General features: G+C 71.2%; 48 protein-coding genes (2 of these 48 cut by a window edge). 20 read left to right on the top strand and 28 right to left on the bottom strand.

All coding sequences use genetic code 11. The features are described from left to right. A protein-coding gene (locus tag AC3EO4_RS34190) for an NAD-dependent epimerase/dehydratase family protein (protein ID WP_379569938.1) crosses the window boundary here: on the top strand, positions 1–121 show its final stretch. 695 nt of this gene lie to the left of the window's left edge; only the last 121 of its 816 coding nucleotides appear in the window; its start codon lies beyond the left edge, outside the window; its stop codon occupies positions 119–121. A 759-nt stretch (positions 122–880) separates the two neighbouring features. On the opposite strand, the gene AC3EO4_RS34185 is transcribed toward AC3EO4_RS34190, so the two are convergent. Both AC3EO4_RS34185 and AC3EO4_RS34180 read right to left on the bottom strand, forming a co-directional pair. Then, positions 881–1,534, bottom strand: coding sequence for a response regulator transcription factor (locus AC3EO4_RS34185; RefSeq protein WP_379569940.1), 654 nt, complete (start codon positions 1,532–1,534; stop codon positions 881–883). Then, a complete protein-coding gene (locus AC3EO4_RS34180) occupies positions 1,498–2,649 on the bottom strand; it encodes a sensor histidine kinase (RefSeq protein WP_431899524.1) in 1,152 nt (383 codons plus the stop codon). Before AC3EO4_RS34180 ends, AC3EO4_RS34185 begins: the two co-directional genes overlap by 37 nt. 156 nt (positions 2,650–2,805) lie before the next feature. Here AC3EO4_RS34180 and AC3EO4_RS34175 point away from each other — a divergent pair, with 156 nt between their 5' ends. Together AC3EO4_RS34175 and AC3EO4_RS34170 are read left to right on the top strand one after the other, a co-directional pair. Continuing rightward, positions 2,806–3,714 (top strand): ABC transporter ATP-binding protein, encoded by a 909-nt coding sequence (locus tag AC3EO4_RS34175; protein WP_431899522.1) that lies wholly within the window; start codon positions 2,806–2,808, stop codon positions 3,712–3,714. Further along, positions 3,711–5,945: an alpha/beta fold hydrolase gene (locus AC3EO4_RS34170; RefSeq protein WP_431899520.1), complete on the top strand. Its 2,235-nt coding sequence runs from the start codon at positions 3,711–3,713 to the stop codon at positions 5,943–5,945. The genes AC3EO4_RS34175 and AC3EO4_RS34170 overlap by 4 nt, the downstream gene beginning before the upstream one ends. Before the next feature lie 361 nt (positions 5,946–6,306). Here the strand turns inward: AC3EO4_RS34170 and AC3EO4_RS34165 are convergent, their stop codons facing one another. The 9 genes from AC3EO4_RS34165 to AC3EO4_RS34125 all read right to left on the bottom strand — a co-directional run bounded on the left by AC3EO4_RS34165 (position 6,307) and on the right by AC3EO4_RS34125 (position 15,578). Further along, positions 6,307–7,266, bottom strand: coding sequence for an ABC transporter ATP-binding protein (locus AC3EO4_RS34165; protein ID WP_379569948.1), 960 nt, complete (start codon positions 7,264–7,266; stop codon positions 6,307–6,309). Next, positions 7,263–8,234: an ABC transporter ATP-binding protein gene (locus AC3EO4_RS34160; RefSeq protein ID WP_379569950.1), complete on the bottom strand. Its 972-nt coding sequence runs from the start codon at positions 8,232–8,234 to the stop codon at positions 7,263–7,265. Before AC3EO4_RS34160 ends, AC3EO4_RS34165 begins: the two co-directional genes overlap by 4 nt. Further along, the gene (locus AC3EO4_RS34155) at positions 8,231–9,058 is read right to left on the bottom strand and encodes an ABC transporter permease (RefSeq protein ID WP_379569952.1); all 828 of its coding nucleotides are present in this window, start codon (positions 9,056–9,058) and stop codon (positions 8,231–8,233) included. Before AC3EO4_RS34155 ends, AC3EO4_RS34160 begins: the two co-directional genes overlap by 4 nt. Continuing rightward, positions 9,055–10,026 carry an ABC transporter permease gene (locus tag AC3EO4_RS34150; RefSeq protein ID WP_379569954.1) on the bottom strand — a complete coding sequence of 324 codons (972 nt, stop codon included), beginning with the start codon at positions 10,024–10,026 and terminating at the stop codon, positions 9,055–9,057. The genes AC3EO4_RS34155 and AC3EO4_RS34150 overlap by 4 nt, the downstream gene beginning before the upstream one ends. Then, on the bottom strand, positions 10,023–11,630 hold the full coding sequence (locus AC3EO4_RS34145) for an ABC transporter substrate-binding protein (RefSeq protein WP_431899516.1): 1,608 nt from the start codon (positions 11,628–11,630) through the stop codon (positions 10,023–10,025). The genes AC3EO4_RS34150 and AC3EO4_RS34145 overlap by 4 nt, the downstream gene beginning before the upstream one ends. Beyond that, positions 11,630–12,382, bottom strand: coding sequence for a PIG-L deacetylase family protein (locus tag AC3EO4_RS34140; RefSeq protein ID WP_431899514.1), 753 nt, complete (start codon positions 12,380–12,382; stop codon positions 11,630–11,632). Before AC3EO4_RS34140 ends, AC3EO4_RS34145 begins: the two co-directional genes overlap by 1 nt. Further along, the gene (locus AC3EO4_RS34135) at positions 12,375–13,319 is read right to left on the bottom strand and encodes a GNAT family N-acetyltransferase (RefSeq protein WP_431899512.1); all 945 of its coding nucleotides are present in this window, start codon (positions 13,317–13,319) and stop codon (positions 12,375–12,377) included. The genes AC3EO4_RS34140 and AC3EO4_RS34135 overlap by 8 nt, the downstream gene beginning before the upstream one ends. A gap of 277 nt (positions 13,320–13,596) precedes the next feature. Continuing rightward, complete coding sequence (locus AC3EO4_RS34130) at positions 13,597–14,190, bottom strand: hypothetical protein (protein WP_379569962.1); 594 nt, start codon at positions 14,188–14,190, stop codon at positions 13,597–13,599. Next, the gene (locus AC3EO4_RS34125) at positions 14,187–15,578 is read right to left on the bottom strand and encodes a selenium-binding protein SBP56-related protein (RefSeq protein WP_431899510.1); all 1,392 of its coding nucleotides are present in this window, start codon (positions 15,576–15,578) and stop codon (positions 14,187–14,189) included. Before AC3EO4_RS34125 ends, AC3EO4_RS34130 begins: the two co-directional genes overlap by 4 nt. A 1,541-nt stretch (positions 15,579–17,119) precedes the next feature. On the opposite strand from AC3EO4_RS34125, the gene AC3EO4_RS34120 reads away from it, so the two are divergent. Together AC3EO4_RS34120 and AC3EO4_RS34115 are read left to right on the top strand one after the other, a co-directional pair. After that, a complete protein-coding gene (locus AC3EO4_RS34120) occupies positions 17,120–17,911 on the top strand; it encodes an SDR family NAD(P)-dependent oxidoreductase (protein WP_431899509.1) in 792 nt (263 codons plus the stop codon). Further along, positions 17,908–18,486, top strand: coding sequence for a TetR/AcrR family transcriptional regulator (locus AC3EO4_RS34115; RefSeq protein WP_431899507.1), 579 nt, complete (start codon positions 17,908–17,910; stop codon positions 18,484–18,486). Before AC3EO4_RS34120 ends, AC3EO4_RS34115 begins: the two co-directional genes overlap by 4 nt. 51 nt (positions 18,487–18,537) lie before the next feature. Here AC3EO4_RS34115 and AC3EO4_RS34110 read toward each other — a convergent pair whose 3' ends face one another. Continuing rightward, positions 18,538–20,736 carry an ATP-binding protein gene (locus tag AC3EO4_RS34110; RefSeq protein ID WP_431899505.1) on the bottom strand — a complete coding sequence of 733 codons (2,199 nt, stop codon included), beginning with the start codon at positions 20,734–20,736 and terminating at the stop codon, positions 18,538–18,540. A gap of 247 nt (positions 20,737–20,983) precedes the next feature. Then, the gene (locus AC3EO4_RS34105; RefSeq protein ID WP_431899503.1) at positions 20,984–22,711 is read right to left on the bottom strand and encodes an FAD/NAD(P)-binding protein; all 1,728 of its coding nucleotides are present in this window, start codon (positions 22,709–22,711) and stop codon (positions 20,984–20,986) included. Positions 22,712–23,023: 312 nt separating this feature from the next. Here AC3EO4_RS34105 and AC3EO4_RS34100 point away from each other — a divergent pair, with 312 nt between their 5' ends. Further along, a complete protein-coding gene (locus tag AC3EO4_RS34100) occupies positions 23,024–23,611 on the top strand; it encodes a hypothetical protein (RefSeq protein ID WP_431899501.1) in 588 nt (195 codons plus the stop codon). Positions 23,612–23,917: 306 nt separating this feature from the next. Then, complete coding sequence (locus tag AC3EO4_RS34095; protein WP_431899499.1) at positions 23,918–24,064, top strand: hypothetical protein; 147 nt, start codon at positions 23,918–23,920, stop codon at positions 24,062–24,064. 45 nt (positions 24,065–24,109) lie between these two features. On the opposite strand, the gene AC3EO4_RS34090 is transcribed toward AC3EO4_RS34095, so the two are convergent. Both AC3EO4_RS34090 and pstS read right to left on the bottom strand, forming a co-directional pair. Next, on the bottom strand, positions 24,110–25,276 hold the full coding sequence (locus AC3EO4_RS34090; RefSeq protein WP_379569985.1) for an FAD-dependent monooxygenase: 1,167 nt from the start codon (positions 25,274–25,276) through the stop codon (positions 24,110–24,112). Between the two features lie 115 nt (positions 25,277–25,391). Next, entirely contained in the window at positions 25,392–26,429 is a 1,038-nt protein-coding gene (pstS, locus tag AC3EO4_RS34085; RefSeq protein WP_431899497.1) for a phosphate ABC transporter substrate-binding protein PstS, read from the bottom strand. Positions 26,430–26,748: 319 nt separating this feature from the next. Between pstS and AC3EO4_RS34080 the strand changes: the two genes are divergently transcribed. Continuing rightward, entirely contained in the window at positions 26,749–27,612 is an 864-nt protein-coding gene (locus AC3EO4_RS34080) for a S1 family peptidase (protein ID WP_379569989.1), read from the top strand. On the opposite strand, the gene AC3EO4_RS34075 is transcribed toward AC3EO4_RS34080, so the two are convergent. Further along, positions 27,613–28,278, bottom strand: a complete 666-nt coding sequence (locus AC3EO4_RS34075) for a LysR substrate-binding domain-containing protein (protein WP_379569991.1) — start codon at positions 28,276–28,278, stop codon at positions 27,613–27,615. It abuts the gene before it with no gap. On the opposite strand from AC3EO4_RS34075, the gene AC3EO4_RS34070 reads away from it, so the two are divergent. Together AC3EO4_RS34070 and AC3EO4_RS34065 are read left to right on the top strand one after the other, a co-directional pair. Beyond that, positions 28,261–29,154, top strand: coding sequence for an EamA family transporter (locus AC3EO4_RS34070; protein WP_431899494.1), 894 nt, complete (start codon positions 28,261–28,263; stop codon positions 29,152–29,154). The genes AC3EO4_RS34075 and AC3EO4_RS34070 overlap by 18 nt on opposite strands. 66 nt (positions 29,155–29,220) lie before the next feature. Then, positions 29,221–30,048: a poly(ethylene terephthalate) hydrolase family protein gene (locus AC3EO4_RS34065; protein WP_379569995.1), complete on the top strand. Its 828-nt coding sequence runs from the start codon at positions 29,221–29,223 to the stop codon at positions 30,046–30,048. A gap of 15 nt (positions 30,049–30,063) precedes the next feature. On the opposite strand, the gene AC3EO4_RS34060 is transcribed toward AC3EO4_RS34065, so the two are convergent. The 4 genes from AC3EO4_RS34060 to AC3EO4_RS34045 are packed head-to-tail and all read right to left on the bottom strand — an operon-like array spanning position 30,064 to position 34,512. Continuing rightward, the gene (locus tag AC3EO4_RS34060) at positions 30,064–30,753 is read right to left on the bottom strand and encodes an SDR family NAD(P)-dependent oxidoreductase (RefSeq protein ID WP_431899492.1); all 690 of its coding nucleotides are present in this window, start codon (positions 30,751–30,753) and stop codon (positions 30,064–30,066) included. Beyond that, positions 30,750–31,514, bottom strand: coding sequence for a sugar isomerase domain-containing protein (locus AC3EO4_RS34055; protein WP_379569999.1), 765 nt, complete (start codon positions 31,512–31,514; stop codon positions 30,750–30,752). The genes AC3EO4_RS34060 and AC3EO4_RS34055 overlap by 4 nt, the downstream gene beginning before the upstream one ends. After that, on the bottom strand, positions 31,511–33,733 hold the full coding sequence (locus tag AC3EO4_RS34050; RefSeq protein ID WP_431899490.1) for a GH36-type glycosyl hydrolase domain-containing protein: 2,223 nt from the start codon (positions 33,731–33,733) through the stop codon (positions 31,511–31,513). Before AC3EO4_RS34050 ends, AC3EO4_RS34055 begins: the two co-directional genes overlap by 4 nt. Next, complete coding sequence (locus AC3EO4_RS34045; RefSeq protein ID WP_379570003.1) at positions 33,730–34,512, bottom strand: GntR family transcriptional regulator; 783 nt, start codon at positions 34,510–34,512, stop codon at positions 33,730–33,732. Before AC3EO4_RS34045 ends, AC3EO4_RS34050 begins: the two co-directional genes overlap by 4 nt. 76 nt (positions 34,513–34,588) lie before the next feature. Between AC3EO4_RS34045 and AC3EO4_RS34040 the strand changes: the two genes are divergently transcribed. The 5 genes from AC3EO4_RS34040 (at position 34,589) to AC3EO4_RS34020 (ending at position 39,993) form a co-directional block, all read left to right on the top strand. After that, positions 34,589–35,935 carry an MFS transporter gene (locus AC3EO4_RS34040; RefSeq protein ID WP_431899488.1) on the top strand — a complete coding sequence of 449 codons (1,347 nt, stop codon included), beginning with the start codon at positions 34,589–34,591 and terminating at the stop codon, positions 35,933–35,935. Then, positions 35,932–37,257, top strand: coding sequence for a M28 family peptidase (locus AC3EO4_RS34035; RefSeq protein WP_431899486.1), 1,326 nt, complete (start codon positions 35,932–35,934; stop codon positions 37,255–37,257). The genes AC3EO4_RS34040 and AC3EO4_RS34035 overlap by 4 nt, the downstream gene beginning before the upstream one ends. Before the next feature lie 105 nt (positions 37,258–37,362). Further along, complete coding sequence (locus AC3EO4_RS34030; RefSeq protein WP_379570009.1) at positions 37,363–37,986, top strand: DUF1989 domain-containing protein; 624 nt, start codon at positions 37,363–37,365, stop codon at positions 37,984–37,986. Positions 37,987–37,993: 7 nt separating this feature from the next. Next, complete coding sequence (locus AC3EO4_RS34025) at positions 37,994–39,109, top strand: oxidoreductase (RefSeq protein ID WP_379570011.1); 1,116 nt, start codon at positions 37,994–37,996, stop codon at positions 39,107–39,109. An 8-nt stretch (positions 39,110–39,117) separates the two neighbouring features. Further along, positions 39,118–39,993 carry a polysaccharide deacetylase family protein gene (locus AC3EO4_RS34020; protein ID WP_379570013.1) on the top strand — a complete coding sequence of 292 codons (876 nt, stop codon included), beginning with the start codon at positions 39,118–39,120 and terminating at the stop codon, positions 39,991–39,993. 2 nt (positions 39,994–39,995) lie between these two features. Here AC3EO4_RS34020 and AC3EO4_RS34015 read toward each other — a convergent pair whose 3' ends face one another. Beyond that, positions 39,996–41,555, bottom strand: a complete 1,560-nt coding sequence (locus AC3EO4_RS34015; protein ID WP_431899484.1) for a PucR family transcriptional regulator — start codon at positions 41,553–41,555, stop codon at positions 39,996–39,998. Positions 41,556–41,657: 102 nt separating this feature from the next. Between AC3EO4_RS34015 and AC3EO4_RS34010 the strand changes: the two genes are divergently transcribed. Further along, the gene (locus AC3EO4_RS34010) at positions 41,658–43,103 is read left to right on the top strand and encodes a purine-cytosine permease family protein (RefSeq protein ID WP_431899483.1); all 1,446 of its coding nucleotides are present in this window, start codon (positions 41,658–41,660) and stop codon (positions 43,101–43,103) included. Positions 43,104–43,218: 115 nt separating this feature from the next. Here AC3EO4_RS34010 and AC3EO4_RS34005 read toward each other — a convergent pair whose 3' ends face one another. Then, a complete protein-coding gene (locus tag AC3EO4_RS34005; RefSeq protein WP_379570019.1) occupies positions 43,219–43,344 on the bottom strand; it encodes a hypothetical protein in 126 nt (41 codons plus the stop codon). A 101-nt stretch (positions 43,345–43,445) separates the two neighbouring features. Beyond that, positions 43,446–47,588: a cation-translocating P-type ATPase gene (locus AC3EO4_RS34000; RefSeq protein WP_431899481.1), complete on the bottom strand. Its 4,143-nt coding sequence runs from the start codon at positions 47,586–47,588 to the stop codon at positions 43,446–43,448. A 301-nt stretch (positions 47,589–47,889) separates the two neighbouring features. Here AC3EO4_RS34000 and AC3EO4_RS33995 point away from each other — a divergent pair, with 301 nt between their 5' ends. Continuing rightward, the gene (locus AC3EO4_RS33995; protein WP_431899479.1) at positions 47,890–48,423 is read left to right on the top strand and encodes a hypothetical protein; all 534 of its coding nucleotides are present in this window, start codon (positions 47,890–47,892) and stop codon (positions 48,421–48,423) included. Positions 48,424–49,097: 674 nt separating this feature from the next. Here AC3EO4_RS33995 and AC3EO4_RS33990 read toward each other — a convergent pair. Together AC3EO4_RS33990 and AC3EO4_RS33985 are read right to left on the bottom strand one after the other, a co-directional pair. Next, a complete protein-coding gene (locus AC3EO4_RS33990) occupies positions 49,098–49,379 on the bottom strand; it encodes a hypothetical protein (protein WP_379570024.1) in 282 nt (93 codons plus the stop codon). An 81-nt stretch (positions 49,380–49,460) separates the two neighbouring features. Beyond that, positions 49,461–50,270: an alpha/beta fold hydrolase gene (locus AC3EO4_RS33985; RefSeq protein WP_431899478.1), complete on the bottom strand. Its 810-nt coding sequence runs from the start codon at positions 50,268–50,270 to the stop codon at positions 49,461–49,463. 127 nt (positions 50,271–50,397) lie between these two features. On the opposite strand from AC3EO4_RS33985, the gene AC3EO4_RS33980 reads away from it, so the two are divergent. Continuing rightward, entirely contained in the window at positions 50,398–51,795 is a 1,398-nt protein-coding gene (locus AC3EO4_RS33980; RefSeq protein WP_431899477.1) for a GAF domain-containing protein, read from the top strand. A 42-nt stretch (positions 51,796–51,837) separates the two neighbouring features. On the opposite strand, the gene AC3EO4_RS33975 is transcribed toward AC3EO4_RS33980, so the two are convergent. Beyond that, positions 51,838–52,953 carry an NAD(P)/FAD-dependent oxidoreductase gene (locus tag AC3EO4_RS33975; RefSeq protein ID WP_431899475.1) on the bottom strand — a complete coding sequence of 372 codons (1,116 nt, stop codon included), beginning with the start codon at positions 52,951–52,953 and terminating at the stop codon, positions 51,838–51,840. Positions 52,954–53,003: 50 nt separating this feature from the next. Then, positions 53,004–53,861: an RNA polymerase sigma factor SigJ gene (gene sigJ, locus AC3EO4_RS33970; RefSeq protein WP_431899474.1), complete on the bottom strand. Its 858-nt coding sequence runs from the start codon at positions 53,859–53,861 to the stop codon at positions 53,004–53,006. Between the two features lie 88 nt (positions 53,862–53,949). Between sigJ and AC3EO4_RS33965 the strand changes: the two genes are divergently transcribed. Next, positions 53,950–55,131 (top strand): esterase-like activity of phytase family protein, encoded by a 1,182-nt coding sequence (locus AC3EO4_RS33965; RefSeq protein ID WP_379570034.1) that lies wholly within the window; start codon positions 53,950–53,952, stop codon positions 55,129–55,131. Positions 55,132–55,659: 528 nt separating this feature from the next. Then, positions 55,660–56,706 carry a hypothetical protein gene (locus tag AC3EO4_RS33960; RefSeq protein ID WP_431899472.1) on the top strand — a complete coding sequence of 349 codons (1,047 nt, stop codon included), beginning with the start codon at positions 55,660–55,662 and terminating at the stop codon, positions 56,704–56,706. Positions 56,707–57,002: 296 nt separating this feature from the next. On the opposite strand, the gene AC3EO4_RS33955 is transcribed toward AC3EO4_RS33960, so the two are convergent. Beyond that, positions 57,003–57,150, bottom strand: the 3' end of a protein-coding gene (locus tag AC3EO4_RS33955) for a xanthine dehydrogenase family protein molybdopterin-binding subunit (RefSeq protein WP_431899471.1). Its footprint extends 2,087 nt past the window's final position; the window shows 148 of its 2,235 coding nt (coding positions 2,088–2,235); its start codon lies beyond the right edge, outside the window — the gene reads right to left on this strand; its stop codon occupies positions 57,003–57,005.

The raw sequence follows: 57,150 nt of genomic DNA, 5'->3' as shown, positions 1-57,150 counted from the left end.
CGACGCCGAGAAGTTCGCCGACCGGCTCCCGCCGTACACCGAAGTTCACCAGGGGGGTCAGTACACGCACTACGAGTATGGAGGATGGGCCGCCAGACCCGACACCGGCCGTACTCCTTGACCCAAGGGGAGCACCTGCTCACGAAACGCCCGGCACCCCAGCACCCCAGCACACCAGCACACCAGCACACCAGCACACCAGCTCCCGAGCACCCCAGCACACCAGCACACCAGCACACCAGCACACCAGCTCCCGAGCACCCCAGCACACCAGCACACCAGCACACCAGCTCCCGAGCACCCCAGCACACCAGCACACCAGCACACCAGCACACCAGCTCCCGAGCACCCCAGCACACCGGCACCCCAGCTCCCCAGCACACCGGCACCCACAGAGCCCGCCCGATCGCCGCGATGACGGTCGGCACGACGCTCGCGTGGTACGACTTCTCCGGTCACGCGGCGCCGGTCTCACCACAACGCCCACGGACGCGGCCCACGCTCCACTGCTCTGGAGTGCTTCCGCCGCGTGCTCCTCGAAGCCGCTGTCGCAGGCGGCGTCACTGAGACGGTTGAGATTGTTGCGCTTTGACGGACACCGTTGGTGTGGCCAAGCTGCCAGGGCAACCGGGGTCGCGAGCCGGGAGACTGTCATCGCGCTGGAGCCTCTGCGCCACCGCATGGGTGACCCAGGACCCCTCACCCCACCCCCCTGCGCGCCGCATAGCCAGCCCGGGCCCCACACCACCCCTGCGCGCCGCAGCATGGTCGCTCGGGGAGCCTTCGCCGAGCACCTTCACCAACCACAGGGCGGCACGACCACGGCAACCGCAGACACGGCCCACGCACGCTGGCCTCATGCGGGCTCGGGCGGCACGCGTCAGCCCGGCTCGGCTTCCAGGTAGGCCAGCACCGCCATCACCCGCCGGTTGTGATCGTCGGAGGGTGGCAAGCCCAGCTTGGTGAAGATGTTGTTGGTGTGCTTGCCGATCGCCTTGTCGGTGACGAACAGCCGGGTGGCGATCGCGGCGTTGGACATGCCCTCCGCCATCATCGCGAGCACCTCTCGCTCCTTCGGGGTCAGCTCGCCCAGCGGCTCGTCGCGCTCGCGCCGGATGAGGAGCTGGGAGATCACCTCGGAGTCCATCGCCGTGCCGCCCGCCGCGACCCTGCGCACCGAGTCGACGAACTGCTCGACGTCGCCGATCCGATCCTTCAGCAGGTAGCCCACTCCGCCGGAACGGTCGGACAGCAGCTCACGGGCATACAGCTGCTCGACGTACTGCGAGAGGATCAGCACGGGCAGCTCCGGATGCCGCTTGCGTGCCTCGAGCGCGACTCGCAAACCCTCGTCCGTCAGGGTCGGCGGAAGCCGCACGTCGATCACGGCCACGTCGGGACGGTGTCGGATCAGCGCGTCGAGCAGCATAGGCGCGTTGTCGACGGCCTCGACCACCTCGAAGCCGTGCGCCGACAGGAGGCGGACCAAGCCGTCTCTCAGAAGTGCGAGATCTTCGGCGATGACAACGCGCACGGTAGCTCCATGGTGAGTTCGCTTGGTCCGCCGACAGGACTGTGGACGGCGAGCGTGCCGTCGAAGGCTGAGAGGCGACGGCGGATCCCGGCCAGACCGGTGCCCGCCGCGAGGTCGGCGCCGCCCCGGCCGTCATCGCCCACGGTCAGGCGCAGAACGCCGCCCGAGTGGCTCAGCCGTACCCACGCTCTGGTGGCCAAGCTGTGCTTGGCCACGTTGGTCAGGGCCTCGGCGGCCGCGAAGTAGAGCGCGGACTCGACGGGCGCATCGGGGCGGGCGGGCAGGTCGATGTCGACCTCCACCGGGATGGGGCACAGCAGCGAAGCGGCCTGGATCGCCCCTGCGAGCCCCCTGTCGGCGAGCACGGGCGGGTGGATGCCGCGCACCAGGTCGCGCAGGTCGACCAGGGCCTGACCTGCGGACTCCCACGCCTCCTGCACCAGGTCTCTGATCTGGTCGGGGTCGCTCGCGCCCCTGACCAGCCCGAGGTTCATCCGGACCGAGATCAGTCTGGCCTGCGCGCCGTCGTGCAGATCCCTCTCGATCCTGCGCAGCTCGGCCGCCTGCGCGTCGACGGCCGCCGCCCTCGACTCGGTCAGTTGCCTGACCCGCGAGGCGAGGGAGGGCTCGGGCCTCAGCATCCGCTCCGCGAGGCGTGCCTGCAGCGTGTGCAAAAGCGGAATCGCCGCCAGTGCGATCACCACGAAGGTCACGATCGCCAGTGACAGAGTGAGCGTCGCCGACATGCCGGCCTCCGCCGTACGCAGGCGCACGATCTTCCAGGCGGAGGCCAGCAGTGCCCCGACGGACATGAGGCAGGCGGGCCCGACGACGGCGTGGACGGCCAGCCAGGCCAGGTCGCGGACAGTGCGGCCTCGCGGCGACGGCTCGGTGATCCGATGACCGAGGACACCGGCCGCCCGCGCGCGCTGGAGGCGGGTCAACGCGCGGACCACGACGAGCAGACGTGCCAGCAACGGTCTGCCGAGACCGCCGAAGGGGACCAACGCCGCGCACATCCCTACCAGGACGAGCAGCGGCCAGGCCGCCGCCCCGGTGACGGCGTTCAGCAGCAGACCCGCAGGGGGCTGGAGGAGGTGGCGGATCGTGCGCACATGAAGAGTCTGCCGGATCGGCGGTGCGATGACGGTAGGCCCAGGCCTACCCCGGCGGGGGTGAAATCCCACCCGGAAGGTGGGTGGAGGCCGATGGATGATTCGGCGCCGCACATCAAAGCTGGAGGCCGCAACCAGCGCAACGATGGGGATCACATGATCGAAGTAACTGGCCTGACGATGCGGTACGGCGACGCGCTCGCGGTCGACGACCTGACCTTCGTGGTGAAACCCGGCCTGGTGACCGGCTTCCTCGGTCCCAACGGCGCGGGCAAGTCCACCACCATGCGCGTCATCCTCGGCCTGCAGGCGGCTGACGCCGGGACGGCGCTGGTGGGTGGCAGGCCGTACGGCTCGATGCGAGAGCCCATGCGGGAGGTGGGCGCGCTACTCGACGCGGGGGCGGTGCACGGCGGGCGCAGCGCCGCCGCGCACCTGTGGTGCCTGGCCCGCAGCAACGGCATCGGCCAGGCACGGGTGAGCCATGTGCTGGATCAGGTAGGGCTGGCCGAGGTGGCGAGCCGGCGGATCGCCGGCTTCTCGCTCGGCATGCGCCAAAGGCTCGGCATCGCGGCCGCGCTGCTCGGCGACCCCGGCGTGTTGATGTTCGACGAGCCGGTCAACGGACTGGACCCCGAGGGCATCCGCTGGATCAGGGAGCTGATGCGGCTGCTGGCCGACGAGGGTCGCACCGTCCTGGTGTCGAGTCACCTGATGGGAGAGATGGCGCTCACCGCCGACCATGTGGTGGTCATCGGGCGGGGCAGGTTGATCGCCGACACCACCATGTCGGAGCTGGTCGCGCGGTTCCAGCGAGGGGTGCTGGTCCGGGCAGCCGATCAGCCCGCGCTGGCCGGGCTGCTGGTGTCCGTCGGCGCGAATGTGCGGGAAGAGGACGGCGGGCTTTCGGTGAGCGGCCTCGACGCGACGCGGATCGGCGAGCTGGCTCTTGCGCGCGGGATCGCACTGCGGGAGCTGACGCCGCGCAACGCCTCGCTGGAGGAGGCCTTCATGGAACTGACCGAGGAGAGCGTCGAGTTCGGCGCGGGGAGAGCAGCCGGATGATCGACGCCATCGCCTCCGAGTGGCTCAAGTTGTACTCGCTGAGGTCCAATCTCTACCTTCTGGCTTTCTCCGCGCTTTCGGTGCTGCTCTGCGTCGGCGTGACCTTCATGGTCATCCGAGGCTTCGACAACCAGACGGGAGACGAACGGCTGGCCTTCGACGGTCTCGGCGCGGGGCTCGGTACCGGGCTGCCCGTCGCCTTCTTCGTCATGGCCGCGCTCGGCGCGCTGTCGATCACCTCCGAGCATGCCACCGGCCTGATCAGCACGAGCCTGGTGGCCGTGCCCAGACGGCAGCTCTTCCTGTTCGCCAAGATCCCGGCGCTGGCGGCCGTCACCCTGGTCGCGGGACAGGCGCTGGTGTTCGGCATGCACGCCGTCACGCAGGCCGTCCTCGCGGAGCGCGCCGGGCAGGTCCTGATCGACGGCCGGACTCTCGGCGCATCCCTGGCCGACCAGGGCGTGATGGCGGAGCTGCTGGTGACCGGAGCGGCCATGCCGCTCGCCATGATGGGACTCGGCCTTGGCGCCGTCATCCGCTCGACCGCGGGCACGCTGGTCGCCTTGATCGTGATCCTCTTCGTCCTGCCGGTGGTCGCGCAGACGCTGCCCCGACCGTTGAGCGCCCAGGCCGGCTCCTTCATGCTCGGAAGCTTGCCCGACCAGATCATCGCCGGAGAAGGCCCCGGCATCCTGCCTCCGCTCGCGGCCCTCGCTCTGCTGATCGCGTATCCCGTGCTGGCGCTCACCGCGGGGGCGGTCGCGATCGCCGTCCGCGGCCGCGGAAGCAGGCCCCTGGTCGTGGGAGGGCTGCTCACCACTCTGCTCGCCGCGACGATGACGATCCCCTCCAGCGCCTCGGCTTCGGCATCGACGCTGTCGTGGAAGCCGTGTGGCGGCGACCTCGAGTGCGCCTCCGTCCAGGTGCCCGTGAACTGGTCGAAACCGTCGGGCCGGAAGGTCTCCATCCAGATCGCCAAGCTGCCGGCCATGGGCACTCACCGCCGGATCGGCACGGTCTTCGCCATTCCCGGCGGGCCGGGCGGCTCGGGTATCGAGGACCTGAAGACGAAGGGCGGCAGCTTCACCGACCTGCGCCAGCGGTTCGACGTGGTCAGCCACGCCCCGCGCAACACCACCGACCTGGGCGTCATCCCCTACGACTGCCTCGCCACCGGCCCCTGGATCACCGTGCCGCGTGATCGCGCCGAATACGACAGGCTGGCCGAGCGCAACAGGGAGTCGGCCGAACGCTGCCGCAGCTCCGATCCCGAATACTTCGACAACCTCGACTCCGGATCCGTCGCCAGGGACATCGAGGCGATCCGCGTCGCCCTGGGTGAGCAGCGGCTGAGCTTCATCGCCACCTCCTACGGCGGAGTGGTCGCCACCACCTACGCCCGCCTGTTCCCCGGTTCCATCCGCGCCATGTACATCGACGGCAGCGTCAACCACCTCGCCGACCAGGCCGCCCACGCGAAGGAGAGATACAAGAGCATTGAAGGTCAGTTCACCCGGTTCAGCGCCTGGTGCGAATCCGCGCCCACCTGCGCCCTGCACGGACGAGACGCGGGCACCGTCTGGCGTGGCCTCCTCTCGAGGGCCGACCGTTCCCCTGTTCCCGTGAAGGGAGGACGGGCCGCCTACAGCGGCTTCGACTTCATCGTGGCCGCCGCGCCCGATCTGATCAGCCCAGGTCCCGCACCCGATTTCCCCAACTGGCAACGATTCGCCAGGGTCGTCGACAAGGCCCTGACCGGGGATGCCTCCGGCTTCTCCGACTATGTCGCGCAGGCCACGAACAGCTTGAAGGTTCCAAGCTTCGCCGGGATGAACGTGACCCACTGCCCGGATGGGCTGGGCTTCAGGAGCTACGAAGAGTTCCAGCGTATGAAGGCACTCAGCGAACGGATCTCCCCGAACTTCGCGGGAAACGCGCTGTGGCATCCACTCGCCTGCGTCGGCTGGCCGACCCCTGTCACCAACCCCGCCGGCCCGCTTCCCGCCGACAGGCTCCCGCCCTTCCTCGGCGCCGGCTCGTGGACCGACCATGACGATACCGCCGACATCGTGACGCGTGTGCCCGGCTCGTCCACGGTCCGCTACAACGGCTCCGGGCACGGGCTCTACCTATCCGGCAACAAGTGCACGATCTCGCACGCCAACCGCTACCTCACGTTCCTCCGCCTTCCTCCGCGCGGGACCACGTGCGAACCGCCGGCCGCCGCGTGACCGTCACAAGTGATCCCTGCCGCGCACCAGCGGGGCCGGGATCCCGCCCCATGCACCCCCGCCACACCCACCGTCCGGCCCACAAGCAGCGCACCCCTCCACCCCACCGTCCAACCCGGCCCGAGAACGAATCCCGCCCACGCACCCCCGCCACACCCACCGCCCAGCCCACAAGCAGCCCACCCCTCCACCCCACCGTCCAACCCGGCCCGAGAACGAATCCCGCCCACGCACCCCCGCCACACCCACCGCCCAGCCTGCCCAGACAAGCGGCTCAACCCTCCGCCGATCGCGACCGTCCGCCCTGCCTGGCGTAGGTGACCGGGAGGGAGGCGACGGGTGTGGAGCGGGGGCGTTCGGTTCACGGGGTGAGGGCGGCCTCGGCGTGCCAGCAGTGCGTCCACCGGTCGTTGCCGAAGTCGGTACGGCCCGGCACCTCGGAGGAGCAGATCGGCAGCGCGACGGGGCAGCGCGGATGGAAGCGGCATCCGCTCGGCGGCGCGATCAGGCTGGGCGGCTCGCCGTGCCTGGTGCCCTCGGGCGGCGTCACGCGGTCGGGGTCGGGGGCCGAGTCCAGCAGCAACTGGGTGTAGGGGTGGCGAGCGGCCTGGGTGAGCGCCTCGCTGGGGCCGCTCTCGATGAGCCGTCCCGCGTACATGACCGTGATGTCCTCGGCGAAGTAGCGGGCGCTGGCGATGTCGTGCGTGATGTACAGCAGCGCCAGCCCGTTGTCGGCGGCCAGCTTCTCCAGCAGCCGCAGCACCCCGAGCCTGATCGACACGTCGAGCATGGAGACGGGCTCGTCGGCGATCAGCGCGATCGGTTGGACGGCGAGCGCCCTGGCGATCGCCACGCGCTGCCGCTGCCCGCCGGACAGTTCGTGCGGGAGTTTGTCCATGAACTGTTCGACTGGTGTGAGGCTGACCCGTTCCAACAGGTCGGCCACCCGTTCACGTTCGTGCGCGGCGGAGCGCACGTGGCCGTGGACGCGCATCGGCCTGGCCAGGTGGTAGCGGACGCGGTGGAAGGGGTTCAGGGAGGCGAACGGGTCCTGGAAGATCAGCTGCACCTGCCGCCGGTACTCGCGGAAGCCTTTCACTTTCTCTCCGCGCAGGAGCACCTCGCCCGACGTCGGCGGGTACACCTGGGCGAGCAGCCTGGCCACGGTGCTCTTGCCGCAGCCGCTCTCCCCCACCAGCGCCGTCACGGTCCCGGACCGGAGGGCCAGGGACACGTCTTCGACGGCGCGCACGGTGCCACGGCCGCGGGCGGCCTTGAAGTGCTTGGTGAGGTTCCTTCCTTCGAGCACGATCTCACTCATTCGACCCCCCTCCCGTCATTGAGCAGGCAGGCCACCTCGGGATCGAGCCGTGGCAGGGTCGAGCCGCAGTCGTCGAAGGCGAAGCGGCAGCGCGGGTGGAAGGCGCAGCCGGGTGGCAGGGAGCGCAGGTCGGGCGGGGTGCCGGGGATGCCGAGCAGCTCCTCGCGGGGCCCGTGCAGGCGGGGGAACGAGCGGAGCAGGCCGAGCGTGTACGGGTGGCGCGGTGCCTTGTGCAGGACTCTGGCGGTGCCGGTTTCGACGACCCGTCCGGCGTACATGATGGCGATGCGGTCGGAGATCTCCATCAGGAGTGACAGGTCGTGGGTGATGAACAGGACCGCGAAGCCGTACTCCTCGCGCAGGGCCCTGATCTCGTGGAGGATGTCGCGCTGGACGACCACGTCGAGCGCCGTGGTGGGCTCGTCCATGATGATGATCTCGGGGTTGAGCGCCAGCGCGATGGCGATGGCCGCGCGTTGCCGCATGCCGCCGGACAGCTCGTGCGGGTAGCTGCGCCGGCGGTCGGCGCTGATGCCGACCCGCTGCAGCAGATCCACCGAGCGTTCGATGCGCGCTTTGCGCGGCATGTCGGGGACGTGGATGCGGAGCACGTCGTCGATCTGCGCGCCGACGGTGCTGACCGGGTTGAGGGAGTTCATGGCGCTCTGGAAGACGACCGCCAGTTCCTTCCATCGGAAGGCGCGCAGTTCCTCGCGTTTCAGCTCGAGCACGTCCACGGCTGAACCGTCGGGCCTGCGGTAGGTCACCGACCCGCCGGTGATCGTGGCCGGCGGCCGCAGCAGCCGTCCGATCGCGTGCGCGAGGGTCGACTTGCCGCTGCCGCTCTCCCCTGCCAGCCCGAGGATCTCGCCCTGTCGCAGGTCGAGCGAGACGTCGGCGACCGCGTGGACGGCGCCGCTCGAGGAGAGGTAGTCGACGCCGAGCCCGCGGACTTCCAGGACGTTCATGCGCGAGCCTTTCGAACCTTGATCGTGCGCAGCCGGGGGTTGGCGATCTCGTCCAGGCCGAAGTTGACCAGTGCCAGGCCGGTGCCGATGAGCGCGATGCAGAGCCCTGGCGGCACGAACCACCACCAGGCGCCGATCAGCAGCGCCTGGCCGTTCTGCGCGAAGTAGAGCATGCTGCCCCAGCTCACCGTGGACAGGTCGGCCAGGCCGAGGAAGGAGAGTCCTGCCTCGGCCAGGATGGCGCCGACCACGGTGGCCAGGAAGCTGGTGGCGATCACGGGCAGCAGCACGGGCATGATCTCGAAGAAGACGATGCGGAACGGGCCCTCGCCGCCGGCTCTGGCCGCCTCAACGAAGTCGCGCCGCCGTACGGACAGGGTCTGGGCGCGCAGCACGCGCGCGCCCCATGCCCAGCCGGTCACGGCGATCACCACCGCGACGGAGGCGACGCCGCGCTGGGGCAGGTAGCCGGCCAGCACGATGATCAGCGGCAGCGCGGGCAGCACCAGGAAGATGTTGGTGAGCACCGAGAGGACCTCGTCGACCGCGCCGCCGAAGTACCCGCCGACCAGGCCCACGGCGATGGCGACGATGGTGGCGATGACGGCCGAGAGCAGGCCGACGCCCATCGAGACCCGCGAGCCGTACACGATCTGGGTGAGCACGTCCTGGCCGGTCTGCGTGGTGCCGAGCCAGTGCTCCGCGGAGGGGCCCTGGAGTCCCGCGTCGCTGGTCGCGGACGGGTCGGCGGACAGCAGCAGCGGCCCGACGAGCGCCATCAGCGTGAAGAACGCCAGGATGCCGATGCCTATGCGGATCTTCATTGGCGCGTCCTTGGGTCGAGGATCACGTAGGCGAGGTCGGCCAGCAGGTTCGCGACGAGAACGGCGAGGGAGATCACCAGGAAGATGCCCTGCATGAGCGGGAAGTCCTCGTTCTCGACTCCCTTGAGCAGCATCGAGCCGATGCCCGGATAGGAGAAGACGATCTCGGTGAGGACCGAGCCGCCGACCACGAAGCCGAGGCTGAGCGCGAAGCTCGTGATGTTGGGCAGGATCGCGTTCCTGGCGGCGTAGGCCCACATGACGCGGCGGCTGGTCAGCCCCTTGGCCTCGGCCATGACCACGTAGTCCTCGCCGAGCGTGGTGACCATGACGTTGCGCATGCCGAGGATCCGGTCGGCCATCGAGGCCAGCACGATCGTGATCGCGGGCAGCGTCGCGTGGTAGGCCATGCTGGCCAGGAACTCGCCGTCGAGGCCGGGCGTCACCTCCAGCCCGTACGCTCGCGAGCCGGGGAACCACTGCAGCGTCGAGCCGAAGACGAAGACCAGCACGAGCGCCACCCAGAAGTACGGCACCGCGTGCAGGAAGGTCGCGGCGGGCAGCACCCCGTCGAGCCAGGTGCCGCGTTTCCAGGCCATCACGACCCCGAGCGAGGTGCCGACCAGGTAGCTGATCAGCGTGGCGACACCGACCAGGCCGATCGTCCACGGCAGGCTGTCGGCGATGACCGTGGACACCTCCGTCGGGAAGAAGGTGATCGAGCGGCCCAGCTCGCCGTGGAACAGGTTGCCCAGGTAGTCGAGGTACTGCGTCCACAGGTCGGCGTCGCTGATCCCGAACGCCTTCTTCATCGCGTCGATGGCGGCCGGGTCCACGTTGCCCTTGAGCCTGGCCACCAGCAGGTCCACCGGATCCCCCGGCATCATCCGGGGGATCAGGAAGTTGAGGGTGACGGCGGCCCAGGCCGTGAGGAGGTAGAACCCGAGCCGCCTGGTCAGGAACCTCACGTGCCCGCGGGCCTCAGGTTGAGCAGCACCACGGCGGCGTCGGGCGAGGTGTACGGCGAGGGCATCGCGTACGGGTCCTGCTCGGACGGCCAGCCCACGTACTTGTTCGTCCTGAACTGCGCCCACGAAGGGCTGTAGAACAGCGGCAGCACCGGCAGCTTCTCCACCATGATCTTGCCGAGCCCCTGGGTGGCCCGCTGCTGCTCGGCCAGATCCTCGGTGGCGGCGTAGGCGTTGATCAGCTTGTCCGTCTCCGGGTCCTTCCACCGCTGGTAGTTGCCGGTGGCGGAGGTGCCGACGGGCTTGGCCAGCTCGCTGAAGAGCAACGCCCTCATCTGGAAGTACGGCGAGGCGCCGGTGGGCGTGGCCCTGATCGACAGGTCGTAGTCGCCCTTGCCGACCTTGGAGACCCAGTCCTGGAACGCCACGCCCCTGGTCTCGAGCGTGATGCCGATCTTGGCCAGGTCCTCTCTGATGAGCTGGGCGGCGTTCACCCAGTCGGTGAAGGGCGAGGGCACCAGCAGGGTGAACGTGAGGAGGCCGGGGTCGACGCCCTTCAACAGTTCCTTGGCCTTCTCCACGTCGACCTTGTAGGCGGCGTCCTTGTACTCCGGCGGCAGGAAGGCCTCGCCGCCCGGCATCGGGATGCTGGTCGGGTGCGCGACCTTGGTGTAGCCGCGCTCGGCCACCTTGACGATCTTGTCGCGGTCGATGGCCAGGCTGATGGCCTGCCGTACCTCCGGCTTGGACAGGACGGGGTGGGTCAGGTTGGGCAGGAGCGAGACGACGCCCTCGGGCGGGAAGTAGTACTTGTTGGTCTCTGGCTTGCCCTGGACGTAGATCTTGTCGATGTCAGGAACGAACGCGCCCGCCCAGTCGATCTCGCCCTGCTGGAGTCCTGTCTGCACGGCGTTGGCGGTGTAGGCGGGGAACCTGATCGTGGGGACGACGGGCTTGCCCGGCTGCCAGTACGCCGGGTTCTTCGTCATCTCGTAGAGCTGGGCGGAGAACGTGGAGAGCTTGTAGGGCCCGGTGCCGACCGGCTTGGGGTTGGTGAAGGTGACCGGGTTCTCCTTCTCGAACAGGTGCTTCGGCACGATGCCCGTGCTTCCGGAGATGTTGAAGAGCTTGGCGTACGACGTGCCCTTGAAGTCGATCTGCACCTTGTCCGGCGCGAGGACCTTGGTTCCGGAGATCTCCAGCGCCCCCTTGTTGAGCTCGGGGTGCTTGATCATCGTGTCGAAGGTGAAGGCGACGTCGTCGGCGGTGAACGGCTTGCCGTCGGTCCACTTCACGTCCTTGCGCAGGGTGAAGGTGAGCGTCTTGCCGTCGTTGCCCCACTCGTGGCTCAGCGCCAGCCACGGCTTGATCTCGCCGGGTTTGAGTTTGTTGAAGTACTCGAGCGTCTCGTAGATCATCCCGGTCGTGCCGAAGTTCACGCCTTCGAGGTGGAACGGGTTGAAGTTCTCCTGGAAGGTGCCGGAGTCGATGGCATGGATCACCAGGGGCGGCGCCTCGCTCTTGGAGGTGGATCCGGGTCCCCCGCCGCTCGAGCAGCCGGCGGCCAGGGCGAGTGCTAAGACGACTGCCGTCAAACGTCTCATCAGAAGGTTCCTCTCACGCGGAGGTCACGGGAGCCGACCGGCGCCGCGAAGGCCTGGGCCCGGCGGAATCCGGCAGGAGCGCCGCGCACGGTGGTGAGGGCGCGGTAGTAGTCGACGTACGGGAAGCCGTAGGTCTCCCCGCGGGCGAACGCGTAGCCCGTGATCGCCTCCGACCAGACCTGGTAGGCCTCGTCGGTCAACTCGAAGAAGACGTCGGGCCGGTAGCCTTCGGCGTCCTCCCAGTTGTCCGCATAGAACAGCTGTCCCGCCCAGTGCGCGGGGCGCTCTCGCTCCAGCGTCTTCAGCCCGCCGTAGAAGCGGGCGTCCTCGACGATGCGGTGCGTGCGGGCGTGATCCTTGTGGATCGACCGGCTCCAGTGGGTCAGGACGACGTCGGGGCGCAGTTCCCTGATCAGGTCGCCGACGCGCATCTTGACGTCCTCGTCGTCGGGCAGCAGGCCGTCCTCGTAGTCGAGGAACCTGGCCTCGGCGCCGATCGCCCGCGCGAACGCCTCGGCCTCGTCGTGCTTCTGCTTGGCGTATTCGGGGACGGGCAGCCGCGGGTGGCCGCGCTCGCCGAGCGTGAGGTGCAGGAGCGTGGCGCGGTGTCCTTCGAGGACGTGCTGCGCGAGTACGGCTCCCGCTGTCAGGTCCATGTCCCCGGCGTGGGCCCCGATGGCCAGGACGTGGATGGCACGGCTCGCTTCGGCGGTCGCGGTGTCCGGCCCTGACACCTCGCCAGGCTCACTCACTGGCCCACCTCATGACGTGGAAGCGGCGGGTGACCTGGTATCCCGCCTTGGTGTACAGGTGTCCTGCCGGGCTGGCCTCTCCGGTCCAGAGGAACCACGAGGAGTGCAGGCCCTCGGCTCGCATCCTGGTCATCGTGAGGTGGAGAAGGATCTTGCCGAGCCCGGTGCCCCGCTCGTCGGCGTCCACGCCGAAGGGCCCGAACCGCTCGGGGATGCCGCGGTATGCGGCGTAGAGCGCGAACCCGGCGATGCGGTCCCGCTTCCTGGCGACGACCATGCGCGTGGTGTCCTTGTGGTGGCGGATCGCCTCGCCCCAGTCGGGGTTGAACTCGTCGGCCGCGAACCTGATCAGCTCGGGCAGTTCTCCGTCGGTCGGACCGCGGAAGGCGTACCCCTCGCGCTCGCGTTCGGCCCGCAGCTCGTGCACGTCCTCCGGCGTCTGATAGCCGACCAGCGTCCGGTCCATCGCGACCGGCGAGTAGAGCGTGCCGAATCCCAGGCTGGTCAGCAGGGCGAGCCCCTCGGGGTAGAGCTCGGGGTCGGCGCCGGGCAGCACGTAGTTGGGCGTGTAGGAGGCGAAGTCCACCCGCGTCCTTCCTCTGGCTCGCAGGAAGTCGAGCGCCTCGGTGAGCAGGCGCCGCCCGAGCCCGGCGCCCCGGTGTCCGGGCGCGACGAAGAAGAACGGGATCCAGCCTGTCTCAGGCTCGAGGTCCGTGCCCGGCGCGAGGGGTGTCAACCGGCGGACGCCGTAGGCGCTGCCCACGACGCGCCCGTCGCTCACGGCCACCCGCAGGCCTTCAGGGTCGAAGTTCGGGTCGAGAAGGACGCAGTCGCGAAACCATGTCGCGGTCGTCGGGTCTCCCGGCAGGCTCCGGTTCCAGGATTCGATCAGCGAGTGCTCGTCCCCAGGGGCGAAGGCACGGACCATGACCGTCATACCCAAGAGCTTTCCGACTGGTAAGGCTCCAGGTCAAGAAGATCGGGGAAGAAAATTTCCCTTGCCGCTACCCTCTTGAAACTTTCCTTCGCCTTCGGTCACTATGGAACGTTGGCTTACCAGATATTTCCGGCCCTAGCCGAAACCGGCGGCCGCCGCATGCCACCCGGGCTGCCGGGCGGTTACCAGTCCGCCGCCGCGTGCCACCCGGGCTGCCAGGCGGTTACCAGCCGGCTGCCGGCGGCTGGACCAGGCCGCCACGTGCGTCCAGCGGCCGTCAGACCGCGGCCTGGGCGAGCGTGATGATCCCCGCCGCCATGAGGGCCGCGGCCCACATCCGGTCCACGTTGAACCAGGCCCTGCGCAGGAAGGTGAGTCCGGCCACCTCGTAGGCGAACACCGCGACGGTGCCCGCGACCGTGAACATGGCCAGCGTGTGAAGGGCGGCCACGCCCAAACCGCCCGTGATCGCGTGGCCCCTGTGCAGGCTCGTGAAGACCGGCATCAGCATCAGCCCGGCGCCGTGGGCGGACGACATCAGGAACGACCAGGCGGCGAGCTGCGGCAGCGACAGGCGCATGCCCACCCAGCGGAAGTGCCTCTTGGACAGCAGCCGCCACAGCCCGAAGCCGACCAGCAGCACTCCCCCCGCGACCGACAGCACAGTGCCGGTGACCAGCGAGCCGGTGGCGCCGACGACGAGCGCGACCAGCGCCACCGACGCGAGGTGTCCTGCGGCGATCACCGGAAGCGACTGGAGCAGTTTGTCCCTGCTGTGCTCCTGAAGCCCGCGCGCCACGGCGAAGAGCCAGCCCATGGCCGGGTTGAGGCCGTGAAAGGCGCCCAGCAGGATCACCGCCGCGATCGTCATGGATAGCAGTAGGAGTCGGAGGAGGCGTCGCCGCCCTGCAGCCGTACCTGGTGGGGTCGCAGGCCGCGGAAGTCGTCGCCGTGCGGGAAGAAGCGCTCGTCGAAGGTGAACGAGCCGGTGTCGATCTTGGCCAGCCAGGCCCCCACCCCCTCGGGGTAGAACTGGTCGTCCCACGCGCCGTAAAGGGAGTTGCTGACGTAGACGCGCTGCCCGTCGCGGCTGATCTCGACCATCTGCGGGCCGCCGCGCAGGGGCAGCCCCGGCTCGGCCGGATGGGCCGCCTGCCGGACGATCCCGCCGATCGTGAGCGAGCCGGTCTCGACGGGCTTGAAGGGGTCGGAGACGTCGAACTGCTTGAGCTCGCCCGTGCCCCAGCAGGAGACGTAGAGCCGTTGGTCGTCGACCGACAGGTCGATGTCGGTGACCAGCGGAGGCACCGCGCCGAACGGCTTCAGCAGCGGCGGCAGGTCCTCCGGCGAGGCGGGCTGGGCGGGGATGTCGATCACCTTGCGCACCTGCCGGCGGCCGCCCTCGTCGAACCAGAGCCAGACGGAGGCCGACAGGTCCTCGACGCTGATGACGACGCCGGCGAAGCCGTACGTCCTGGTCGGATCGTGGGCGGGGCGCAGTTCCAGCACCATCTGGTACTGGTCGCCGAGATCGATCTCCTGCACGTGGCGGCGCTTGCGGAGATCCCAGAAGTGCAACTTGTGACCGTATTTCCGGCCGAGCAGCAGCTCCCCCACCAGCCCGTCCTCGATCATCGAGGGTGTCCCCCACTCCGAGGTCACCACCACGTCGTGGGTGATGTGCCACCAGAAGTCGTAGGCGAGGTACTGCGGCCCGCGATCGACCTCCCATCGGCCGAGCACCTCGAAGGAGTTGTGGTCGAGGATCGCGATGCCGCCCGGGCCGTCCTCCCCGTTGGCCCCGCCCAGCGCGGAGACGTAGATTCCTTCGGGGCCGCAGTGCACGGTGTGCGGGCGCGAGTAGCCGGCGCGCCTGGCCAGCTCGGCCGGTTCGATCACCTTCACGATCTCCGGGCTCACCCGGTCCTTGGTGTCGAGGATGTAGATCCGCGACGAGCGCAGCCCGGGGACGACCAGGAAGCGGCGTTCGATGTGCGGGTGCGGCGCGTAGGGGCACAGCGCGCTGCTGCACGCGTTCCACCCGAAGTGGTGCAGTTCGTCACCGGTGTAGGCCATGTCCGTCCAGCCGGCGACCGTGCCGTAGTCGGCGGAGCCCGGATCGGTGTCCAGGACGGCCATCGCGTCCGGCCTGGCGGCCGAGCGGTCCAAGGTCGCGACGTAGGCGAACCGCTCGGGCGGGGCGTCCGCCGCGTCGCGAGGCGACGGATAGAAGGTCGGGTCAGGTGTCCAGAGAGCCATGCATCCAGCGTCTCTCCGTTCCCAGGCCGACCAGGTAAATTTCTCGTCTGGACGACCTGATGCCGGGCTGCGGGCTCGTCGCGGTCGTTGTCCGCGAGGCCGGAGCCTTCACGCAGCTCGACGTTGATCACCGGGCGGTACTCCAGTCCCGGCAGTTCCTCCAGCGACAGGCAGAACCTGGCGATGCGGGCGGCGTACGGGTTGCCCTGGTAGAGGCCGTACTCGATGTCCTGCGGGTAGAGGTTGGCGCCCATGTAGGAGATCGTCGAGTCCTTGCGGCCGAACAGGAACAGCAGCGGCAGGTTCATCCGCTCGTCCGTCCAGGTGGCGGCGTAGTCGGTGCCCAGCGCGCGCCTGACCTCGGCCAGCGTGTGCAGCCTGGCCTCGTCGCCGACGTTGTAGCGCAGCTTCGGCTGCAGGCAGCTCTTGGTGTTGATCGTGCACAGCAGTTCGCCGGAGGCGTTGACCTCCAGGAACGTCTCCAGCGGGTTGTAGTGGAAGATCATCGGCAGGCGCTGCTCGTCCGGGCCGAGCAGGGCGTCGCGCAGCCGCTGGTCGGTGGCCAGCCGCTTGCGCAGCCGTACGGTGAACCCGCTCTCCGCGCCCATACCGATGGTCAGGTCGCTGGCGCCGTATCCCGAGCGGACCTCCTCGAAGCGCTCCTCCAGGTAGTCGCGGAGCGCCTCGGTCATGCCCTCGCCGCCGACCATGCCGCGGATGCGGTAGTCCTGCCAGGGGAAGCCTGCCGCGTCGAGGCGGTCGCGCAGGTGCTTGAGGAACGGCGGGTAGGCGGCCACCACGTAGTCGTAGCCGGGGCCGAAGTGCTCCAGCGTGTCGGCGATCTTCTCGAGGTCGGGGCCGGTGTTCTTGACCATCGCGATGCGGGCCATGGCGGCGCCGGTGGTGGTGCCTGTCGCCCAGGCGCCCATCGAGTACGCGTTGATCACGAACAGCCTCTCGCCGGGGAAGACCAGCTCGATGTATCCGGCGGCGTTACGGTAGATGCCCTGCAGCTCCCGGGGCCCACGCACCCAGTTGTACGGCTTGCCGCTCGAACCCGACGACTCGTCCACGATCACGCCCGGCCGGTGCAGCCTGCCTTCCTGGCAGCGGCTCTGCTCGTCGTAGACGGAGGCGTAGTTCTGCTTGGTCGTCTCGGGGAAGTCCGCCAGCCGCTTCGCGTGCTCGGCGCCGTGGTCGCGCAGGAAGTCCCGGTAGGCGGGCACGTCCACGGCGGCGAACTGGCAGGCCACGCGGGCATGTGTGCGGGCGAGCCGGTCGAGGACGGGGTGATAGGTGCGGGCCACGAACCGCCACAGGGCGGGATGCATGGTGCCCAGGTGGTAGACGCCGGTGAGCAGCCATGAGAAGGACTGCAGCCTGGCCCTGCGCCATCGCTGGCGCGGGGTGAGCCGCCCCAGGCTCGGACTCTTGCGGGTCATACCGGCGTAACCTAGCGAACACCAATCAACATTCGCTTAACGCCCCACCTGTCCCGTGCCCATTGAAATTAGAGCAATTCTCCAGAAAAATGCTCTGGCATGGGGTCCACAGTGGTGGTGACCGGCGGCAACCGCGGCATCGGATACGCGGTGTGCGAGCGGCTGGCCGGCGAAGGTTTCAGGGTGCTTCTCGTCGCGAGGGATCAGGAGCGCGGCGCCAGGGCCGCGGCGAGCATCAGCGGCGACGTCGAGTTCGTGGCGGGCGACCTCACGACGATCGCGTCGGTCCGGCGGCTGGCCGACGAGCTCCGCGGCGGATGCCCGCGCATCGACGTGCTCGTCCACAACGCCGGGGTCTGGCCCAGCCGCCGCACGTTGACCGAGGACGGCCTCGAGGAGTCCTTCGCGGTCAACCACCTGGCGCCGTTCCTGCTCAACCACCTGCTGGAGGACAGGCTCGGCCGGGTGGTGCAGGTCAGCGCCGGCCTCTACGTCAAGGGCAGGGCCGAGGTGGGCAGGACCTCCGTGGGCGCGGACTTCCACCAGATGCGGACGTATGCCGACACCAAACTGTGCAACCTGCTGACCGTGCCGCTGTTCGCCGAGCGCTGGCGGGCGTCCGGCGTCACGATCGACGCCGTGCACCCTGGAGTGATCCGCACGGGGCTGGGTGATCGTCGCGGGCCCGTCGGATGGCTGCTCACGATGGTCAAACGCAAGTGGGCCACGCCCAAGGAGGGCGCCGGTCCCGTCGTGGGACTGGCGCACGGCACCGGCACGGGCCGCTACTTCCATCTGACCGAGGAGGTCCCCCTTGAGGGACCGGCGCTGGACGGCGAGCTGGCCGGGCGCATCTGGAAGGAGGCCGAGACGCTAACGTCGGCGGGGTGACCAGGCACAAGCGCAGCGAGGAGACGACCAGGCGGCTGCTCGACACCGCGCTGGACGTCCATCCCGGCGATTTCACCCTGCGAGCCGTGACCACGCTCAGCGGCGTCAGCATGGGCAGCCTGTACCACCACTTCGGCAGCTTGGAAGGGCTGGCCGCGGCACTCTACAGCCGGTGCATGGGCGACCTGCTCGACACGCTGGTCGCCGCCGTCGAGGACTCCGCGAGCGCTCGCGACGGCGTACGGCGGGCCGTGGTGGCCTATCTCGGCTTCACCGCCGACCACCCGGACAAGGCGCGCTTCATCCACGCCGCGCCGTACGCGATCGACCTCGGCCCGCACGCCGAACGGATCGCGGCCGACAAGGCGCCCCGCCTGAACAGGCTCATCGCCTGGATCCGCCCGCACATGGACGCGGGCACGGTCGCCCGCCTGCCGATGGCACAGGTGGAGATGCTCCTGATCGGGCCGGTCGCCGAGGTGACCAGGCGCTGGCTGGCCGGCGCTCCGGAGATCGACCTGGACGAGTCCGCGAGGGTGCTACCCGAGCGGATCTGGCAGGCCCTGCGGAAGTGACGCGCCGCGCACCGCCGTGCCGTCCGGGTCACAGGCGGCGGATCCGGCCCCTCATCGCCGGCCGGTGACCCATGTCGCGATCTGCACCCTGGAGGAGAGCCCGAGCTTGGCCAGGATGTGTTCGACGTGCCCTTCAGCGGTGCGTTGCGCGATGACCAGCTTGGCGGCGATCTCCTTGTTGCTCATGCCCTGGGCGACGAGTTCGGCGACCTCCAGCTCCCTGGGAGTGAGCGCGGAGACCCGCCCGGACCGCCCGCCGGGTGTGCCGTCACGCCTGTCGACGTCCAGCGCGTAGTCGACGGCCTGCTCGAGAGACAGGCCCGCGCCTTGCTGGAAGGCGGTCGTGTACGCGCGAGCTCCCAGGGCCCTGCGCACGCGTGCCTCGCAGATGTTGTGGAAGTCGGCGAAAGGCAGCAGGCCGGGCAGGGCCGTACCGATCGACTGCCAGACCGTGCCGGCGGCGCCGAACAGCCGGGCGGCGCGCTCCCCCTTGCCTCCCGCCGCCGCCACCCAGGCCAGCACCTCCAGACACTCGGCGACGCCCCACCGGTCGTCGTGGGACCGCATGACGCCCAGCCCCTTCTCCACCAGCTCTGCCGCCTGCGCCTGCTCGCCCTGGAACCAGCGCGCCAGACCCACCACCCACAACGCGTTGGACCTCGACAGGTACGCGCTGCGGTCCTCGCACATCGCCAGGCACTGGGCGGCGAGCGATTCGGCGAGAACGTCGTCGCCCAGTGCCGAGTGGACGATGACCAGATGGAACAGGGCCATCCACACCCCGGCCTCGTCACCGTTGGCGTGGTAGCGCTCGCGCGCCTCCTCCAGGAGGGTGAGCGCGCTCTGGAAGTCGCTCCGGAAGTAGGCGGTCAGCCCTGAGAAGTGCGCGGCGGCCGCCATGGCGGTCGGATACCCCAGCCGCTGGGCCAGGTCACGGCACTCGCGCAGGAGGGGCGGGGCCGCGTCCACGTCGCCCTGCCGCAGCGCGAACCAGGCGGCCACCCACAGGGCGTCGGCCCTGGCCGGGGTGGCCTCGGGAGCCAGCTCCAACGCCCGTTCGAGCCAGTGGCGGCCCTCGTTGAAGGAGCCGGCGAGGGAGATCCAGTAGTGCCACAGCGAAGCCACGATCTCGAGCGCCGCGCCCGCCTCGCCAGGCTCGCCGAGACTGAACTCCAGCGCGGCCCTGAGGTTGGCCCTGTCGTCCCGCAGCCGGTGCACCCACTCCAGCTGGTGGGGGCCGAACCACTCCTGGAGAGCCCGGCCGGCCAGGCGCCGGTAGTGGTCGCGGTGGCGGCGCCGCAGGGCCGGCTCCTCACCGGAGCTCGCGAGGATGGACTGGGCGTACTCCCTGATGGTCTCGAGAAAGCGGTATCGCGCGGTGCCGGTGGTCTCCGTGCGCACCAGAATCGACTTGTCCAGCAGCCCGACGATGAGGTCGAACACGTCCTGCGCCGGGATGCCGTCGCCGGAGCACACCTGCTCGGCGGCCTCGAGGTCGAAGTCGCCCGAGAACACCGACAGCCGTGCCGCCAGTGTCCGCTCGTCGGCGGAGCACAGCTCGAAGCTCCAGTCGATCGCCGCGCGCAACGTCTGGTGGCGGGGGACGAGGGTCCGCCTCTGGGAGGTCAGGAGCTCGAAGCGGTCGTCCAGCCGGTCCAGGATCTGCGTCACCGAGAGCGCTCTCAGCCGCGCCACGGCCAGCTCGATGGCCAGCGGAATGCCGTCCAGCCGCGCGCACAGCGCGGACACCGCCTCGATGTTGCCGGCCACGGAGAAGGCCGGCTGGACGGCCGCGGCCCGTTCCGCGAACAGGTCCACCGCGTCGTACTGGGCCGGAGCCGTCGCCGGCCGGCCAGGCTCGGGGAACGACAGCGGCGGCACCGTGAGAACGTATTCGCCCTCCGCGCCGAGGATCTCCCGGCTCGTCGCCAGGATCCGCACCTCGGGAGCCGCGCCCAGCAGCTTGCCGGCCAGCATCGCCACCGCTTGGGGCAGGTGCTCGCATCCGTCCAGCACCAGGAGCAGTTGCCTGCCCTCCAGGAGCTCCATCAGGCTGGACATCGGCCGCTGGGGTGACTCGTCACGCAGCCCCAGCGCCTCCGACACGGCATGCGGGAGCGCCTCCCCGTTCCGCAGCGTCGTCAGGTCGACCAGCCGCACACCGTCGCGGAAGGCCCGCCCGGCCTCGGCCGCCAGCCGCAACGCGAGCCGGGTCTTGCCCACTCCTCCGACACCGGTCAGCGTCAGCATGCGGGTCTCCGCCAGAAACCGCCGGGCTTGCGCGAGCTCCCGGCGGCGACCGACGAAACTCGTCAACTCGAGCGGAAGGTTGCCGTCCACCTGCTTCCGCCGCTCCACGACCATGTTTCACTATAGGCGCCCTCGGGGCAGCGCCCCCGTTGACGTACCAGGTCAAGCCGGGTACGCCCCGCCCCGGACGCCGTGGCCTTCCGGGTCCCGCCCTGTCGCTCGTGGCGAGACGGCCGGGCCGCCGAGCTCACGCGGCGGCGCGCCGACCGGCCGCGGCCGTCTGGGCCAGCACGGTCCTCGCCAGCATGTCGGCGTGCCGGAGCAGCGGCGCGTCGGCGTGAGGACGGGCGAAGCCGGACACCGCCCACCTGCCCATGGCGAAGCGCCGGGGATGGGGGACACCGTCCTGCCCGAGCAGGCGCCCATCGGCCGGCCACACGTCCGGCAGGCCCGACGCGTCGCGGATCTCGCCCCTGGCGTAGAGCCCTGCGATGAGCGGATCGGTGCTGCGGTCGACGCTCGGCGCGGGCAGTCGCGCCTCGACCAGCGCCCGAGCCTCCACCGAGCCGGGGACGGTCGGGCTCGTGGCCCGCCAGGCCCCCGCCCGCTCCTCCTGCTCGATCCGCAGATCGGCTCCCAGGAAGGTGACCACGCCCGCCCTGGCCAGCGCCCGCAGCTCGGCCAGCCGCGGCCCGGGCGGGCCACCGGCCAGGAAACCGGACAGCCTCTGGAACCAGGGATCCCGCGCCGCCTCCGGCAGGGCGTCGTGCACGGCGAACAGCCCGTGGATCATCGCCAGGTCGGCGCTGTACGCGGCGTCGGCGCGCCGCTCCAGGTCGGCCGCCAGGTAGCCGTGCATCCACCGCTGCAACCCCGCCGAGTCGCCGAAGCGCATGCCGCGCAGCGGCCGCTCCAGCCTGTCCAGGTGTAACCGGTCGGCGAAGCGGGGCACGGCCTTGGTGACCAGCGCGCGCATCTGTCTGCCGCCCCACGCGGCCGCCGCGAAGGCGTCCAGGAACGCGGCAGGCTCCAGCCTGGTCCTCGACGGGTGGGCGGTGAACAGCTCGCGGTAGTACGCGTAGGCGAGCTCCTTGGCGATCAGCTCTCTGAGCTCGGCCGTCTCCGCCGGCAGCGCGCCGGGAGTGAGGAACCGCGGGGGGCCGGGCGTGGGGCCCGCCAGGCGGTAGCCGGTCCTGGCGTGGAACGGCACCCCTCGGCGCGATCCCACGTGCAGCAAGGGCTCGGCACCGCTGGGCCGGTAGACGGGTTCTCCGTCCTGCGACCGGGTGAAGCGGCCACCGCGGCCGGTGGTGAGCAGGACCATCAGGTCGAAGAACGCCAGGCCCGCGCCGCGCATGAGCACCGGCCGGCCCGCCGGGAGCTCATCCAGCGAGAGGTCGGCGGGGTGTCCTGTGGGCAGGTAGAGCAGGTTGTGGCGGACGGCGAACGCGAGCTGGGCGTCCTCCTCAGGAGTGGGCAGCACGCCCTGCCGCCCCTGAGCCAGGATCACCGCGTCCGCTTCGAGCCACCTCCCGCCCGCCAGCTCCACCCGCTGGCGACCGGGGAGTTCGGCCAGCCCTGTCGCCTCCTCCCTGTGCACGTGCACCCGCACGTTGCCGGGAGCCGCGCGTACGGCACGCTCGAACACGTCGGACAGGTACCGGCTCAGCGCGGGGCGCGGAGCGAAGTGGCCGGGATCGCAGCCCAGCCATTCCGCGAGCGAGGGGCCGGGCCGGATCGGTCCCTCGCAGCGAACCGACCCGTCGGTGTAGAGGGTGATGTCGGCGGCCGCCGATTCGGCCCACAGGAGGTCGAGCCGTTCCGCCTGCCGGACGGCACCGGGGCCGTGGGGATGCGGATCCACCACGTGGAGATCGAGCACGGTGTGCCCCAGGAGTTCGGGGGCGTTGGCCAGGATGCGCTCGACCAGGCACGTCCCGGTCGGTCCCGCCCCGATCACGGCGATCGCGCCCATCGGCCCCCTCCCGGCGAGCAAAACCTATTTACAAGGTAGGTAATAGCGGGTTAGCTGTCAACGTGGATGGCACGATCTGACCGTGGCCGCCGCCCTGTGCCAGGAGACCGCCGTGATCGAGCGCGGCCGGATCGTGGAGCAGGGGGCCAGGAGCGCTCGGCGGAGACGGCGGAGAGCCGGGCGTGAGGGGAGAGAGTGGCGTACCGTCACGGTTGTGACGCCCCCGCTTGATCCACCACCGCCGGCTCCCCGCACACCCGTCGTCACCGGCCACGACCGCGCGTGGCCGATCCCGCTCGCCGGGGGCGGCGTATGACCGGCTTCGGCCCCCGCGTGGTCCTGGTGCCCGATCTGGGCGAGAACCTGGCACGCGCGATGGAGGAGCTGGAGGACTTACTGCTGATCCTGCAGGGCGCCGAGGACGAGGGGGCGGCGCTGCCGAGCCCGCTGGCGGGCGGGGCCGCGCTGGCCGCGCTGCGGCGGCTGTGGCGGGCGGTCGCGCCCACCCAGGGGCGGCGCGCCGCCGAGTCCTGGCTCGCGGGGCGGCTGTACGGCCCTGGTCTGGTCGAGCACGTCCCCTTGCGCCTGGTCGACGTCGACCCGATCGACGTGGCGACCCTGTCGGCGACCGCCCGGGTGATCGGCATCGGCGCGGGCGGCGTCGGCGCGGTGCGCGAGGCCCTGGAGTCCGACCGCGGGTACCTGTCCGGGGCCGAGCTCGTCGTCGCCGCCGCCCGCATCAGCGGTCTGCTGGACCTGGCCGACACGGCCGAGTCCATCCTGCTGCGCGAGCGCCTCGCCGCCGCGGGACCCGGCGCCGACGTCGTCCTCACGCCGGCCCAGGAGGCGGCCTACCAGGCCACAGCCATGCGGCTCGACGCGATGTGGCCTCGCCGCTGATCCGAGGCCGGCCGCCAGGCCGCCGATCCGTCAGAAAGATCCTGGTCGCGAATGACCTGCGGCGATTAGAGCGGTAGGCGGGCAGATGGCAAGCTTGGGCCGTGCGTGTGATGTTGCTTGGCCCGTTCGAGGTACGCGACGACGACGGCCGCCCGGTCGAGATCCCCGGCATCAGGGTGCGGACACTGCTGGCCAGGCTCGCGCTCGAGCCGGGACGCGTCGTGCCGGTCGAGGTGCTGACGACGGCCATCTGGGGCGACGAGCCCCCGGCGGGCAGCGCCAACGCCCTGGGCCGCGCTGTGCGGGATGCCGGATCTGAGCGGGTTCGACAACCTGGTGCGGCCGGCGGAGCGGGCCCGTGCCCTGCTCGGAGACGAGCCGTACACGGCGGCCTACGACAGCGGTGCCGCGCTCACGCGCGACGCCGCGATCCAGGCCGTCCGTCCGGGCTGAACGACGCGGGGCCGTTCGGCCGTCCCGACCTGCCTCGGCTGCCCGCTAGCGGTACTCCTTCAGGGTGATGGCCTCGGCCGTACGGCGGGCGGAGTCGGCGATCATCTGCTTGCCCGGCAGGTACGGCATGAGCCGCATGTACTGGTTCAGGAAGGCGGTCATCAGGCGACCCTGCGGGACCACCATCCTGCTCACTCCCTCACCGGACTTCTGGGCGCCCCCGGCGTACTCGCGCATCGCCTCCTCGTAGCGGGGGAACGCCACACGATGGTCGCCTCCGGCCGCCGCCAGCTCGCCCGCCAGCACGTACGCGCCGACCACGGCTAGGCCTGATCCCATGCCCGACAGCAGGCAGGGCGAGTACGCGGCGTCGCCGAGCAGGGCGACCCTGCCCCTGGACCAGCGATCCATGCGAACCTGCGCGACCGAGTCGAAGTAGAAATCGGGCGCGTCCCACATGGCCGCGAGCGCGCGCGAGGTCTCCCAGCCGACGCCTTCGAACGCTTCGGCGAGGATCTTCTTCTGCTGCATGACGTCGCGCCTGTCGTAGGCCAGCGGGGGTGACCCGAACAGGAACATGGCCCTGGCCTCGGTGTTGTGCCGCGCGCTGTAGATGGCGACCAGCTTGCCCGGCGGGCGGTACGCCAGGCCGGTGTGGTCGAGGCCGAGGTAGTTGTCGAGAGGGAAGGCGGCGCAGTGCACGCCGAGATGGCGCACGTAGTCGGTTTCCGGGCCGAAGGCCAGCGCCCTGACGGTGGAGTGCAGCCCGTCGGCCCCGATCACCAGGTCGAACCGCCGGACCGGGGCGCGCTCGAAGGTGACCGTGACACCGTGGGCGTCCTCGGCCAGGCCGGTGATGGTGTCGCCGAACAGGTACTCGGCGTCGGTGGCGTCGAACAGCACGCGTGACAGGTCGCCTCGCAGGATCTCCACGTCACCGGCGAACAGGTCGGCGGGCATGCTGCTGATCTTCTTGCCGGTGGCGCTGACGTACGACATGGCGCCCATGCCCGTCTGGTTGCGCCGGATCTCGTCGAGCACTCCCATCTGGCGCAGGACGGACAGGTGGGCCTTGCCGCGAAAGTCCACGGCGTGGCCGCCGTCACGCAGCGCGGGGGCTGTTTCGACGATCGTCGGGTTGAAGCCGTGGCGACGCAGCCAGTGGGCCAGGGCGGGGCCTGCGACACCGGCGCCGGAGATGAGGATGTTCACGGGGAGCTCCTTCGGGGGTTGTGAGCGCGTCACTCGAGGTTGCGCGGCACGGCTCACCACCCGCTCACCGTCCGCTCACCGGGCGGAAGGCGCGTGTCCTGCCCGTCGCTGCGGGCTACGTCATGGCCTCGACCTGGGCGCGCACCTTCGCGATCACTTCCGGCGGCAGCGGGGCGTAGCCGAACAGAGACAGGTACGACTGGCCCGCGTTGCCGGCGGTGTAGCGGAGGAAGCTGCGCACCAGCGGGTCGGAGCCCTTGCGGCAGGCGACCTCGTAGGTCACCAGGACGATCGGATAGGCGCCCTTCTCCTTGGTCGTGTAGTCCAGCTTGATGGTCAGATCGCCGTTCTTGTCGACCATCTCCGCACCGGTGAGGCTCCTGGTCGCGCTCTCCGGCGACAGCGCGACGAACTCGCCCGCGGCGTTCTTCACCTTCGCGATCTGCAGCTCGGCGCTGCTGGCGAAGCCGTACTCCATGTAGCCGATCGAGCCTGGGGTGTCCTGGACGGCGTCGGTGATGCCTCGGGAGCCTGCCACACCGCGGCCTCGCGCGGGCCACGCCCTGGACGGCTGGTACGGCCAGCCGCCCGCCGCCTTCAGGTAGGTGGTGAAGTTGTGGCTGGTGCCCGAGTCGTCGGAGCGGTGCAGGGCCTGGATACGTGCGCGAGGCAGGCGGGCTCCGCGGTTGTCGGCGGCGATCTCGGCGGCGTCCCACTGGGTGATCCTCCCGCTGAAGATGCCGGACATGGTGGTCGGCGAGAGCTTGAGGCCGCGCACCGACGGCAGGTTGTAGGCCACTGCGATGGGGCCCACCACCATCGGCAGGTGAAGCGCGCGGCCGCGGCAGCGTTTGTCCGCCAGCGCCTGCTCGTTCGGCTTCAGCGGGACGTCGGTGCCGGCGAAGGAGGTCACCCCCGCGATGAAGTCCCGCACCCCGGCTCCCGAGCCGTTGGCCCGGTAGTCGATCCGCAGACCGGGATAGATCTTGTGGAAGTCCGCGCGCCATGCGTCCATCGCGCCGAGCTGCGCCGACGAGCCGGAGCCTTGGATCGTGGCGGTCTCACCGGCCACGACGACGGTGTCGGGCGAGTCGTTGACGCACGAGGTCAACACGAGGGACGCCAGCGCGAGGGGCACGGCGATTGCTGTCATCTTCGGCACACACTCGACGTTATGAAGGACATTCCCCGATTTGGTGAATCAGCTCGCAAACCGGTCGCAACGCACAGTCATCGACTGGTCAAGCCGGTTCGGGCTCACGGCGGGTCAATTCCACCCAAAGTCGCAGGTAGCCTTGCATGCCGAGCCGGTGGGCGTCCGCCGGACGTTAGCGGTGCAAACCGGTGGGTAGCGGACAAGTGTGCGGCCGCCATCAGTTGAGCAGTCGAGCCTGCCGCCGGAGAACCGTAAGTGAATCGCGGAACGTTCCAGGTGTCTCCCCCGCCACGCCACTCAAATGATGGAGATGTGTGTGTTCAAGGCAACCCGCAGACGAGCGGCGGTGCTCGCAGCCCTCATGGCCGCCGGGCTGGCGCTGATCCCCGCCGCCGCGGCCGTCGCGTCCGCCGGCTCCGGCCGTCCCGCCATCATCGGCGGGCAGGCGTCGGCGCAGCCGTACTCGTTCATGGTCTCCTTCCAACTGCGTGACCTGCCCGAGCACCACTGCGGCGGCGCCCTGGTCGCCGCGGACTGGGTCGTCACCGCCGCGCACTGCAAGGGCCTCATCAAGCCCGGCAAGACGCAGGTACGGGTCGGCTCCCTCGACCGCGACAAGGGCGGAGTGGTAGCAGGCGTCAAGCGCTTCGTCACCTATCCCGGACAGGGCCACAGCGGCAGGAGAGGGCCGAAGGCCGACATCCTGCTGGTCCAGCTCGACCGGAAGGTACCCCTTGAGCCCATCCGCGTCGCCGACGAGCCCGGCGCGGTGGGCGAGCCGACCCGCGTCATCGGCTGGGGCCTGGTGTGCGAGGACAAGAACGATCCCGCCTGCAAGACGCAGCGGCTCCACGAGCTCGACACCGTGCGCGTGCCCGACGACAGGTGCGTCTTCCTCCACCGCGGCGCCGAGCTGTGCACCGGCGAGCGCCAGGGCCGTGCGGCCAGCGCCTGCAACGGCGATTCCGGCGGCCCGCAGATCCGGCAGGTGGCCGGCAGGTGGGAGCTCATCGGAGCCACCTCGCGTGACGGCGACGACGTCGAAGACCCCATGGACGGCGGCGCCGGCTGCTCCACCAACCCCGACGGCGGTCCCGGGGTCGGGATCTGGACCGACGTGACCCACTACCGCGCCTGGATCACCGAGACCATCGGCGCGGGGCTGCACAGCGCCTCCTGATCACAGGCCGGCGTCGGCCCCCTCACGGTAGAGCTCGGTGAGCAGTTCGACGGCCGCCGGCGTGGCCGGGTGCGGGTCGTCGCGCCACCAGGCCAGCCGTACGGGGATGGGCGCGGCATCGCGCAGCGGCCGGTAGACGATGCCCGGCCTGGGGTACTGGGCGACGGACCCCTCGGCGGTGACCCCGACGCAGCGTCCCGTCGCGATGACGGCGAGCCAGTCGTCGATGTCGTTGGTGTACTCGACCTGCGGGCGAGCCTGCGCGGGCCACAGGTCGAGCGTGGTCGTCCCTGTGCGCCGGTCGATGAGGAGCGTGCGATCGCTGATCTCGGCCAGGTGGATGGAACGGCGCCTGGACCAGGGATCGTCGGCCGCCACGGCGCAGAAGCGCCGCTCGAGCCCGACGATCACGTCGTCGAAGCGCCGCGGGTCGGGCGGGATGCGGACGACGGCGAGGTCGCACGCGCCTTCGGCCAGCCCCGCGGTGGCGGAGTTGGTGCGGACGAGCCTCAGCTCGGTGTCCGGGCGCAGGGCGGCCCATCGGCGTTGAAAGGCCAGCGTGTGGCGGCCCATGGCCGACCACGCGTAGCCGATGCGCAGGCGGGTGTGACCGGTGGCGGATGGGACGAACTGCCGCAGGCTGGGCGCATGCAGACGACGGAACACGCGTCCCCAGCCGTCGGCGCCTACCCTGAGCAGGCGCGCTGGGCGGGCGCCGCGATGCTGTTCGGCAGCGGCCTGTCCAACCAGGTCGGCGCGGCGATCGGGGCGCTGGCCTTTCCCGTCATCGGGCCCGCCGGTGTCGTGGCCATGCGGCAGTGGGTCGCCGGGATCGTCCTGCTGGCCGTCGGCAGGCCGAGAATCTGGACGTTCACCTGGCGGCAGTGGTGGCCCGTCCTGCTGCTGGCGCTCGTCTTCGGGACCATGAACCTGTCGTTGTACAGCGCGATCAACCGGGTCGGCCTCGGCCTGGCGGTGACGCTGGAGTTCCTCGGGCCGCTGGCCGTGGCCCTGTCCACCTCGCGGCGCCGGGTGGACGTCGCCTGCGCGGTGGTCGCGGGTCTCGGCGTGGTCGCGCTGACCCGCCCGCAGCCGACGACGGACTATCTCGGCATCGGGCTCAGCCTGCTGGCGGCGGTGTGCTGGGCCTCCTACATCCTGCTCAACCGCACCATCGGCCGGCGGCTGCCCGGCGCCGAAGGATCGGCAGCGGCCGCCGGCCTGTCCGCGCTGATGTTCGTGCCCGTCGGCGTCGTCGTCCTCGTCCAGCACCCGCCGACCTTCGAAGCCCTGGCCCGCGCGGGCGCGGCCGGGGTGCTGTGCTCGGCTTTGCCCTTCCTCGTCGACCTGTTCGCGCTGCGCCGGTTCCCCGCCCACTTCTTCGGGGTCTTCATGAGCGTCAATCCCGTCCTGGCCGCGCTCGTGGGCCTGGTGATCCTGGGCCAGTCGCTGGAATGGAGCGCGTGGCTCAGCATCGGCGCGATCGTCGCGGCCAACGCCGTCAGCGTCCTGGCGCCCGGCCGGCGGGACGCCACCGGTTGATCGAGCATTGACAGCGGTCCCGCCTCCGCGAAAGATACGGTCATCCGTACAACATGTGGAGGCTGTATGAGGCTTCTGGCCGCCGTGGTGCTGTTACTGGGCATCATGGTCTCCCCCGCGCACGCCACCGCCACGATCGAGTCCCTCTACAAGGTCGCGGGACCGTGGACGGTCGCCACCGCCGACGTCGGCACCGCGTACAAGCTCTACTACCCCGCCGACCTCGGCGCCGGAGGCTTCAAACACCCGATCGTCACCTGGGGCAACGGCACGAACGCGGTGCCTTCGCAGTACGCGGGCGTGCTCGGCCGGCTCGCCTCCTGGGGTTTCGCGGTGGTCGCCTCGACGGACAAGACGACCGGCACCGGTGCGGAGATGATCGACGCCGCGCGGTACCTGGTCGACAGGAACGCCGATCCGGCCAGCGTCTTCCACGGAAAGCTCGATGTGACCAGGGTCGGCGCCGTCGGCCACTCGCAGGGCGCGGGCGGCTCGGTCAACACCGCAACCAAGTCAGGCGGCCTGATCACGTCAGTGGTGCCGATCGCGCTGCCCGCCCCCGGACTGGTGAGCGCCGGCGACAGGTTCTCCGTGGACCTGCTGACCTGTCCCGTGCTGTTCCTCAGCGGCTCGAACGACTGGCTGATCTCCCCGCACTCCGCCGTCCAGGGCTACTACAACGCCGTCCCCGGCGCCGCCGCCAAGGCCATGCTCAAGGGGGCGGGCCACAACACGATCCAGGGCACGGGCGGCGGCTTCCTCGGATACCTGACCGCGTGGCTGATGTACACCCTGCAGGGCGACCCCACCGCGCGCGGCGCCTTCGCCGGCCCCGCTCCCGAGATCGGCGCCAACCCGTCGTGGGAGAACGCCGCCCAGAAGAATCTGCCCTGACCGCGCCGTCCACCGTCACCGCAGGTGCCAGCCGCCGTCGACGGGGATGACGGCGCCCGTGGTGCGGTGCGCGGCAGAGGAGAGCAGCCACAGGACGGCGGCGGCGATGTCGGCGGGGTCGCACAGCGCGGCCCCCAGGGGCATGAGCCTGGGAAGCCTGGCCTGGATGGCGCGATCCGCCTGGGCGCGACGGCTCATCGGGGTGGCGACGAGACCGGCGGAGATCAGGTTGATCCGCACGCCGCGCGGGGCCGCCTCCCTGGCCGCCGATCTGATCAGCGGGATGAGCGCGCCCTTCGCCGAGGCGTACGCCACCGTGCGGAAGTCGTCGTCGATCGAGGTGCCCAGCGCCGAGCCGATCACCACGATCGAGCCGCCCTGCTCCATGACCGGGACGGTGGCGCGCAGCAGCCGGAACACCGACTCGTGGTTGACCCTGTGCACCTCGCTCCAGGCCGCGTCGCCGCACTCGGTGATGCCGCCGTCGCCGAGCGACCTGCCGGACATGCCGACCGCGTGCACGACTCCGGTGATCCTCCCATGGGCGGACACCGCCCTGGCGACGGCCTGCTCGGCGCCGCCGGGCCTGGTGATGTCGATACCGTCGGCCAGGTCGACGCCGAAGGCCGTGCCGCCGGCGGCCCGCACGACCTCGACGCAGGCCCTGCCGATGCCGCCATGAGATCCGGCCACCAGGACGGTCATGGCTTCCTCAGCACCTCGGCCGCCCTGCGGGCGTGCTCCAGGTAGGCGGCCTCGAACAGCTCCTCGGCTCGCCGCGGCCCGACGAGCTTGGCGCTGGAGATGACCGGCGGCAGCAGGCCGTCCCCTGCAAGCCGCTCGGCCGTACGGACCTTGATCTCGTTGACCACCGCGACGGCGGCCAGGGTGCTGCCGGGGCCGACCGGCTCGGCCACCCCGTCGATCCCGCACAGCGCGTCGCCGACGGGCGTGCAGAGGTCGACCACCACGTCGGCGTGGTCGGCCAGCCGGGTCCCGCTCGGGTGGGCAGGCTCGGCCGCGGTCGTCTCGCGCATCGACGTCACCGCGATCACGGGCACACCGGCCTTGCGCAGCCCCATGGCCAGCTCGATCGGGACCGCGTTCAGCCCGCTGACGCTGAAGACGATCGCGGCGTCGGTCGGCCGCAGCTCGTAGTTGGCCAGGATCTGTCCTGCCAGCCCCTCGACCCGCTCGATGAACATCGCCTGCCGCATCCCGTTCGGCCCGCCGACCTGCGTGTAGAACGTCATCGACAGCTCCACGATGGGATGGAAGCCCGGGTACGAGCCGTAGCGGGGGAACATCTCCTCCACGCCCATCCGGGAGTGCCCGGTGCCGAACGTGTGCACCACGCCCCCGCCGCCGATCACCCGCGCGGCGATCGAGGCCGCGGCCTCGATCGCCTCCTCCTGGCTGCGTTCGATCTCGCCGAGCAGCTCGACCGCACGCCTGATCCACTTCATGCCGACGTCCCTCCTCGAAGCGCCGACGCTTCTCCCTGGTGTGGCGACGGTCCTCCCCGGGGTGGCGACGTCTCTCCCGGCAGTGGCGACGGTTCTCCGCGGAGCGGGGCGCCGACGGTCAGCACCGCGCTCTGGAACCGGGCCCCGCCGCCGACGCGGAGCTCGCCTGACGGGCCGGGTTCGACGCCGAGCAGGCGCAGGTAGGCCAGCAGGGGCTGGGCATGCGCGTGCAGGTTGGCCACCGGGTAGGCCTGCATGGCGACGCCGACGTCGGCCAGGTCCCACGTACGCCCCGGGCGCGCCGACTCGGGCGGCAGGTAGGCGTCCGGCCCCGACAGGGTGCCCTCCCAGACGTCCGGGTAGGCCGCGGCGTGCGCGGCCAGCGACATCCGCCGCCACCATGCCCACCCGAGCTCGGGGGCGTGTGCGGCCGCGGCCCAGACGAGCGTCATGTTGATCGCGTACCAGATCGCGCCGTCGGCTCCCGGCGCGGCGGGCCACCTGACCCTGGCGCCCAGCGGGGACCCGGCGGCGGCCGTGTCCTCGATCCGCTCCAGCAGCTCGCGCGCCTGCTCGGGCGGCGCGGCGCCGCAGAGGATCGCCCACGGCTGGACCTCCAGCCACAGGTCGTCCTCGCCGACCACGGCTCCAGGACCGTAGGCGCGGCGGAACCAGCGCCCGTTCCACTCGCCGACCACCAGGGCGCGCAGTTCCTCGCCGAGCTCGCGCGCCTCGGCCCCCGTGGCGTGGTCGCCGAGCCGCTCGGCCAGCGCCGCGTAGCGGGGCAGCACCCATGCGGCCATCGCCGAGTTCAGCACGGACTCGCCGTGCTCGATCATCTCCTGCCTCGGCACGCCGCTCATGGAGATCGCCAGGTCGTTCCAGTCGGCGTTGAGGATGCGCACGTGCCCGTGCCCGCCCCTGCCGACGACGTCGGCGAAGAACCGGAACTGCCGCCGCAGGTTCTCCCCGAGCGGCACCGCCTGCGCGGCGTGCGCGGGGTGGTACGGCACGGCCTCGCCGAAGGCCCACGCGTCCCCTGTCGCGGCCAGGTACTCCGCTCCGAGCCACAGCGCCCACAGGTTCTGGTCGGAGGGCCGGAACAGCTCGGTCCACGGCGACTTGTCCGGCCGCAGCGCGTACGGCAGGTCCCCGTCGGGACTCCCCCACGCGCACGTGTTGCGCAGCACGGACAGGGCAAGGTCGGGCTCGGTGTACACGAGCGGCAGCGCGTGCTGCAGCGGGTCGCGCGCGGCCCCGTTGAAGCCGTGCCTGAACGAGTAGCACGATCCCTGGTCCAGGGTGTGCCCGCCGAGCACGCCGTCGGCGCACGCGCCGCCCGTCAGCAGCGCCGCGTGCCACGGGATCTCCCGCTCGGCCTCGGGGGCCTGCGCGGCACGCGCCCGCGGCAGCCGCGCGGCCAGCTTCGCCAGGCTGTCCTCGAAGCCGGCACCCCCGAAGCCGGCGCCTCCGAAACCGGCGCCTCCGAAACCGGCGCCTCCGAAACCGGCGCCTCCGAAACCGGTGCCCGCGCCGGCGGCGGCTCCGGGGGCGGCTCCGGAGGCGGCGTCCCCGGAAGCCGTGCCCGTGGCGTTCCCGGAGGTGTCCTCGGCGAGGAGGCCGTAGCGGAACTCCAGGACCGTCTCGTTTTCCAGGTCGAGCGCGACGGTGAGCCGTCCCGACCCGCTCCGCTCCCCGCCCGGCGACTCCAGTTCGAGCCCGGGATCAGCAGCGGGAGCGGAGCCGCTGATCAGCCTGATGTCGGCGGGGCGGCTGTCCCACTCCTCGGTCAGCGCCAGCCGTAAGGGCTCGCCGGTCAGGTTGCGCACCCGCAGCCTGATGAGGACCCACGGCTGCTCACCCTCGGGGCAGAGCACCGTGCGCTCGATCGACACGCGCTCGTCGGCCGCCCGCACCACCACGAACGTCGGCCCGAACAGGCGCTCGGCCGTGGATCCCTCGGTCGAAAGGTCACCGATCCTGCTCACGCCGGTGCCGCGGGTCAGCCAGCGCAGCCCGGTGTGCTCGTCGAACAGGTCGCAGCGGCCGAAGTTGTCGGCGACCAGCGTGATCCGCCGGTTGCCGAGGTGGACGACGTGCCTGCGCGTCGGCGGGTCGAGGATCGGGTCCCACAGCGCGCGCGGGTCGCGCTCCTGGTCCATGGTGTAGGAGAAGGCGGGCAGGCCGTGGAGGGTCGTCCACTCGCCGAAGGCGCTCACGGCCCGGCCTGGCCGAGCAGGACGTTCTTCGCGTCGTTGAGCTCGACGGAGAAGACGGCCAGGTCACCCCTGGCGTGCCGGATCGTGTACTCCAGGGGCAGGCCGGCCTCGGTGGCCGTCGTCCTGCTGGTCGCCAGGAGGGCCGCGGCCATGGGGACGTGCAGCAGCCCGGCCAGCCGGTAGTCGGCGTTGACCGCGCCGATCGTCTCCCTGCCCGAGGCGGGGCTCAGCCCGTACTTGAGCCGCAGCAGGCCGTACAGGGAGCCGGTCAGGTCCTCTTCGAGGATGCCGGGCACCAGCTCCGAGGGGAGATGGGCGCTCTCGATCATGCAGGGCTCGCCGTCGAGGAGCCTGAGCCGCTCCAGGAAGACGATCTCCGCCCCCGCCTCGAGCCCGAGCGCGGGTGCCACGGCGGCGGGGCACGGCCGCGGTTTCGCCTCCAGCACCCGCGTGGTGGGCCTGCGCCCCAGCCTGGCCATCGCCTCGGTGAAGCCGGCGGGCCTGGCCCCCAGCTCGGAGGCGACCCCGAGCGGCGCCGTGTAGGTGCCGCTGCCCTGCCTGGCCACCAGCAGCCCCTCCTGGACGAGGTCGCCGATCGCCCGCCGCGCGGTCGCCCTGCTCACCCCGGCGAAGGTCATCAGGTCCTTCTCGGCGGGGATGGGGGTGTCGGGCGCGTAGTCGGCGATCACCGCGCGCAGGCGCTCGCGCAGCTGGTAGTAGAGAGGGACGGCTGCGCCGGGCTCGAGTGCCAGCCGCCGCGCCCAGTCGATGTCGGTCATCCGCCCTCTTCCCAATTTGTACGGACGACCGTATCTTTTCCGCCAACAGGGTCCCTGTCAACGGAGGTGCTCCGTCATGGCGGTCTTAACTGGGCAGACGATGAGAGGCGAACGGCTCGCCTATTTCGGCGGCGGTTTCGGGATCAACCTCCTGAGCGGGACCATCGGCTCCTACATCCTCATCTACCTCACCGACGTGGTCGGGCTGGGCGCGGCGGCCGTCGGCACGCTGCTTCTGGTGGCCAGGCTCCTCGACGCGGTCGGCGACCCGTTCATGGGATACGTGATCGACCATCTCCCCGAAAGGCGCGGCGGCCGCTACCGCCCGTACCTCTTCGCCGGCGCCCTGCTGGCGTCGGCCGGCTTTCTCGCGGTGTTCCTCGCGCCCCTCTGGACACCGTGGCCGCTCCTGGCCGCCTGGGTCACCTACCTGCTGTGGGGCTTCGTCGCGGACCTGGTCGACCTGCCGTTCATCTCCCTGCTGCCCACCATGGCCGCCGACACGGCCGAACGATCGCGCCTGGCGGGGCTGTCGACGTTCGGCCGGATCCTCGGCGTGCTGGTGATCAACGTGGCGACCATCCCGGTGGTCTCCTCCTTCGCCGACGAGCGGACCGGCTGGCAGGTCTGGGCCCTCTGCCTGGTCGTCGCGTCGCTGACCGTCATGGCGATCGTGCCGGGAAGGGTGCGCGAGCGCGTCCGCCCGGTGGACCCGCGACGGTACGGCCTGCGCCGGCTGGTCACCCTGATCCTGACGAACCGCGCGGCGATGGTCCTGGTCACCGCCAAGCTCAGCGCGTCGACGGCCATCGCGGCCGGTGGGGCCAGCGTCTACTACTTCACCTACAACGTGGGCGACAGGTCGCTGATCAGCGTCGCGGCGCTGGCCATGGTCCCGCCGACGATGCTGGGCGCGCTCCTGGTGCCCGCGCTGATCCGGCGCGTCGGGCTCAAGGCCGCCCTGCTGGGCGCGCTGGCGCTGTCCGCCGCGCCGTCCGTGGCGATCTGGGCGGCGCACTCGAACGTCACGCTGGTCCTGGTTCTGATGGGAGTGACGGCAGTGGGCGGCGGGGCGACGCTCACCGCGGCCAACGCCACCATCGCCGAACTCGTGGACTACGCCGAGTGGCGCTTCGGCCAGCGCGCGGAGGGCGCGTTCACCTCCTTGGCCGCCTTCGCCGCCAAGGCGGGCGCGGGGTTGGGCGGCGCGATGGTGGCCTACACGCTTGCGCTCACCGGCTACGTGGGCGGCGCGCGGCAGAGCGAGCAGGCGCTGGACGGGATCGTCTTCGCGATGACCCTGCTGCCCGCCGCCGTGCTGGTGGCCGGCGCCATCGTCTTCCTCGCCTACCCCGTGACCAAGGAACTGTCCGCCCAGGTCGCGGCCGAGCTCGCCGAACGACGTCAGGAGGCGATCGCGTGATCGTGCCCAGCGCCGCCCAGATGATGGAGTGGATCGAGACGGTGGTCGCGGAAGGCGTCCGGCGCCCCGGCTACCGGGCGGACGACCGGGTGGCGGAGTGGGCCGCGGGGCTGTTCACGGACTTCGGCCTGGAAGACGTACGGCTGCCGCCGGTCGAGCTGGAAGCCTGGCACCCGGTCGGCGCCACCCTGCGGGCCCACCTCGACGCCGACCCCGCCATGGTCGTCGAGGTGGCGGCGTTCGCGCTGCCGTACACGATGGAGAAGGCGAGGGTGACGGCGCCGCTGGCGCGCACGCCCGAGCCGGGGGCCATCGTGGTGCGGGAGTGCGCGCTCGGGCGGCTCCCCCAGTCCTTGCTGCGGGAGGCCGCGACGTCGTTCTACGACCCCGAGGGCGTCTTCGACGACCTCGAACAGATCCTGCCCATGGACCTGGACGCGATGGCCGGCCTGCGGGCGACGATCGAGGCCGGCGCGGCCGGATTCGTCGGCGCCTTCACCGGCATGCCGTGGGAGAGCCGCGACCACTACGTGCCCTACGACGCGGTCCGCCGGCCCATCCCCGCGGTCTGGCTGTCGCGCGACGACTCCCGCGCGCTGCTCGCCCTCATGTCCCGCGGGCCGTGCACGGCGACACTCGGCGTCGAGGCGGAGGTACGGCCCGCCGTGTCGCGCAACGTAACCGGCGTGCTGCCTGGCCGCTCCGACCAGTGGGTGATCATCGGGTCGCACCACGACGCGCCATGGGCCTCGGCCGTGGAGGACGCCTCGGGCGTGGCGCTGGTGCTGGCCGCGGCCCGGTACTGGTCGCAGGTGCCGAGCGAGCAGCGGCCGCACAACCTGTTGTTCCTGCTCACCGCTGGACACATGGCCCACGCGGTCGGCACCAGGGCCTTCATCGCCGCCAACAGGGACCTGCTCGGCAAGGTCGTGCTCCAGTTGCACCTGGAGCACGCGGCCCTGCGCTGCGAGGTCGTCGACGGCGCCCTGGTGCCGACCGCCGACCCCGAGCCCCGTTGGTGGTTCACCACCCAGGATCCGCCGCTGGAGAAGCTGGTCCACGACACGCTCGTCGCCGAGGACCTGCGCCGCTCGTTCGTCGTGCGGCCCGATCTGTTCGACCCGATGCCGCTGACGGACGGCGCGTTCTTCTTCCCCGAGAAGGTGCCGCTGGTGCACTTCCTCGCGGCGCCCATGTACCTGTTCGACTCCGCCGACACCGTCGACAAGGTCGACCAGGCCGCCCTGGAGCCGCTCACCAGGGCGGCCGTCCGCATCGTGCTCGGCACCGACGGGTGGACCCGGTCCCCGGCAGCCCGATGACCGGTGCGCGCATCGCCCTTGTGGTGGAGGATCCTCCATCCCATGCCTTGAACACTGGAGCGACGTCCATGTCCTGACATGTCCGGCCCGTGTTTCGCTGTGCGTATGCACTCGCGATTCATCGTGCCCGCCAGCGAAGGCCGGGCCGTCAAGGTCGGAGCCGGGCAGCGGGTACGGATCGTCGATCTCGAGGGCGGCCAGGTCGGCGACGTCTTCGCCTTCGCCGCCGACGACGTGACCGAGCATCTCAGCGCGTCCCACACCCGCGCCTCCACCAGCCGCCTGTTCCCCGCTCGGGGGGAGCACTTCGTCACCGACCGCCGCAGGCCCATCCTCACCCTGGCGGACGACACCTCCCCGGGCTGGCATGACATGCTCATCGCCGCCTGCGACGCCAACCGGTACGCCGCGCTCGGCGTGCGGGGCTACCACGCCTCGTGCGCCGACAACCTGCGCCGGAGCCTGGACCACCTGGGCCTGACCTTTCCCGGCACGCCGCAGCCCGTCAACGTGTTCATGCGGATCCCCGTGGCGGACGGCGGCCGGCTGAGCTGGCTGAGCGCGATCAGCCGCGCGGGCGACGCGATCACGTTCGAGGCCGTCATGGACTGCGTGGTCGCGGTGTCGGCCTGCCCGCAGGACCTCGTGGAGATCAACGGGCACAAGCCGACCCCGCTGGCGATCGAGCTGCTGGACGGCCACGACGACCCCAACGACACCAAGGAGTGAACGAGCGATGACGCATCCCGCGCTGCGACCGGACCGGATCGGCGGACTCGAGCTGGCCAACCGGCTCGCGGTCTCGCCCATGACCAGGGTGTCGGCCACCGCCGACGGCACGCCGACGGCCGAGATGGCCGACTACTACCGCGCGTACGCGGAGGGCGGGTTCTCCCTCGTCATCACCGAGGGGACCTACACCGACACGCTCTTCAGCCAGGGGTACGCCAACCAGCCGGGAATCGTCACGGACGGGCACGTGGCGGCGTGGCGGGAGATCACCGGCCAGGTGCGCGCCGCGGGAGCGCCCATGGTGCTCCAGCTCATGCACGCGGGCGCCCTGTCGCAGGGCAACCGCTACCGGGAGGACACGGCGGGGCCCTCGGCCGTCACGCCCCGCGGGCTGAAGATGCCCGAGTACGGCGGGTACGGCCCGTGGCCGACGCCGAGGGAGATGAACCAGGACGACATCGACGCGGCGGTGCGCGGGTTCGCGCTCTCGGCGGCGCGGGCCAGGCAGGCCGGCTTCGACGGCATCGAGCTGCACGCCGCCAACGGCTACCTGCTCGACCAGTTCCTGACCGACTACACCAACCTGCGCGACGACCGCTACGGAGGCTCCGTCGCCGCCCGGGCGCGGCTGACGGCCGAGGTGGTCTCCGCCGTCCGCGAGGAGGTCGGCCCCGACTTCTGCGTCGGCGTACGGCTGTCGCAGACCAAGGTCAACGACTTCACGCACCGGTGGGCGGGCGGCGCCCGCGACGCGGAGATCATCTTCGCCACCCTGGCCGAGGCGGGCCCGACCTACCTGCACATCGCCAGCGAAGGCCGGGACTGGATCGAGACCGCCACCCTGGACGGGGGCATCACGATCACCGGTCTGGCCCGCAAGGTGACCGGCCTGCCCGTCGTGGCCAACGGCGGCATGCACGACCCCGGCCAGGCGGCGACCGTCCTGGAGGACGGCCACGCCGACGTGCTGGCCATCGGGAGGGGAGCGCTCGCCAACCCCGACTTCCCCCGGCGCCTGGCCGAGGGGACGCCCCTCGCGGCGTTCGACCACGAGATGCTGCAGCCGATGGCGACACTCAGCCACGCCCGGCTGTGGCGGCAGGCCGTCGAAGCGCGGTAAGGAAGAACATGAGCAAGACGCACAACACCTGGCAGGGCGAGGCCGCCGCGGTCGTGACGCTGACCTTCGACGTTGACGCGGAGACGCCGATCCTCGCCCAGGGACGCGAGTACGCCGACCACGCCATGACGATGTCCCACCAGGCCTACGGTCCCGAAGTGGGCCTGCCCCGCATCCTCGACCTGCTCGACGAGCTGGTCGTGCCCGCGACGTTCTTCGTGCCGGGCTGGGTGGCCGAGCATCGGCCCGGGCTGGCCGCCTCGATCGCCGAGCGGGGGCACGAGGTCGCGCACCACTCCTACAGCCACCGGCCGCCCACGTCGATGACCCCGCAGGAGGAACGGGCCGACTTCGAGCGCGCTCTGGCGGTCTTCGACAAGCAGGGCATCGAGATCCTGGGGCATCGGGCGGCGCTGTGGGAGGCGACCTGGCAGACGGGCGAGCTGGTCGCCGAGTACGGCCTGCGCTACGACTCCTCCCTGATGGGCGACGACCGGCCGTACAAGGTGGCCACGGCGGCGGGGGAGATCGTCGAGCTGCCCGTGCACTGGTCGCTCGACGACTGGGAGCAGTACGCCTTCCTGCCCGCCCCGCACATCGGATCGGTCATCGAGTCCCCGGTGAAGGTCCTCGAACTCTGGCGGGCCGAACTCGACGGCATGCGCCACTACGGGGGCCTGTTCAACCTGTGCGTGCACCCGTTCCTGTCGGGCCGTCCCGGCCGGGCGATGGCGTTGCGCCAGTTCATCGAGTACGCGCAGGGCTGCTCCGACGTCTCCTTCGCCCGCTGCGGTGACCTGGCCGCCGTCGCCGCCGCGGACGCCGGCCTGACGGTGCGCAGGCCACGGCCCCCGGAGGTGGACCCGGAGGTCTATCCCGGCTGAGGTCAGTCCATGGCGTCGATGGTCAGCGCCAGGAACAGGTCCACCCTGTCCTCTGTACGGCCCACGTCCCTGCCGGTCAGCTCCGTGATCTTGGTCAGGCGGTTGCGCAGGGTGTTGACGTGGACGTGCAACACCCCTGCCGTCGCCGCCCACTGCCCGTCGTGGTCGAGGAAGGCGCGCAGCGTCAGCTCCAGCTCCCCGCCTCGCCGTGCGTCGTGCTCCCGCAGGGGGCCGAGCAGCTCGTGGGAGAACTGGTGCAGCGTCTCCTCGTCGAGCAGCCCCAGCAGCAGCCGGTGCGTGCCCAGCTCGGCGAAGCCGCGCACGGCGGGCCCCGAGCGGGTACGGCGGAGCACCCGGCAGGCCTCGCGCGACTGCAGCAGGCGGGGCCGCAGCTCCGCCGCGTGCGGGGCGAGCCCGCTCAGCCCCGCGACGGGGCGCAGGCCGGGGAAGCGCCGCTCGATGCCGCTCACCAGACGCCGGGCCAGGAGCGGCAGCTCGCTCTCGGGGTTGCGCCATGGCAGCACCGCGACCACGTCCTGGGTGCCGCCTGCCACGACAGCCGGCACTCCTTCCCGCGCGAAGAACTCGCCGATCACCTCGGCCAGGCCGTGGATGGTCGCGGCCTCTCCGTCGGCGAAGGCCACCGCGCACACGGCCAGCGGCCCTCCGGGATCCACGCCGAAGGCCCGCAACCGGCCGGGTACCTCGGCCGCGCGCCGGCCTCCCGACAGGACCATCTCCAGCAGCTCGCTGGCGAAGCGCATCTCGATCGCCTGGACGGCCTGCTGCTTCGCGACCTCAAGGCTGAGGAAGCGCGCCGTCTGCTCCAGCGCCTCCCGCTCGACCGCCGCGAGCTCGCGCAACGGCTGGAGGCAGATGAGGGCGGCGTCGATGTCGCCGACGGCCCCGACGGGGAACAGGGCCGCGCGACCCGCGGCTCCGAGGTCGACCTCCAGCGCGGGCGGGCGCCTCGCCAGCCCCTCGGCAACGGCGTGCAGCTGGTCCCCGTCGAGTTCGGCGCCTGCGACCGCGAGCGACCGCCCCATCCTGTCGACCACCGCGAGGGGCAGATCGTGATCGCCTCTGAGCACGTCGAGCACGCCCGAGGCGCCCGCTCCGCGGGAGATCGCGGTGGCCAGGGCGTCTCCCCTGCGGACCATGCTGACCAGCGCCTGCTTGCGTTCGTCGGTCGACATGCCGGCGACGACCTGCGAGACCTCGGTGAACGGCACGGCCACGGAGATCTCCAGCAGTGGCAGCCCCGCCTCACGGCAGGCGTCGACGAGCGCCTGGGGAGTGCGCGGCGTCTCCGCCCGCAGGCCGAACATGATCCCTGCCGCCCTGGCCGTCCTGACGTTGGCGACGAACCGCGCGGCCGTCACCTGATCGGCCCACAGGCCGTTCGTCATCACGAGCTCGCCCTCGCGCACGTAACGCGACGGGTCGGGCAGTTCGGTGTTGTGCACCCAGGCGACGGGCGCGTCGAGCGCGCCCGGCGGGCCGGGCACCAGCACGCGGAGTTCGAGTGAGGCGTGACGCAGCAGGGCCGCGAGCGTGAACACACTAGAACTCTATACAGCCGATGCTTCGTTCTCTAGAGCTTCCTCCACTCCCCGCTCGCAGGTTCGCGTGCTTGTGTGGGGAATGTCACCAAGGAGGACATCATGCGATCGAGTACAGCCGTCCCAGCCGCCGAGAGCGAGGGCGAGAGCGAGGGAGTGCGCTTCGACGCCCACGGCGTCGAGCCCATTCCCGCCCCCGCGCGCGACTCCACCCCCTGGCAGCAGTTCTGGATCTGGACCGGCGCGAACATCGCCCCGATCAACTGGGTCCTCGGCTCCCTGGGCGTGACACTGGGCCTCAGCCTCATCGAGACCATCGCCGTCATCGCGATCGGCAACCTGGTCGGCTGCGCGGTGTTCGGGCTGTTCAACCTGATGGGGCACCGCACGGCCGTCAACCAGATGGTGATCGGCCGCGCCGCCTTCGGCCGCAGGGGCGCGATCGTGCCCGGCCTCGTCCAGGGACTGCTGACCATGGGCTGGGTCGGGGTCAACACGTGGGTCGTCCTCGATCTGGTGCTGGCGATCCTCGCGCGCATGGGCGTGGAAGGAGGGCTGGGCCTGAAGTACCTGGTCGCCGCCGTCATCATGGTCGTGCAGCTCGGCCTGGCGCTCTACGGCTTCTACGCGATCCGCACCTTCGAGAAGTACACCGTGCCGATCACCGTGCTGATCATGGGCGTCATGACGGTCCTGGCCGCGGTTCAGGTCGACCCGCAGTGGACGGCCTCCACCGCCACCGCGCCGGGCTCCAAGCTCACCGCGGTCACCCAGCTGCTGACGGCGATCGGCATCGGCTGGGGCATCAGCTGGCTGCCGTACTCCGCGGACTACAGCCGCTTCATCCGTCCCAGCGCGTCGGGCGCGTCGGTGTTCTGGTCGACGGCGCTCGGCATGTACCTGCCCACCGTGTGGCTCGCCGCCCTCGGCGCGTACCTGAGCAGCGGAAGCGGCGGCAGCGACCCGTCGAGCCTGGTGACGAACACCTTCGGCGCGCTGGCCGTGCCGGTGCTCCTGCTGGTCATGCACGGCCCCGTGGCCACCAACATCCTGAACCTGTACTCCTGCTCCCTCGCCGCGCTGTCGGTCGGGATCAGGATCGCCCGCTGGAAGCTGACCCTGATCGCCGGAGCCGTGGCCTCGGTCGTGCTGGTGGTCTTCGTGCAGGCCGACGACTTCGCCAGGGCCTTCGATCACTGGATGGTCTCCATCCTGGTGTGGATCAGCCCGTGGGCGAGCATCGTCCTGGTCGACTACTTCGTCCTGCGGCGAGGCCGCGTCGACGTGGGCTCGCTGTACACCGATGACGCCTCGCCGTACGGGCCGGTCAACTGGAGGGCGCTGGCGAGCCTGGCCGCGGGGCTCGTGGCCGCGTGGAGCTGGCAGTTCGGCATGGTGCCTCTCACACAGGGGCCCATCGCGCGGGCACTGAACGACACCGACTTCTCGTGGCTGTCGGGCAGCCTGGTGGCGGGCGGGCTCTACTACCTGCTCGTCCGGAGCCGGGTCGCCGTCCCGCGGGAGGCGGCACGCTCGGCGAACGTCTGAGTGCTCGGCCCCGCGCGACCGTTCGCGGGGCCGAGCGCAGGTGGAGCGTCGGCTCGCAGAGCGCGGGCGCGCCCGCGACCATACGGGATCGCCGGCCCCGCCGGCGTGGCGGGGATCAGGCCGGGCGGAAGGCGGCGCGGCCGACGAGGGACGTGACGAGGGCCTGGACGATGCGCATGATCAGCGCTTCCAGGAGCATCATGGCCGCCTTCGCGAGCACAGAGGCCAGAAATTCAGACACCGACTACCTCACATGATGAAATCTAGTGTTAGCAAGATAATTCACCACAAATGTTGCTGTAAGGCCACAATTGGGGTGGCCGTATGGTGAACCGTCGATGTCTACTCGGCGCTCGTCCGCTCCATCAGCGCCGCCGCCAGCGCGGCCGCGACGGCGCAGCCGAGCCCGATGGTCCAGCCGAACGGGCCGATCGGGCGGCAGCCGAACACCTGGCTGAGACCAGGAACGGAGACGATCACGATGAGGGCCGCCAGCGACAACAGCGACGCGAGGAACACCGCCCGATCCCGGCCCCCCACCGCCAGCGTCTGCAGCAGCTGAGCCGCCACCAGCCCGACGAGCCCGACGGTGGACGCCCGGCCCCGCGTGCCGGTCATCCTGCCGACCAGCCACGCCGCGGTCGCCGCCGCGGCGGTGGTGACCGCCCGCACGTAGATGTCCCGTGTCAGAGCGGTGCCGAGCGAGGCCTCAGGCCCCTCGGCGAGCAGCTTCTCCGGGCTCGCGGCGCCCGGCGGGCGAACGGCCACCGCCATGGCGGGCAGCATGTCGGTGAGCAGGTTGACCAGGAGCAGCTGGCGGGCGTTCAGCGCGCTTCGCCTGGACAGCAGGCTCGAGCCCAGCGTGAAGGCGATCTCCCCGACGTTCCCGCCGAGCAGGATGCCGAGCGCGTCGCGGACCGAGCCCCACATCGCCCTGCCCTCGGAGATCGCGTCGATGATCGTCTCGATGCGGTCGTCGATCACGACGATGTCGGCGGCCGCCCTCGCGGCGGGCGCGGCACGCGGCCCCAGCGCGACACCGACGTCCGCGAGCCTGATCGCGGGGACGTCGTTGGCGCCGTCTCCTGTCACGGCCACCACCTTGCCCGCGCGCCGCAGGCTGGAGATGATGCGGGCCTTGTGCTCCGGCGTGGTCCGCGCGAACACGGCCACCTCGGGCAGCACCGAGGTCAGGGCGTCGTCGTCCAGCCGGTCGAGCTCGGGTCCCGTCATCACCCGCTGGCCGTTCAGGACGTGGATCTCGGCGGCGATGGCCTCGGCCGTGCTCGGATGGTCACCCGTGATCATGATGACCTGCACGCCGGCTCGCATGAGCCCGTCCACACTCCGCTTCGCCGTCGGCCGTACGGGATCGGCCAGGCAGAGGAACCCCAGGAAGCACAGGCGCTCGATACGGGACTCGTCGAGATCGGCGCGGCTGGACGCCCCGCGCTCGGCGACGGCGAGCACGCGGAACCCCTGCAACGCGAGCCTGTCCACCTCCTTCTCCAGCTCGCGCCTGGCCTTGGCGCCCATCGGGACCTGCCTGCCACCGCGCATCAGCTGCGCGCATCGGTCGAGCACGACCTCGGGGGCCCCCTTGACGCTCAGCAGGTGGCCCGACTCGGACAGACCGAGCACCGCGTGATAGCCGCGCGCGGGTTCGAACGGCAACTCGTCCACCCGGTGCCACTCCCGCAGCCCGTCCTTCGGCGCGACGTGCAGCCTGGCCGCGCCCTCGACGACGGCGCGGTCCGTGGGATGCGGGATGGCGCGCCCGCCCTCGAAGCGGGGCCCCGCCCTGAGCGCGGCGCCGACGATCCCCTTCAGCTCCGGCGTCAACGTCTCGAGCGGCCGGGTGCTGCTTCCGTCCGAGACCTGGCGCAGGCTGATACGGCCCTCGGTCAGGGTCCCCGTCTTGTCGAAGCAGAGCACGTCGACCCGGCCCAGCGCCTCGATCGTCGACGGGTTGCGGACCAGCGTGTTGCGCTTGGACAGCCGCTTGCTCGAGGCGAGTTCGGCCACGGTGGCGATGAAGGGGAGCCCCTCGGGAACGGCGGCGACGGCCAGGCTCACCGCAGGGGCGAGAGCCTCGGACAATGGCGAGCCGCGCAGCAGGCCGGCCGCCATCAGGACGATGCCCGACCCGACCGCGGCGGGCAGGATCCTGCGGCTCAGCCTGCGCAGCCGTAGCTCCACGCCGCTCACCAGCGGCCCGTCGGTGGCGAGCCTTGCGGTCCTGCCCGCCTCGGTCTCCTCCCCCGTCGCCACGACCACGGCGAGGCCGTGGCCGGCCGCGACGGTGGTGCCCTCGTACACCATCGACCGGCGATCGGCGATGGCGGCCGCCGCGGTGGGAGTCGCGGTCTTGGCCACCAGCTGCGACTCGCCGGTCAGGGTGGACTCGTCGATCTCGAGCCCGGCCGCCTGGATGAGCCGGCCGTCCGCAGGAACGGCGTCGCCCGCGCGCAGCTCGATCACGTCCCCCTTCACCAGGTCCTCGGCCACGCCTGAGACGCCGCCGCCGGGCCTGCACAGCCGTACGCTCACGGCGGCGATCTCGGTGAGGCGGCGCAGCTCCCTGTCGGCACCGCGCCGCTGCGCCCCGCCGATGACCGCGTCGACCACCATCACGCCGCTGATCAGCACGGCGTCCAGGACCGAGCCCACCGCGGCCGACATTCCCGCGCCCGCGGCCAGAACCGGCGTCAGCGGGTTGGCGAGCTCCTCGACGGACGCCATGACCAGGGACGTGGGCCCGGCGGACTCAGTCCGCGACCTCTTCGTCCTGCGGCGCGCGCTCTCCTTCTCGCTCAGCCCGCGCGGCGACGTGCGCAGCAGGGTGAGGACGTCGGGGACCGCCATCGCGTGCCACGGCGTACGGTCGGCGTGCACCGGCGCCGCCGTCCGCCTGACGTCGCGCCCGACCCACTCGCCCGCGACCAGGGCCGCCACCAGGGCGCAGTCGCGAAGCAGGTGCGCCCGGGCGACCGCCGTCCGGGCCGGAGCGAGCACGGCCAGACCCGCGCCGATGACGCCTGCCGCGGTGGCCACCCGGATGCCGCGCCTGCTCGCCCTCTTCGCGTACGGCACGGAGCGCAGCAACAGGTGGACCCCGTCGAGATCGCTGATCGCGTCGGCGTCCCACGGCACGCGCCGCGCCTCCCTGAGCACGCCGATGCCCAGGTCGGCCTGGCGCAGGCCCCGCCTCGACGTACGGGACACCACGGCCACCACATGGCCTTCGACCTGCAGCGCCCGTACCGAGGCGACCAGCCTGGAGCCGCCGTCGACGAGCTGGTCCACGCCGAGCCGCCGCCCGAGGCCCGGCTCCCCGCCGGCCAGGGACACGCTGCCCGCGCCCTTCGCGGCGGCGACCACGGCCTCGGCCAGCGGGTGGAGCTCGGGCGCCAGCCCGACCAGAGCGATCGGGGTCCCCTGCCGTGAGACGCTGACCGGCCGTATCCCCTGCCTGCGCCACGCGCGCACGTGCGAGGGTTCGCGCGCCGCCGAGTACGGCCCTGCCGCCCACCCGCCCCGCTCGCGCACGGCCGCGGGATCGGTGAGGTCGAGCAGCGTGTAGAGCCGCGTGTGCAGCTCGTCCAGGTCCTCGTCCGCGTCGATCGGGACCACGTCGTCGATCGTCCACGCGCCTGTGGTGAGCGCGGCGGCGTCGAGGAGGACCGTGTCGACGCGGTCCAGGCACCGCAGCGCGTCGCGGCGGAGCACCATCCCGCCGCGATCGGCGAGGGCGCGCACGAGGGCGCTGCTGAAGGCGTCCCTGCCGACGTGCGCGGCCTTCGGGATCCCCGTGATGAGCACGGAGAGCCCGCGCTCGTGATCGCGGCTCACCAGGGTCGTGACGCCCTGCGCGGTCAACGCGGCGGCGCTCGCGGCGTTGGCGTACCGCTCGACAGGTCCGTGCGGCAGCGGAACAGGGCGGGGCCGCTCCGCCACGCCGGTGTGGCGGTAGGCCCCGTCGGCCTCGGCGAACTCCTCCTCGCGCAGCTCCCACGCTCGGCGCCCCGCGCACGAGTCGATGTAGCGGCCTGCGGCTGCGACGGAGTCGATGAGCATCGACAGGGGCCGCATCGACAGCGTCTGGGACACGATGCGCGTCGACGCCACCAGCGCCTCGGCGGCGGGCCTGCCCATGTACCGCTCCAGCTCCCGCCGGACCCGCGGCGCGTGCTCGCCGAGCGCCAGGACGGCGGGCACGGCCGGCGGCAGCTTCGGCAGGCGGGCGACCTGCCCGGCCAGGGCGAGCCCGGTGCCGACGAGGTGCAGGCCGAGGCTCACCGCGGCGCGGGCCTGCTGCTCGACGCCGTCGAGCGCCGGCGTTTCCCCCCTGCGACCGTCGCCGACGTCGAGCTCGTCGACGATGGCCACGAGCTTGTCCAGGTCGGCCGTGGACGGGTCGCAGCCCACGAACACGCAGCCGAGCGCGCCGTTCACCTCGGCGCGGTCGACACCGGCCGAGCGCAACCGGTCCTCGAGGGCGCGCGCCGCCGCCTCCGTGCCAGGGCCGCCGACACGCCTTAATTCGATGCGGACTCCACTGGCGCATCTCTGTATCCGGCGCGGGCGGGGGAGCATGCTCCGCACGGGTTCGGGGAGCATGGCCAGGATCGTGTCAGCGGGGAACGACCACATGTCGCCCCCTCGGCGGAACCGCGCAGGCACGCGGGCTGCTCAGCGCACGTGGCAAACCGGATCTCACCCGCCCGACCGCGCGCGCCCCGAGGTCCCCGTCCTGGATGCTCGTGACGTGGTGGAGGAGGCGGGCTTGCGCTGGGAGGTGGTTCGCTTCGAGGTGGCGGTGGCCGAGGTGGCTCTCTTCGACGCGGCGGCCGAGGTGGTGGCGCGCTTCGGCCCGGCGGTGCTCCCCGAGGTGGTGGTCTTGGTCCCGGCGTCGCTCTCCGAGGCGCCGGCGCCTCTCCTGCTCCTCGACGCCGTGCTTCGTGAGGCGGTGCTCCTCGAAGCCGTGCTCCCGGACGCGGTGCTGTCTGACGTGGCGCTCCTCGAAGCCGTGCTCCTCGAAGCCGTGCTTCTCGACCCCGTACTCCGGGACGCCGTGCTTCTCGACCCGGTGCCGCGCGACGCGGCGCTTCTCGACGTGGTGGTCCTCGACGCGGTGGCCCTCCGCGGCGCCGCGGTACGGTTTCCGTCGCCGGCGGCCGTCGACCCCCGCGCCCTGCGGGCCGACGCCCCGCCCTCCTCCTCCCGCCCGCGCTGCGCGATCATCGACCCGACGCCGATGGCGGCGGCCACCGGCCATTCGAGCACGCCCACCGCCGCGAGCACACCGAGCGCGCCGTAGTAGGCGATGCGCTCAGGTGGCGGGAGGAACGTCCGCGCGACGTCCACGGCATGACCGATCTCCTGCCGGGACATGCGCGGCAGCTCCACATGCGGCAACTGCACGTGCGGCATCTCGACGTGCGGCATCGACAATCGCGGCATCCGCAGCTCGGGAGGACGGACCTGGATGCTGAGCAGCGGCAGATCGAGCGTCAGCTCCTTGGACGAGCGCGCCCGAGACTGGGCAACGGCCATGGTTCCTCCCCCACTGGAGGACGCCGGACGCCCCTGGCGCGCTCCGGCGCGACCAGCGCACCGCGAGCACCGGGGCGGCCCTCGTCTCCCCATCCTTCGCGAGGCCGCGTGTTGCGAACAAGGATTCCGTGCCCAGTTTTATGATCAGATATCCGGTTTGTAGTACCTCTTCCGAATTTGTCAGCCCGGTTGTGGCGAGCCCGAGCGTCCATGTACGCCGACGGCCATCGCCGCGCCCGGAGGAGCGCGGGATGGCCGTCACGCCGTCATGCCCGACAGGGTCGTACCCGGCAGGTCACGCCCGGCGGGGGCACGTCGAGCGGGTACACGTCCAAGAGGGCCCCGCCCGAGCAGGGGCAGGCCCGAGTGGGGATACGCCCGAGCGGGTGCCGCCCGGGTGGGTGCCGCCCGGGTGGGGGCAGGACCGGCGGGTCGCGTCTAGCGGGCGACGTACTCCGCCAGCACGGCGGCCGCTCCCCGTGGATCGTCCACAGAATGCCGCTTGTTGGCGTTCTGCCAGGAGAAGCTGGTCCCGCCGTACCCGACGAAGACCCACACGGGCAGGCCGGGGGCGGGCCGGTGCACCATGAGGGCGGTGTTGTTGTCCCGCAGCTCGGCGTTGACGCCGAGCAGGACGAGCTGGTCGCGCAGCCGGACGAGCTGGTGCTCCTGGCCGAGCCGCACCAGGTCGACGGCGCCTGCGGGCGCTATCCGGGTCACCGGCCACTCCTTCGCCCTCGCCACCCGCGAGTCAGTCGAGACACGTCCACTCCCCCTGTGAGTCCGATCCATGGCCATGCGTCAGGAGCGCAGGAATGCGCCCAGGGTGCCGTTGAACGCTTCGGGCTCCTCGCTGAACGGGGCGTGGCCGCTGTTGTCGAACCTGGCCACCTGGGCGTTCGGAAGCTGGGCGGCCAGCCACTCGTCGAGGTCGCCAGGGAAGATCCGGCTGCGCGCGCCGTACATCAGGAGGGTCGGCACCGTGACGGCCGGCAGGACGGGGCGCAGGTCGGCGTAGGCCATGTCGTACCAGATCGACAGAGCCGCCGACGTGGCCGTCTGGGTGGTCTCGGCGTAGACCGCGTCGATCACCTCGTCCGGCGGCGTCTCCGCGAAGCACGCCGCGATGAACGGCTTGATCACACTCGGCCTGGCATGGCGGACGCCCTGGGCGAAGACCGCGAGGTCCGTCGTGGAGTAGCCGCCGAGCAGCGGGAAGTCCCAGCCCTCGCTGTCGAGGAACCTCGGCGACTGGTCGACGAAGGCCGCCGACCGCAGCAGGTCGCAGCCGAACTGCTGGACGTAGGACAAGATGACGGCGGTGCCCATCGACCAACCCACCAGGCACACGTCGTTCAGCCGCAGATGCTGCAGCAGGCTGCGAACGTCGCGAGCATATTGCGACAAAGTGTGACCATCATCCGTTTTCCCGGACAAACCATGCCCGCGCAGGTCTACAGTGATGACCCGATTGGACTCGCTGAGCGCGTCCACGTTCTGCGCCCAGAACGTGCTGTTCATCGTCCACCCATGGATGAGCAGCACCGCAGGCCCGGAACCGTGGTCTTCGTAGTAAAGCGGCACACCATCTGGCAACTCCAGGTATGACATCTTGCCTCTCCCTAAAGTGGAAATGTCCGGGCCGTAACGACTATCCGCTATGCGCCATGGCCGCCCAAGAGCTGCGGCCGCGTTGCATAGGGGTTGCATGCGGTACTAGCTTTCTCGGCAGGAGATCATGGACGACTCGACGCGGCGCCTGGCCCGTACTCGCGAGAGCGCGCTGAGCGGGCAACGACCTGCGCAGGTACGCCCCGAGGTACGTGCGTCGTGGGACCGTGCCCGCCTCCAGGGAGTCCATCCCGACCGGTCGCTTCCGCCCATCGAGCTGGCGGCGGACAGGGTGCGCGGGTTGCAACGCGAGCACCCGATGGCCTCCGTCTGGCCCACGCTGCTCGGCACGCTGCGCGACGCCGCGACGCAGCCCGGTCATCTGATCTTCGCCAGCGACTCGGCGGGACACCTGCTCTGGGTGATGGGCGACCGGTCCGCGCGCAGCGTGGCCGAGGGCGTGCACCTGGTGCCGGGCGCGCTGTGGAGCGAGGGCAAGGCGGGTACCAGCGGGGTGGGGACGGCGCTCGCGCTCGGCCGGCCGTTCCGCGTGCGCGGACCCGAGCACTTCCTGTCGGTCGCCGTGGACTTCACCTGTTCGGCCGCGCCCATCAGGAACCCCGTCACCGGCGAGCTGCTCGGCGCGATCGACGTGACCTGCCCGACGCGTGCCGCGAACTCCCTGTCGCTGTCCCTGGTCGCCGCGGCCGCGCGGCTGGCCGAGGCGCACCTGGGCGAGCAGACCAGGCAGCAGGACGAGCGGCTGCGCATGCGCTATCTCGAACACGTGATGCGCCACAAGGGGATTCACAGCGCTCTCGTGGGAGCCGACGGCCGTGTGCTGCACTCCTCACCGGGCGGCTGGCTCCCGCAGCGCTGGCCGTGGCCGCCACGCGAGGGTCCCGCGACGCTTCCCGACGGCCGGCGCGTGGTGTTCGAACGGCTGTCGGCCTCCGGCCCCTTCGCGGTGCACTGCACCGACGGCGTCGACAGCACCGGCGAGGCCCTGCTGCTGCACGCCCTCGGCCGTGACCGGGCCTGGATCCGCCTGGACGGCGCGGCCCACGAGCTCAGCGCCCGGCACAGCGAGATCGTCGTCCTGCTGGCGGCCCATCCGGCGGGACTGACCGCCGACGCACTCGCCCGCCAGACATACGGGCAGGGCGGCAAGACGGTCACCGTTCGCGCGGAGATGACCCGGCTGCGCCGCGTCCTCGGCTACCGCCTGGGCTCGGATCCGTACCGGCTGCTCGGCCAGACGGTGGCCGACTTCCTCTCTCTGGACGACGCCCTGGCCACCGAGGGAGTCGGCGAGCTGCTCGACCGCTACCGGGGCCCGCTGCTGCCGTCCTCACGCGCGGAGGGTGTGGAGGCACTGCGCGACAGGCTGCATCAGCGGTTGCGCGGCAAGGTGCTGTCCCACGGCGACGCCGACGCCATGACGCGATGGATCACCACCGCGCACGGGCGTGACGACCTGCCGGTACGGCAGGCACTGGAACGAACGGCCATATCTCCCATGTAGTGGCCTTTGTTCCGGTACCGTCCGCAGCCCGCGATTCCGGTTTCAGAAGGGCAGGTCGAAGGTGTAGTGGTCCGCGGCCCCCATGATGGCGGCGGCGTCGTCGACGGGCGGGTGGATGAGCCGCATGATCCACTGCTTGATCTCCTTGCCCTTGGCGCCGGAGGCCACGACCGCGCGGTCCCAGCCCCTGGCGAAGAGCGCACCGGCCGCGCCAAGGTCGAGGCAGGTGACGTACGGCCCCGCGACGAACTCTCTCATCGGCAGGCCCAGCAGTTCGGCGGAGGCGTTGTAACCGGCGACCATCCCGAGCGGCACGGCGTGCTGGCAGCTCTGCATCACGTAGTGGTCGGCGTCGTAGCGGGCGGCCGCGGTGTCGCCCGCGGCGAACACCGCGCCGTCGACCCGCAGGAACCTGTCGACCTCGAGCCTGCCGAGCTCGTCGCGGGCGGCGGGCACCTGGGTGGTCAGCTCGCTGGCCCTGATGCCCGCCGTCCAGATGACGGTGTCGGTCTCGATCAGCTCTCCGGTGGAGAGCCGCGCGTGCTTCTGTCCCACCTCGGTGACCGTGGCGCCGAGCCGCCGTTCGACGCCGAGCTCGTCCAGCGCGGCCTCGATGTCGGGACGGGGGCCGGGTCCGAGGTCGGGTCCCACCACCTCGGCCCGCTCCACCAGCACGACCCTGCCCCTGCTCGCCAGCTCCGTGGCCACCTCGATCCCCGCGAACCCCGCGCCGACCACGACGGCGGTGAAGCCCTCCCTGCCGCGCAGGTGCGCGGCGAGCCTGCGTGCCCCTTCGAGGGTGTCCACGTCGAAGAGGTGCTCGGCGCCCGGCAGGTCGGGCCTGACGAGCCGGCTGCCCGTGGCCAGCACGAGCCGGTCGTAGCCGATCACCTCGCCGCCGGCGGTCACCGTGCGGGCGGCGGTGTCGACGGCCGTCACCGTGGCCCGCAGGTGGGTCACGCCGATGGGACCGAGGATCCGGCCGAGCTCCACCTTGGCCTGTTCGGGGTCGGCTTCGTACAGGCGCGGCCTCAGCACCAGGTGCTCGTTGGGTGCGACGAGCGTGATGCGCGTCGCCTCCTCGCCGCGCGCCCGTGCGGCACCGGCCGCGCTCCACACGCCGGCGAACCCGCCACCCACGATCACGATGTGGCTCATCTCGTTCTTCCTCTCTGGTGTGCGTCCACCAGGGAGTCAAGACAGCCCTCTCAGATGTGACCGAGCTTCTCGGGATTCGCGACGCGTCGGAGTGCGGTGACGCGGCCCCCCGCGAGTTCGACCGTGTCCACCCACAGCAGCGTGCCTTCCCTGTAGGTGGCCAGCGCGGGCTCGCCGTTCACCTCGATGACCCGCATGACGTCGGGCCCGGCCCTGCGGGTGACGGCGAGCGTCAGCAGCGCGACGCGCTCGGCCCCGCGCACGAGCACGCGCGCCGCCGAGACCCTGCCGCCACCGTCGGCCACGTAGACGGCGTCGGGATGCAGCAGCGCGATCAGCGCGCCCATGTCACCGGCCTGGGCGGCGGCCTTGAAGGCGTCGAGCACCCGCCCGACCTCCGAACGGGAGGCTTTCGGCAGCTCCTTCACCTTGGCGATCCGCGCCCTGGCTCGGGAGGCCAGCTTGCGGCTGGCGGCAGGCGTGTTGCCCAGGACCTCGGCGATCCCGTCGAAGGGGAAGGAGAACACGTCGTGCAGGACGAACGCGACCCGTTCCGGCGGGGTCAGCTCCTCCATGACGAGCAGCATCGCCACGCTGATCGACTCGTCCACCAGCACCGGTTGCGCCGCGTCGGGGCCGGTGAGCAGCGGCTCGGGCAACCATGGCCCGACGTAGTCCTCCCGCCGCACCCGCGCCGAGTTGAGCACGTTGTAGCTCGTGCGGGCGGCCACCGTCACCAGCCAGGCCCGCAGGTCGGCCACGTCCGACAGGTCGGCGGCCGAGGCCTTCAGCCACACGTCCTGTGCCACGTCCTCGGCGTCGGCGACGCTGCCCAGCAGGCGGTAGGCCACGCCGAACACCGCGGGCCGCAGCCTCTCCCACTCGGACTGGAGGACGTGACTGGTCACGGGCCAGATCCTAACGAGGCGGCCGTCGGCGGCAGGATGTCGCCCGCCGTTCGGAACCTGGTCATGTGACATCCCTAAGGTGCCCGCCATGAGACGTATCGCGATGATGATGTGCGCCGGCGCGCTTGCCCTCGGGGCCGCCGCGCCCGCGACCGCCGGCGCCGAGCCCAGGCGTCCGGAGTACGGCAGGGCGACGCTGACCGCGTTCGCGTCGCTGCCCGCGCGGACCTTCGTCCCCGGCAGCGAGGTGTCGGGCGCGCAGCTGGGCACGGCCCCGATCAACGGCTTGACTCCGCCCTTCCCCGGGCAGCCCGTGCAGGGTTTCAGCGGCATCGCCCGCCACGGTGACGGCAGCTACGACGTGCTGTCGGACAACGGTTTCGGCGCCAAGGCCAACAGCGCCGACTTCCTGCTGCGTGTGCACAGGATCAGGCCGGACTTCCGGTCCAGGACCGTGAGCGTGCTCGGCGGCTTCAACCTGTCCGACCCGCGTGGCCTCGTGCCGTTCCCGCTCACCAGGCCTGACCGCACGCTCACCGGCGCCGACTTCGACGTCGAGTCGATCGTGCGCTCCCTGGACGGCACCTACTGGATCGGCGACGAGTTCGGCCCGTTCCTGCTGCACGTCGACAGGCGGGGCGAGCTCATCGACGCCCCGATCCAGCTGCCGGGCGTGAAGGCGCCCGAGAACCCGGACCTCGGCGGCGCCCAGCCCAACCTGCGCAGCAGCAAGGGCTTCGAGGGTATGGCCAGGTCCGTGGACGGCCGCCGCGTCTACCCCCTCCTGGAGGGCACCGTCACCGGCGATCCGGACGGCACGCTGCGCATGTACGAGTTCGACCTGCGCAGGCGTACCTACACCGACCGCCGGTGGACCTACCGCCTCGACGACCCCTCCCACGCCATCGGCGACGCGATCGCGGTCGACGCGCACCGGTTCCTGATCATCGAGCGGGACAACCTGCAGGGCGACGCCGCCAAGGTCAAGCGCGTCTACCTGGCCGACACGCGGGACAGGGACCGCGACGGCGCGCTCGACAAGACGCTGGTCGCCGACCTGCTCGACCTGGCGTCCCCCGAGGGGACGTTCAGGTTCCCGTTCCAGACGATCGAGGACGTGATCATCCTCGACGACCGGACGCTCGGCGTCCTCAACGACAACAACTTCCCCTTCTCCTCCGGCCGCACGGCGGGCAGCCCGGACGACAACGAGTTCATCACCATCCGCCTGACGCGCCCCCTGCACGCCGACCCGAGGGTCTACCGCTAGCGACCCGCGCGCCCGCCTCGTGACCCGGAATGTCGACGCGCCCGCCCGCGCGTCGACATTTCGGTTTCCGCCCCAAACAGTGCGATAAATAACCCCTTCACCCCATTCGAAATAGCCACTCGGGGGACTATTACTAAAATGAGTAATTGTCCCTTTTGTGTGATGCCTCCCCTCTCTCCCCATGCAGTCCCGTCCTTCAAGTCCGCGAGGAGGAACCGGAAAAGAGCTGGCTAAGCACTTCTCATGGGCCTCCCGCGCCCGAGAGCGGGCGCTTGAAGTCCCGGCACGCCCGAAGGGGCCTGCGGTGAGCGCCGCAGCGTCCCGCCTCGGGGGAAGGCGCCGGAAATCCGGCTTAGTCAAGCGAGAAGCTGGTTGCACAAAGAAGCGGGTAATGTCCGTTTACCTGCTGATCGGCGGGATATCTACGTTGCGCGCAAGATAATCCTTCAGGGTTACATGGGGCATTTTCCAGCGATTTGGCATATTGCCAGGCTGGTGCACACAAGTCTTTTCAGGGGGAATCACGCAATGAACAAGCTCAAGGGTGCCGTCACCGCGGCCGCTGTCTGCTGCGTTCTCAGCGCAGGCGCTGTTGGCCTTGAGGCCGCGACGGTCGCCACCGCAGCCAGCGCCAGCACCGCCGACACCGCCATGGTCAGTTGGGGCGGATGCGGGCACGGCGGATGCGGCGGTGGCAGGTGGGGCAGGCGCCTGATCGCCCAGTTCCACAAGCAGTTCCAGAGGCAGCGTCAGTTCCAGAAGCAGTTGCAGCGGCAGATGCAGAGCCAGTCGCAGAACCTGCACCAGAACGTCAACTTCCACCTGAACAGCTCGTCCGACGCCGACAGCCTCGCGGACGCCGTCGCCAAGCAGCGCGCCGAGGCCGAGGCCAAGCAGCGCGCCGACGCCGACGCCCGCAACAGGGCAGAGGCCGACGCCGACGCCCGCCAGCGCGCCGACGCCGACGCCAGGAACAGGGCGGAGGCCGACGCCGACGCCGACGCTGAGGCCCGTCAGCGTGCGGAGGCCGAGGCCAGGCAGCGTGCCGACGCCGACGCCCGCAACAGGGCGGAGGCCGAGGCCGAGGCCCGCCAGCGTGCGGAGGCCGAGGCCAAGCAGCGCGCCGACGCCGACGCCCGCAACAGGGCCGACGCTGACGCCGACGCCCGCCAGCGTGCCGAGGCGGACGCCCGCCAGCGCGCCGAGGCCGAGGCCCGTAACAAGGCGGAGGCCGACGCCGACGCCCGCCAGCGTGCCGAGGCCGAGGCCAAGCAGCGCGCCGACGCCGACGCCGCCGCGCTGAACAGGGCGGACGCCGACGCCGACGCCCGCCAGCGCGCCGAGGCCGAGGCCAAGCAGCGCGCCGACGCCGACGCCGCCGCACTGAACAGGGCGGACGCCGACGCCGACGCGGACGCGCGCAACAAGGCGGAGGCCGACGCCGACGCCGACGCCAGGCAGCGGTTCGAGGCCGAGATCAAGAACAGGCTGGAGCAGGAGCTGCGCAACCAGCTCGAGATCGAGCTCAAGCGGAAGATCGAGCTGGCGCTCGGCAGCGACGCGGCCAGGGTCTGATTCGAAGCGCACAGGACTTCGAAGCGCAAAGGACTTCGAAGCGAAGGACTTCGAAGCAGAGGACAAGGTAGCCGCCCGCTGTGCGGCTGTGGGAGCTGATGCTTCGGGTCGGCGCCCACCTTGCCCTTGATGTTCAATCCCGCAGCCGAGGCTCTCAGAGCACCGGCAGGGCGGCGGCCGTCGCGTGAACCGGCCGCCGCCCAGCGGGACGTCGCGATGAACCCCTGGGGGCCGAGCGGACACCCGTGTCCGCCCGGCCCCTTCGGCCGTGCCGGAGCCGCCCACGCGGCCCCGCGTCAGAGCAGGTCCTCGATCGTGATCGGGATCTTGTGCAGGCGGCGACCGGTGGCGTGGAAGATCGCGTTCGCGACGGCGGCGCCCGACCCCACCATGCCGATCTCTCCCACACCCTTGACGCCCATCGGGTTGACCACGCTGTCCCGC

The organism is Nonomuraea sp. bgisy101, from assembly GCF_057708945.1.
Note: the sequence above shows the minus strand (reverse complement) of the source record. Positions and strands in the feature narration are given on the sequence as shown.

Bases quoted from the DNA above. Each gene is read 5' to 3' on its own strand.
- AC3EO4_RS34175 (WP_431899522.1), top strand. From the start codon at position 2,806: ATGATCGAAGTAACTGGCCTGACGATGCGGTACGGCGACGCGCTCGCG.
- AC3EO4_RS34170 (WP_431899520.1), top strand. From the start codon at position 3,711: ATGATCGACGCCATCGCCTCCGAGTGGCTCAAGTTGTACTCGCTGAGG.
- AC3EO4_RS34165 (WP_379569948.1), bottom strand. From the start codon at position 7,266: ATGAGTGAGATCGTGCTCGAAGGAAGGAACCTCACCAAGCACTTCAAG.
- AC3EO4_RS34160 (WP_379569950.1), bottom strand. From the start codon at position 8,234: ATGAACGTCCTGGAAGTCCGCGGGCTCGGCGTCGACTACCTCTCCTCG.
- AC3EO4_RS34155 (WP_379569952.1), bottom strand. From the start codon at position 9,058: ATGAAGATCCGCATAGGCATCGGCATCCTGGCGTTCTTCACGCTGATG.
- AC3EO4_RS34145 (WP_431899516.1), bottom strand. From the start codon at position 11,630: ATGAGACGTTTGACGGCAGTCGTCTTAGCACTCGCCCTGGCCGCCGGC.
- AC3EO4_RS34135 (WP_431899512.1), bottom strand. From the start codon at position 13,319: ATGACGGTCATGGTCCGTGCCTTCGCCCCTGGGGACGAGCACTCGCTG.
- AC3EO4_RS34130 (WP_379569962.1), bottom strand. From the start codon at position 14,190: ATGACGATCGCGGCGGTGATCCTGCTGGGCGCCTTTCACGGCCTCAAC.
- AC3EO4_RS34125 (WP_431899510.1), bottom strand. From the start codon at position 15,578: ATGGCTCTCTGGACACCTGACCCGACCTTCTATCCGTCGCCTCGCGAC.
- AC3EO4_RS34120 (WP_431899509.1), top strand. From the start codon at position 17,120: ATGGGGTCCACAGTGGTGGTGACCGGCGGCAACCGCGGCATCGGATAC.
- AC3EO4_RS34110 (WP_431899505.1), bottom strand. From the start codon at position 20,736: ATGCTGACGCTGACCGGTGTCGGAGGAGTGGGCAAGACCCGGCTCGCG.
- AC3EO4_RS34105 (WP_431899503.1), bottom strand. From the start codon at position 22,711: ATGGGCGCGATCGCCGTGATCGGGGCGGGACCGACCGGGACGTGCCTG.
- AC3EO4_RS34100 (WP_431899501.1), top strand. From the start codon at position 23,024: ATGACCGGCTTCGGCCCCCGCGTGGTCCTGGTGCCCGATCTGGGCGAG.
- AC3EO4_RS34095 (WP_431899499.1), top strand. From the start codon at position 23,918: ATGCCGGATCTGAGCGGGTTCGACAACCTGGTGCGGCCGGCGGAGCGG.
- pstS (WP_431899497.1), bottom strand. From the start codon at position 26,429: ATGACAGCAATCGCCGTGCCCCTCGCGCTGGCGTCCCTCGTGTTGACC.
- AC3EO4_RS34070 (WP_431899494.1), top strand. From the start codon at position 28,261: ATGCAGACGACGGAACACGCGTCCCCAGCCGTCGGCGCCTACCCTGAG.
- AC3EO4_RS34065 (WP_379569995.1), top strand. From the start codon at position 29,221: ATGAGGCTTCTGGCCGCCGTGGTGCTGTTACTGGGCATCATGGTCTCC.
- AC3EO4_RS34060 (WP_431899492.1), bottom strand. From the start codon at position 30,753: ATGACCGTCCTGGTGGCCGGATCTCATGGCGGCATCGGCAGGGCCTGC.
- AC3EO4_RS34055 (WP_379569999.1), bottom strand. From the start codon at position 31,514: ATGAAGTGGATCAGGCGTGCGGTCGAGCTGCTCGGCGAGATCGAACGC.
- AC3EO4_RS34045 (WP_379570003.1), bottom strand. From the start codon at position 34,512: ATGACCGACATCGACTGGGCGCGGCGGCTGGCACTCGAGCCCGGCGCA.
- AC3EO4_RS34040 (WP_431899488.1), top strand. From the start codon at position 34,589: ATGGCGGTCTTAACTGGGCAGACGATGAGAGGCGAACGGCTCGCCTAT.
- AC3EO4_RS34030 (WP_379570009.1), top strand. From the start codon at position 37,363: ATGCACTCGCGATTCATCGTGCCCGCCAGCGAAGGCCGGGCCGTCAAG.
- AC3EO4_RS34025 (WP_379570011.1), top strand. From the start codon at position 37,994: ATGACGCATCCCGCGCTGCGACCGGACCGGATCGGCGGACTCGAGCTG.
- AC3EO4_RS34020 (WP_379570013.1), top strand. From the start codon at position 39,118: ATGAGCAAGACGCACAACACCTGGCAGGGCGAGGCCGCCGCGGTCGTG.
- AC3EO4_RS34010 (WP_431899483.1), top strand. From the start codon at position 41,658: ATGCGATCGAGTACAGCCGTCCCAGCCGCCGAGAGCGAGGGCGAGAGC.
- AC3EO4_RS33985 (WP_431899478.1), bottom strand. From the start codon at position 50,270: ATGTCATACCTGGAGTTGCCAGATGGTGTGCCGCTTTACTACGAAGAC.
- AC3EO4_RS33980 (WP_431899477.1), top strand. From the start codon at position 50,398: ATGGACGACTCGACGCGGCGCCTGGCCCGTACTCGCGAGAGCGCGCTG.
- AC3EO4_RS33975 (WP_431899475.1), bottom strand. From the start codon at position 52,953: ATGAGCCACATCGTGATCGTGGGTGGCGGGTTCGCCGGCGTGTGGAGC.
- AC3EO4_RS33965 (WP_379570034.1), top strand. From the start codon at position 53,950: ATGAGACGTATCGCGATGATGATGTGCGCCGGCGCGCTTGCCCTCGGG.
- AC3EO4_RS33960 (WP_431899472.1), top strand. From the start codon at position 55,660: ATGAACAAGCTCAAGGGTGCCGTCACCGCGGCCGCTGTCTGCTGCGTT.